We start from the raw sequence: 56,091 nt of genomic DNA, 5'->3' as shown, positions 1-56,091 counted from the left end.
CGGTCGGCTCGATCATCGGGCAGTTCGTGATCGGCCTGCTGTTCGCGCTGTTCTTCAACAACAAGTTCCCATTGAGCAACATCATGCGGTCGTTGCTGCTGCTGCCTTGGCTGCTCCCGGTCATCGCATCCACATCGGTCTGGAAATGGATTCTGGATCAGGACAGCGGTGTCCTCAACCAGCTCCTCGGCACTTTCGGCATCGCTCCGGTGCCCTGGCTGACGAGCCCGGACGTCGCACTGGTGGCGGTTGTCCTCGTGAACATCTGGCTCGGCATCCCGTTCAACGTCTCGCTGCTGTACAGCGGGCTTCAGAACATCCCAGAGGACCTCTACGAAGCTGCCGCGCTTGACGGTGCGACGGGCTGGAAGGCCTTCTGGCACATCACGTGGCCGTCGCTGCGCCCCGTGGTCACCGTCGTGCTCGTGCTCGGCGTGATCTACACGCTGAAAGTGCTCGACATCATCCTCGGACTCACGGGCGGCGGCCCGGCGAACGCGACCCAAACGCTGGCGACCGATTCCTACTTCCGCTCGTTCCGGGAGTTCACGTTCGGTACCGGCGCCGCCGTCAGCAACATCCTCATCCTGTTCTCCCTGGTTTTCGCGATGTTCTATCTCCGCGCCAACCGCAAGCAGGTCGACGAGTAAGGCAGATCATGAAACGCAAATCGCAGGCGCGCTCGCTGCCGATGACGATCCTCGGGATCGTGATCCTGGCCTTCATGCTTTTCCCCGTGTACTGGATGTTCAACGTCTCGCTTCAGGGCGGTGGCATGGCTTCCAGCAGCACGTTCTTCCCTGTCTCCCCTGACTTCTCCGGCTACGAGAAGGCGCTCGAACAGCAGACGGGCAACCTCGTGACGAGCATCATCGTGGCGCTCGGCACCGTCGTCCTCTCACTCGCCATCTCGACCCCGGCTGCCTACGCGCTGGCGAAGTTCCAGATGCCTGGCGTCGGTGTGTTCCAGTTCGTTCTTCTGGTCGCACAGATGATCCCGGGCATCGTCATCGCGAACTCGCTGTACACGATGTTCAACGACCTCGGGCTTCTGAACTCGATCCCTGGTCTCATCCTGGCCGATGCGACGCATGCGATACCGTTCGCGATTCTCATCATGACGGCCTTCATGCGCTCGATACCGCCTGAGCTCGTCGAGGCCGCCAGAGTTGATGGCGCCGGACACTTCCGAGCTTTCTGGTCGATCGTCATCCCTGTCAGCAGGAACTCGATCATCACGGCGGGCCTCTTCAGTTTCCTATTCGCGTGGAGTGACTTCATCTTCGCCTTGACGCTGACGTCGTCCGAGACGGTCAAGCCCATCACGCTGGGGATCTACGACTACCTGGAGGGCAACGTGCAAAGCTGGGCTCCGGTGCTCGCGACCGCAGTCATCTCTTCGTTGCCGGCGATCGTGCTCTTGATCGTGGCACAGCGGTATATCGCGGCCGGTGCGCTTGGAGGTGCCGTCAAGTCCTGATCGATGCGAAACCAAGGATGCTCTCATGCCTCGTTCGCGGGCCAGGGGAGCATCCCGCGTTCAGGCGTTCAGGCGTTCTTCGCGGCGCGGTCGCGCGCGGCTCTGAGAACTTTGGGACCGAATGCCCAGAGCAGCACCGCGACCACGGCGACCGCTCCCCCGGCCCACAGGCCTGCCGTCGGTGACACCACGAAATCGAAGACGAACAGCACGATCCCCACGAAGAGCAGTGAGGCTGCGACAAGACACACGATGAGGATGACGCTCGCCGCGTGCACAAGCTGCGCCTTTGCGCGCTCCTGGAAGAGGAGGCGATGCAGCATGACCGGGGCGAGCGCCAAGAGCGTGATGACAACAGCGAGAATGACGAGGCACAGGTAGAGCACGTGGTCGAACGGCCCGAGCTCCGTGAACCGCTGCTGGAACGGCAGCGTCAACAGGAACCCGGCCATGATCTGCGTGCCCGTCTGCAGCACGCGGAACTCCTGCATGAGCTCGTTCCAGTTCCGGTCGTAGCGCTCGTTCGGAGTCTCGTCGCGCCCGTCGTCAGGCGTGGTGACCGCGTTGTCAACCATGAGTTCTCCTGCGTTCCTGGAGGTGCTGTGTGTTTCGTTGGGCTGGTGGTCCGGCGCACCCCGAGCCGAGGGCCGGGGACGCGCCGGACTCGGCGATCAGGCGAGGTCGCTGACGCCATCCTGGCGTCGACGGTCCTGCGAACCCTCGTCGTCGACGGCACCGTTGCCGGCTTCGAACGCCTCGTCGCGGTGCTCCTGACGGTGCTCGTCCTGCTGCTCGTGCTCGTCGCGCAGTTCTTCGTTCTTGTCGTGTCCCATGGGGGTCTCCTTCGATCGTGTTCGGGATCCGTGCTCGCCGTTCACGGCGGGGTGCCGCTGACGAGAGCGTAGCGCGCGGCATCTGAATCGCGGCAGGAGTTGGTCGCTGCTTCGACGACTCGTCCCGAACCGCCTCGAGGCGGCACCGACCAGGAATCTGGTTGGTGCCGCCTCGAGGGACGCTGTCGAAGTCGCGGGTTTAGAAGTCCCAGTCCTCGTCTTCCGTGTTGACGGCCTTGCCGATGACGTAGGAGGAGCCCGACCCGGAGAAGAAGTCGTGGTTCTCGTCTGCGTTCGGCGAGAGGGCCGACAGGATCGCCGGGTTCACGTCGGTGACGCTGGAGGGGAACATGGGCTCGTAGCCGAGGTTCATGAGCGCCTTGTTGGCGTTGTAGTGCAGGAACTTCTTGACGTCCTCGGCCAGGCCGACTTCGTCGTAGAGGTCGTGCGTGTACTGCACCTCGTTCTCGTACAGTTCGAAGAGCAGCTCGAACGTGTAGTCCTTCAGCTCCTGACGCTTGGCCTCGTCGACGAGCTCGAGGCCTTTCTGGAACTTGTATCCGATGTAGTAGCCGTGCACTGCCTCATCGCGGATGATGAGGCGGATGAGGTCGGCCGTGTTGGTGAGCTTCGCGTGGCTCGACCAGTACATGGGCAGGTAGAAGCCCGAGTAGAACAGGAACGACTCCAGGAGCGTTGACGCGATCTTCCGCTTGAGCGGGTCGTTGCCGTGGTAGTAGTTCATGACGATCTGCGCCTTGCGCTGCAGGTTCTCGTTCTCCGTCGACCAGCGGAACGCGTCATCGATCTGCGGGGTGTTCGCAAGCGTCGAGAAGATCGACGAGTAGCTCTTCGCGTGCACCGACTCCATGAACGCGATGTTGGTGTAGACGGCTTCCTCGTGCGGCGTCAGCGAGTCAGGGATGAGGCTGACCGCGCCAACGGTTCCCTGGATCGTGTCGAGCAGTGTGAGGCCCGTGAAGACGCGCATGGTGAGCGTCTGCTCGGCCGGCGTGAGCGTGTTCCACGACTGCACGTCGTTCGACAGCGGCACCTTCTCCGGCAGCCAGAAGTTGTTGACGAGTCGGTTCCAGACCTCGACATCTTTCTCATCCGGGATGCGGTTCCAGTTGATGGCCTCGACTTTTTGGAGGAGGTGGCTCGTCTCAGCCTGCGGGTTCATGTGCGTGGAGTTCATTTCTGTCGCGTTCGTGCGGGAATGTTCGGGCGGCGGCCCGGAGGCGGTCAGGCCCTAGAGCATGCAGCTGACGCAGCCGTCGACCTCGGTACCCTCGAGCGCGAGCTGGCGAAGACGGATGTAGTAGATCGTCTTGATGCCCTTCTTCCACGCGTAGATCTGCGCGCGGTTGATGTCGCGGGTGGTGGCCGTGTCCTTGAAGAAGAGCGTCAGCGACAGGCCCTGGTCGACGTGCTGCGTCGCCTCGGCGTACGTGTCGATGATCTTCTCGTAGCCGATCTCGTAGGCATCCTCGAAGTACTCGAGGTTGTCGTTCGAGAGGTACGGCGCCGGGTAGTAGACGCGACCGAGCTTGCCTTCCTTGCGGATCTCGATCTTCGAGGCGATCGGGTGGATCGACGACGTCGAGTGGTTGATGTAGCTGATTGAACCAGTCGGCGGCACGGCCTGCAGGTTGCGGTTGTACATGCCGTGCTTCTGCACGAGTTCACGCAGTTCCGCCCAGTCAGCCTGGGTCGGGATGTGCATGTCCGCGAAGAGCTCGCGGACGCGCTCCGTCTTGGGTGCCCACTCGGCGTCGATGTACTTGTCGAAGAACTCGCCGGTCGCGTAGGTGGAGCGCTCGAAGCCCGCGAAGGAGCGGCCACGCTCGGTCGCGATGAGGTTCGAGGCGCGGATCGCGTGGAACACGACCGTGTAGAAGTAGGTGTTCGTGAAGTCGAGAGCCGCTTCCGAACCGTAGAAGATGCGCTCGCGTCCCAGGAAGCCGTGCAGGTTCATCTGGCCGAGGCCGATGGCGTGCGACTCGTCGTTGCCCTTCGCGATGGAGGGCACCGACGCGATGTGGCTCATGTCGCTCACGGCGGTGAGGCCGCGGATGGCGGTCTCGACGGCTGTCGCGAGGTCACGCGAATCCATGGCGGCGGCGATGTTCATCGAGCCGAGGTTGCAGGAGATGTCGTTGCCGATGGTCTCGTAGCCGAGGTCGTCGGTGTAGGTCGTCGGCGAGTTGACCTGGAGGATCTCCGAGCAGAGGTTCGACATGTTGATGCGGCCCTCGATGGGGTTCGCACGGTTCACCGTGTCTTCGTACATGATGTACGGGTAGCCGGACTCGAACTGGATCTCGGCGAGGGTCTGGAACAACTGGCGCGCGCTGATCTTCGTCTTCTGGATGCGTGCGTCGTCAACCATCTCGTAGTACTTCTCCGTGACGGAGATGTCGCCGAACGGCTTGCCGTACACACGCTCAACGTCGTACGGGGAGAAGAGGTACATGTCCTCGCCGCGCTTCGCGAGCTCGAACGTGATGTCTGGGACGACGACGCCGAGCGAGAGCGTCTTGATGCGGATCTTCTCGTCGGCGTTCTCGCGCTTGGTGTCGAGGAAGCGCATGATGTCGGGGTGGTGCACGTTGAGGTACACGGCACCGGCACCCTGGCGCGCACCGAGCTGGTTCGCGTAGGAGAAGGAGTCCTCGAGCAGCTTCATGATCGGGATGATTCCAGAGGACTGGTTCTGGATCTGCTTGATGGGAGCGCCGGACTCGCGGATGTTCGAGAGGTTGAAGGCGACACCGCCACCGCGCTTGGAGAGCTGCAGTGCGGAGTTGATGGAGCGGCCGATCGACTCCATGTTGTCCTCGATGCGGAGGAGGAAGCAGGAGACGAGCTCGCCGCGCTGCTTCTTGCCCGTGTTGAGGAACGTCGGGGTCGCGGGCTGGAAGCGTCCGGCGATCATTTCGTCGGCGAGCGAGGTCGCGAGCGCCTCTTCACCCTGTGCGAGGCCGAGCGCGACCATGAGCACGCGGTCCTCGAAGCGCTCGAGGTAGCGCTTGCCGTCGAACGTCTTGAGGGCGTACGACGTGTAGAACTTGAACGCGCCGAGGAACGTCGGGAATCGGAACTTCTTCGCGTAGAGGCGGTTGCGGAGGCCTTCGATGAACGAGTGCGAGTACATCGCGAGCGTCTCGGGCTCGTAGTACTCGTTCTCGACGAGGTACTCGAGGCGCTCTTCCAGGTCGTGGAAGAAGACAGTGTTCTGGTTGACGTGCTGGATGAAGTACTGGTGAGCGGCTTCGCGATCCTTGTCGAACTGGATCTGGCCGTTCTCGTCGTACAGGTTCAGCATCGCGTTGAGCGAGTGGTAATCGAGCGTGTTAGCCGCCGTTGGTGCGTTCATCGTGATGACACCTGCGTCGTCGAGAGCGGTTGATGCTGCCAAAACCTGTCCAATCCAGAGTTCACTGCGGCCACGTCGTCTGGCGTGCCGAAGAGTTCGAAGCGATACAGCGTGGGTACGCCGCACTTCGTTGAGATGATGTCGGCCGCGAGGCCGTAGCCCTTGCCGAAGTTCGTATTGCCGCCGGCGATGACGCCGCGGATGAGCTCGCGGTTGCGAGGTTCGTTGAGGAATCTGATGACCTGCTTGGGGACGGCCCCGCGCCCATCTCCCCCACCGTAGGTGGGGACGATGAGCACGTAGGGCTCGTCCGCGACAAGCTGGGGTTCGCTCGGGAAGAGCGGAATGCGGCTCGCTGGCCGATCGAGCTTCTCGACGAAGCGGCGCGTGTTCTCGGAGACGCTCGAGAAGTAGATGAGCCCGGTCATGGGTGCAGTCCCTTCTTCAGCAGCGGCGAGAGCAGCAGGTGGCGACGGCCTGAGCCGTGGCGAGAACGGCTAGGCCGTGGCGAGAGCAGCGAGCTGGCTGATCTTGTCCGGGCGGAAGCCCGACCAGTGCTCGTCACCGGCGATGACAACGGGAGCCTGCATGTAGCCGAGCTCCTTGACGGTCTGGAGCGCCTTTTCGTCGGCGGAGACGTCGAAGATCTCGTACTCGAGACCCTGCTTGTCGAGGGCACGGTAGGTGGCGGTGCACTGCACGCATGACGGCTTGCTGTAGACGGCGATTGCCATGGGTTTTCTCCTGGTTCCTAAGTGCTTGGGGAGTGCTATTCGTGCAGTGTGTTGAAAGCGTCTCGCCCGGTCTTCCGCGGTGCTGCTCGAGCAGGATTCCGCGGTGCCAGGTGGATGAACCCCCGTTGTGTCGCAGTTTCCTGCGGCCACTACATCTTGTGCTCGATGAGGCTATCACCACTAGATGCGGTGTTACAACCGTGTAGTTCTCCACAAGTCCTCCACAGAAAATGCCCTAGTTTCCGGCGTTTCTCCACCGGTTTTCGGTGGTTGTCCACAGTCTGTCCCCAACCACCGACATTCGGTGTCCTGGGCGTACGATTGTCGGCGCTGTGACGAACTATGCGACTGTACTCAGAACCCCCGGCCTGGCACGACTCCTGCTCTCGCAGCTCGTGGCCAGGTTCCCCGCTGGCATGCTCTCGCTGGCCATCCTCATGCACGTCGAGGACACCTACAGCAACTTCACCTCGGCCGGCGTTGTCCTCGCGGCCCTGAGCATCGGCCAGGCGATCTCCGGGCCCGTCGCCGGTCGCCTCATGACGGTCTGGGGCATGCGTCCCGTCCTCATCGTCACGATGGTCGCCTGCGCACTGTCTCTCACGGCGCTCGCCCTCTGGCCCCCCGTGCTCTGGCAGGCCTCGATCCTGGCCGTACTCGCCGGGCTGACCATCCCTCCTGTCTCCCCTGCCGTGCGAACCATCTACCCGAAGGTCGTCAACGCCGCGCAGTTGTCCAGGCTGTTCTCGCTCGACGCATCGCTCCAGGAGGTCATCTGGGTCATCGGCCCGGTGGCGACCACGGCGGTCGCATTCGCGATCTCCCCCGCCGCCGGCATCCTCGTGGCGGCGGGAATCCTGCTGCTCGGCGGCCTCTGGTTCGTCGCGGCCCCAGAGGTGGGCAAGGTGCGCATCCCGAAATCGCGCAGGAGGGCGGGCGCGGTACTCCGCAACCCGGTCGTGGTGCTCATGTCGGCCGTCGGCGCGCTGCTCGTCGGCGCGTGCTCGGCTATCGAGGCAGCCGTCGTCGCCGAGTTCGGACACGAGCGGGCCGAGACCGGAATCCTCCTCGCCGTGTTCGCAGTGGGCTCGCTCGTTGGCGGACTCGCCTTCGGGCACCTCCCACTCGCCCCGATCTCCCTGGCTCGCCGGATGGGGATCGTGTTCCTCGGCATCGGCCTCGCACTCGTCTCCGCGAACCCGATCTGGCTCGGCGCGGCGTTCTTCGTGAGCGGACTCGGCATCGCACCGGTCTTCTCCGGCAGCTTCTCCGCAGTCTCCTCGAGTGTTCGTTTCAGCGAGAGCGCGGAGTCGTACGGGTGGATGGCAACGGGCCAGCTCATCGGCGCGGCCGCGGGTTCCGCACTCGCCGGCATCGCGAACGACGTCGCGGGCTCCCTCGGCGGTTTCCTGGTCAGTGCCGCGTTTGCACTCCTCGGCGCGTCCGTGGCGCTCATCTGGCGCGGCAGCATCCCTGACCTCCGTGGCACCGACATCGCGCCTCGCCCAGACACCGAGCCCATGAACATCCTGAACGCGCCATCCTGAACGCGCCATCCTGACCTCGCCGTCCTGATCGCACGGCTGCCCACGCACCCTCCACCACTCGAAAGGCCTCAATGCCCTCGCCGCTCTCCCCCAGCCTGACGATGAACGACGGCGTCAAGATCCCGCAGCTCGGGCTTGGCGTCTACAAGGTTCCCGACCTCGAGGCGACGAACGTCGTGGTCGACGCCATCGGCCTCGGCTACCGCCACATCGATACCGCTGCCTTCTACGACAACGAGGTCGGTGTGGGACGCGGAATCCGCGAGAGCGGCGCGCACCGCGAGGACCTCTTCGTGGCGACGAAGGTCTGGCACGACCGGCACGGCTTCGACGACACGCTCGCATCGTTCGACGAGAGCCTCGACAAGCTCGGTCTCGACTACGTCGACCTCTACCTCATCCACTGGCCGGCCCCCGCGCAGGACCGCTACGTCGACACGTGGCGGGCGCTCGAACGGCTCCGCACTGAGGGGCGCGCCCGCTCGATCGGCGTCTCGAACTTCAAGGGACACCACCTCGACCGCCTGGCACGAGAGACCGCCACGGTCCCGGCCGTCAACCAGATCGAACTGCACCCGCGCCTGCCGCAGTCCGCGACCCGCGAGTACAACCGCGCGCACGGCATCCTCACCGAAGCCTGGTCCCCGCTTGCCAGGGGAACGCTGCTCGAAGAGCCGACGCTTGTCGCGGTCGCCGCCAAGCACGGCAAGACCGTGGCCCAGGTTGTCCTGAGGTGGCAGCTCGACCTCGGCAACGTTGTCATCCCGAAGTCCGTCCACCACGATCGCCTCGCCTCGAACCTCGAGGTGTTCGACTTCGCGCTCGACGGGGACGACCTGGCAACGATCGCCGCGCTCGAATCGGGCGAACGGACCGGCAAGGACCCAGACCTCTTCTTCTGAAGGCCCGACTTTTTCTGCACGCGGAGCGCCGACGGAGCCAGCCGGACGCAGGTGGCCGACAGATCTCTGGGGGAACTCGGAGCACGCGGCGTCGTGTCAGGTGCTTGCATGACTCCTATGCGCACCTCATACCGGCGGCTTGGCGCCGCGACCGCCATCGCCCTGAGCGCACTGCTGCTCGCCGGATGCGCGAGCTCGGGCACGTCCGCCTCCGAATCCGCCGGCGCTCCGCAGGGCCTCGCGCAGGAATACGCCGGGCCGGAGGCCATGTCGGACGCTTCCCAGGAGAACCGGGACGTCGTCACGACGGGCTACGTCGGGATCCAGACGGGAGACGTGCCAGGCGCACGCGAGAAGGTCGAGGCTCTTGTCGAGGCCCGTGACGGGCGCATCGATGCGCGGTCGGAGACCGGGGGCGACTCCATCTCCGCGCAGCTCACCGCCCGCGTTCCTGCGGCGGACTACGACACCTTCATCACGGAGCTGCGAGAAGTCGGCGAGGTCGTCTCGGTCGAGACGACAGCCGTCGACGTGACGCTGCAGAAGACCGACTTGGCATCGCGCGTCGCGACCCTCGAGGCTTCCGTCACCTCGCTGCGCGGGATGCTCTCCTCAGCCACGGAGGTCGACGACCTCCTCGCGATCGAGACGACGCTCACCGAGCGCACCAGCGAGCTGCAGAGCCTGCGCGCGCAACTCGAGGTCCTTGAGGAGAGCATCGCGTACTCGACCGTCTCCATCTCGATCTCGAGCGACGCCCCGTCCCCCGGTGACGAGCCCGCGGGATTCCTGGCGGGGCTGCAAGACGGAATGGCGGCTCTGTTCCGCGGGTTCGCGGCGTTCTGGACCGCCTTCGGCTTCGCACTCCCAGGTCTTGTGCTCCTCGCCGTGTTTGGGGCGGCGGCCTGGCTCATCGTCCGTCTGAGCCTCAAGCGCGCTGCGAGCCGCGCAGCGAGACGGGCGGATGCACGCCCCGTGCCGCCGGGGCCAATCGTCCCGACGCCTCCTGCCGGCCCGCCCGCGAGAGGCGACACCGCCCCGCCCGGGCCGGTCTCCTAGCGACGATTCGGCCAGCGCACCGCCGCGATCGCTAGTCTTGTGCAGGTCGTTCGCGTGCAAGCAGGCGCGGGCGGCCCGCCACATCCACGTTGACCGAGGAGCACAGCATGGCTGCCGACGACACGAACAACAAGTTCGACCCTGATTTCGAGCCGCGCGACGACGACACGACGCGCATCGACGCCGCTGAGGCCCCTGAGCGGGACCCTGCGACGGCAGACGCGGCCGAAGGCCTCGCTGACGACCCCATCGAGCCTCCGCAGGCCGACGACGAAGCCGCAGACTCGCTCGCGGCTGACGACACCCTGGTTGCCGGCGAGAGCGGAGCCGCTGCCGCACTGAAGGCGCACGAGGCGAAGCTCACCCGCATCTTCCAGGCGACGGTGTTCGGTCCCGGCGATGAGCGCATCGGACGCGTCGGTCAGGTGTACCTCGACGACCAGACTCGCGACCCGAACTGGATCACCGTGAAGACGGGCTTCTTCGGCACCAAGGAGTTCTTCATCCCGCTCGATCTCGCAGAGCTCGACGAGAAGCGCATCCTCGTGCCGTACGCCAAGTCACAGGTCACGAGTGCGCCGAGCACCGAGGTCGACCAGAACCTCAGCCCCGCCGAGGAAGACGCCCTCTACGTGCATTACGAGGTTCCTGGCCGCATGCCGGAGAACGGCACCGACTCGAGCCTCGTGGAAGACGGCAACGAACTGCGCCCAGGCAGCGCCCCCGTCGTGCTCGAGAAGAGCGGCGACGATCTGTCCGAGGCCGACGAAGCGACGCTGACCGAGGACGCGCTGCTCGCGGAGTCGGTCGCGGACTCCGCCTTCGACACAGAGGCGAGCATCGACGCCCACGAGACTGCGGCGCCGCTGCTCTCGGCGGACGAAGACGACACCCGCCTCATCGCGACGGCCGAAGCTGCTGCGAGCGACGACGAGTTCGAGGCGCCGACGGTCACCGAGTGGGAAGAGATCAGCTTCCAGCGACCCGCCGACGAGCCAACCGACCCGACCAGCACCGACCGGAATTAGGAGCCTCCTTGCCTATCTTCGCCACGATCTACCACTACGAAGACGATTCAGACGCGACCCGCGACGAGCACCGTCCAGCCCACAGGGCTTGGCTTGGCGAGCAGAAGGATGCGGGCATTCTGAAGGCCTCCGGCCCCTGGGCTGCCCCTCACGCCGGCGCGCTGCTCCTCTGGGAGAGCGACGACGAAGCCTCGCTGCGTGAGCTGATCCCGGCAGACCCGTTCGCCGTTGTCGGCGTCATCCGCCAGACCGACGTCTACGAGTGGACCCCTGTCTTCGGACCGTTTGTTCCCTAGCGTCGCCACCTTTCGACCGACGAAACCGGTCGCCGCGTTTCGCGGCGACCGGTTCGTCTATGCAGCCCCGTCGTTCCGCGCCGGGCTTTGGGCACGTGGCTTCTCGAAGAACAGCACCACCACCGCGCCCACGAGGAAGGCGGCGATCGGGAGGACAAGCGATTGCCCCATCGCGGTCGAGAATCCCTCGGCGACGGCAGCGGGCAGTGTTCCCGTGCTCTGCTCAGCCGACTCAGCGGGCATCCCTGGCAGCTCTGCGGTAAGCCGTGAGCTGATGAGCGCGGCGATCGCGGCCGAACCGAGGACCGAGCCGACCTGCCGCGTCATGTTGTAGACGCCAGACCCAGCTCCCGCCAGTGCGGGCGGCAGGTTCCTCGTTGCGCTCGTCGCGAGCGGCGCCCAGAGGCCGGAGAGCCCGAGCCCCAGGAACGCGGGAGGAAGCAGCAGCTGCCAGAGGGGGCGGTCCGCCGTCATGAGCAGCGACATCCATGCGAGCGAGGCGGCGACGATCACGAAGCCGGCGAAAGCGATCCAGCGCGGCTCTGTCCGGTCGGTCAGACGACCGACAAACGGCGCCATGGCTCCGGAGACGACTGCCATGGGCACGAGCATGAGCGCCGCCTGGGTCGGTTCGAGGGCGCGCGCCGTCTGGAAGTAGAACGCGATCGGCAGCGGCATGGACACGATGGCGAGACCGAGCACGGAGATGCCCAGGTTTGCGACGGTGAAGTTGCGGTCGCGGAAGAGGCCGAGCGGCAGGAGCGGCTCCTTGCGGTTGAAGCGCTGCCAGATCACGAATCCGATAAGTACAACCGCGCCGGACACGATGAGGCCCCACACCGAGATCGGGCCGACGATCTGACCCCAGTCGAAGGTCTCGCCTTCTTGAATGCCGAACACGAGCAGGAAGAGGCCAAGCGCGCTGAGCACGACCCCGAGCCAATCGAACGAGTGCGCCTTCGTCTCGAGGTCGGGGACGAGGCGCCAGGCCAGCACGAAGGCCACGACGCCGACCGGCACGTTGACGAAAAAGATCCACTCCCAGCCGAGCCCATCCACCAGGAAACCGCCGAGGATGGGTCCCACCAGCGTGGCGACGCCGGCGACAGCACCCCAGAGGCCCATCGCGGCGCCGCGCTTGTCTGGAGGGAAGATGCGTGTGATGACCGACATCGTCTGCGGCGTCATGAGCGCCGCCCCGAGGCCCTGGACGGCCCGAGCCGCGATGAGCATCCCGATATCTCCGGAGAACCCGCACCACAGTGAGGCGAGCGTGAAGACGACGAGGCCGATGAGATAGATGCGCTTCGGACCGAAGCGGTCGCCGAGCCGCCCGGTGATGAGCAACGGCACGGCGTAGCTGAGCAAGTAGGCGCTTGTCACCCAGATGACCGCGGTGATATCGGTCTGCAGGTCGCGCAGGATCGAGGGATTCGCGATGGAGACGATCGTTGAGTCGACCAGGATCATGAAGAAGCCGAGGACAAGTGCCCAGAGGGCGGGCCAGGGGCGGGAGACTGTTTCCACGAGGGTGGATGCTACGCCGCTTGCGGATGCGCCGCTCAGGCGAGTCGGAATAGCGTGCCTGCTGGGAGTGTTGTGCTCCCCGTACGCCGTGAGACACCGGCACGCCCCGAGACAGGAGACGCATGGCAACCATCGACATCACCACTGAGACGTTCAAGGACACGGTCGCCACCGACGGAATCGTGCTCGTTGACTTCTGGGCAGAATGGTGCGGCCCCTGCCGCCAGTTCGGCCCCATCTACTCCGCCGCCTCCGAGCGCCACGAGAACATAACGTTCGCGAAGGTCGACACGGAGAGCAACCAGGAGCTTTCAGCCGGCCTGCAGATCACGTCGATTCCGACGCTGATGGCGTTCCGCGACGGTGTGCTCCTCTACCGCGAGCCGGGAGCCATGCCGCTAGCCGGTGTCGAGAAGCTCATCGAGGCACTCGAGAACGTCGACATGAATCAGGTTCGCGCGGACATCGCCGAGAAGTCGGGCGCTGTGCCCGCGAGCGACGCGCAGTAGTTCCAGAGGCGCTCCCCGAGCTCGGGATCGTAGCTGCGCCAGTGCGAGCTGCCGAGCACGGGGCGCCCTCGTGTGAGATACGCCGGGACGATGGTCTCGCCACCTTCGAGTCCTGGATCCGTGACGGCTCGGAGCTGGCAGAGCGCACCGGCGTCTTTCCCTTGGGCGGCGAAGGCGAGGAGGCTGTCGAGCGCACGCTTGCCGAGCGAAGGTTCGTGCACTCCCGGAACGGTCGGTGTGAGGCCGCCCGTCGAATACCCCGGGTGAGCAACGAGGCTGCGCACGTGCTCCCCTGCGGCGCGCGCTCGCCTGTCCCCCTCGATGGCGAGGACCTGCGTCGCCAGCTTCGACTGCGCGTAAGCGTTCCACGAGGTGTAGCCGCCGCGCAGCTGGACGTCCTGCAGGTGCGCTCGCGTGAGGCCGGGCGCAATGCTCCCCAGCCAGACGATCGCTGCGCCCTCCCGGAGTGCGGCGCCAACGGTGAGGTCGCTCAGGAGGGCGAAATGCCCGAGCACGTTGGTCGCGAAGAGACGCTCGATGCCGTCGCTCGTCTCCTCACGCTCCGCCGGTGGGTGCACCACGCCAGCGTTGAGCACAACCCCATCGAACGCAGACCGCTCTCGCTGATCGCGCCCGAGCAGCGTCGCCGCCGCCTCCTGAACTTGACGAAGTTCCGCGATGTCGAACGGCAGGGCCGTGACGAGGTCCGGCCTTTCCGTCGCGGACGCCGCAGCCTCCAGCCTCGCCGCGCTTCGGCCCGTGATGACAACCTCCGCACCCCGCGAGACCAGGTTCTTGGCCGTGAAGAACCCGAGGCCGGTCGATGCGCCTGTCACCAGGTAGCGCCTGCCGGAGAGGTCGTGCGGACCGAACTCGACTGCCGCGTTCACGCGTTGCCGCCTTCATCGACAGCTTCGACCAGGCAGAAGCCCGCGCCGAATGGGTCGACGAGATTCGCCATCCTGCCGAAGGGCGTATCGGCGGGCTCACCGCGAACTTCCGCTCCGAGGCTGACGGCTCTTGCTGTTGCCTCATCAACGGAAGGAGTGACGAAGTACACGAGCCATTCCGCAGCAGGGTGCGGAGCCGCTCCGCCGGCTACAGGATGCGGGTCGATCGACTGCTCGAAGGCGCCGAAACGTGCATCCACCCCGCCTGGCTGTGGGGCGAACTGGTTGTATCGGAACTCGGGGGTGTCTGCCATGGGGTGCGGAACGAGGCCGCTCACCGTCCCGTAGAACTCCGTGGCTGCGTCGAGCTCGGTGGTGTGCAACTCGAACCAGGCTGTTGTGCCCGACTCACCCCAGGCGTCGAAGCCTCGCCGACCGGCCTGCTGCCAGAGACCGAACGTCGCCCCCTGTCTATCGGCAAGCAGCGCCATGCTGCCCTGCTCCATGACAATGTCCGGCCCGACAAGGGCGGTCGCCCCAGCCTCCAGCGCACGGCTATGCGCCGCGGCGAGATCTGGCGCGTTGAAGTAGACGATCCATGAGGCTCGCTGGCCAGGATCGGCGGCACCGAGCCCGCCGACCGTCGCCTGATCGCCGTCGTCCAGCGGGCCGGCCGTGATCAGGTGGTAGTGGCCGCTCTCCGGCCCCATATCCTGCAGACTCCAGCCGAGAACGGACGCGTAGAACGAGGCAGACCCTCGCGGATCTGACGTCGCCAATTCCACCCAGCAGGGGTCACCCGCATCGAAACGCTCGTACCTTGGCATCGCCTGCTCCTCATCGCTGCAACCGAGAGATCTGTGCCACAGAGTCTAGGAGCGTCAGATCTCCACTGCCGGGGAGGCCGTCAGGTCGTAGCCGAACGCGTACAAGTGCACGACGATCCCGGGGGCAACTTCCTTCGGCCCCTCTCGTTCCGTGAGGTGCACAAACCCGAGGCGCTCGTAGAGGCGGTGCGCGCCGAGCATCTCCGGCCCGCTGTTCATGACCACGCGCGACGCTCCTCTGTCCCGTCCGAGCGCGATGACGTGACCCGCGAGGGTCTGACCGATTCCGCGCCCACGGGCCTCGGGAGCCACGGCAAGCATCCGGAAATCGAGTTCGCCCTGCTTCGCGAGCTGCGAGATCCGCTCGCCGGGCCGTGGGGTCCACACGGAGCCGAGGATGGCGCCCGTCGCGATGTCCTCCGCTACCCAGACCTCGTCCCTCCGCGCGCGGCTGGCCGCGTCGCGCAGATCTTCTGCGTAGCTCGGGGTGACCTCGTAGTCGTTGCTATAGGCGCGCTCGGTGAGCATCCCGATTGCAGCGATCTCGTGGTTTCTGACGAGGCGGACGCGCACACCTTCGGTTTGGGTCAGGTCGTACCGGTAGGCAAGCTCGGTGCCGACGGCGGTGCCCTCCGAGTCACGCCCCTTGACCCGGGCGAAGCCCACGCGTTCCGCGAGCCGTCGCGCCTGCGTGTTCGACGCCCCAACGTCGAGCACGACGGCGCGCGCGCCGCCACGGCGCGCGGTTTCCAGGCCCGCGTGGACCAGCGCGTCAGCGACGCCAGCGCCTCTTGCCTCCGGCACCACTGCGGTGAAACGCAGCTCGGCCTCGTCGCCGCGAGCAAGGCGGGCCTGGTCGGTTCCGGCACGCAGCAGTGTCGTCGTCCCGATGATGCTGGCGGCCGTGCCACCGTCGTCCTCGGTGACCGCCACGAGAATCGAGCCTGCTTCGCTGCGCGCTGCGACGTCACGCTCGGCCGCTCGTCGAGCATCGCGCCAGGGCTTGCCGCCGTGCGCTCCTGCGTCGAACGAGCGAGTTGTGACCTCGCCCACCGTCTCGAATTCTTCGACTCGGGCCTCGCGGACGGTGAAACTTCTCGGATTCACGTTCGTGCGGGGCTCGACGCTTGCTGCGACGCTCATAGACCATCCAATACCTCTTCGGGCTTGGCGAGCCCGTATGTGCAACTGTCCAGCATACGACGCCACTCAAGTCGTGCGTCCCGGGACTGCCTGCCTGCGCTCAGCTTTCGTCGTCGGCCGGCGTGATGACGCGGTGAGATCCCGTTGCGGGATGCGCGGCCCGCGCCCGCACGGATGCGAGCTGCGCCTGCACGATGTCGGCCACGAGGGCGAGCGCCTGCGCGTCGAAGTCCTCGGGTTCTGCGGTAGCCACCTCCTGCGCCTCGACGTGCCGCAGCCAGGCGGTGATCGCATTCACCGACGCGGCTGTGTAGCCAACCGACTCCCCAGCCGAGCCCCCGAACAGGAAGGCCACGGGAACCCTGAGCCCGGAGAGCGCATCACGCGAGGAAGCACCGCTGCTTGCCGCCCGCGCGTCGCCGTCCCCGACTTCGCCGAGCCCGACTTCACCGAGCCCGCCGTTCAGGAGCACAAGGGCCCCTACCCGATCCGGATGCGCGGCAGCGACGGCGATGGCGAGCTCAGCTCCAGCTTCCGTGCCGACGAGGACAGCCCGCTCGACGGAGAAGTGGTCGAGGAGCTGGACGACGGCTCGGGCTGTGGCAGCGCTCTCGTTGTGAGCGCTCCGACCCCAACCGAGGTCGGAGATCGAGGGGGCCAGTACGTGGGCGTCGGGAAGCAGACCGGCGAGGGTCCCGGCAGTCGCCGCCCGTACTTCGCCGAGGAGGAGGAGATTGTCGTGCTTGCGCCCCTCGGAAGACACACGCACCAGCACCTCGACGCTGCCGCCCTCGAGATCGACGCGAAGGGATTGGGGGGCGGATCGGGATTCCTGAGCGTGATCAGCACTCACTGCTCGGAGCGCGCGCACGGGCGAGTTTGTCTCTTCACCCATCATGCGACCCACTCCTTCGCTGGCTCTCAATGCTACGCACCCACGCTCCAGCGTAGACGCGGTGGCGTTCCCCGCCGGGCACGGTCCGCCGTGCGGGCGCCCGTGGAGCGTTCCGACTCCTGCTGGCCACGCGGGGCACACACGACTAAGGTAAACCTAACTCAGAGGGAGTCCTGCGTGTCCAACATCAGCACCACCCACGCCTCGAGCGGCCTGATCAGGTCGCGGCTTGTCGCGCGGGAGCGCGTGAGTGAGCACGAAGTGCGCGTGACGCTCGAAGGAGACGACCTCGTCCGCTTTCACGGACTCGGGTTTGACCAGTGGTTCAGATTCCCCCTCCCCCCGCAGGACGACTCCGTCTTCGACAGCATGCCCGATCGGATCGATTTCAAGGGCTATCTCAAATACCTCCTGATCTCGCAGGCCAAGCGTCCTGCGATGCACAACTCCACAGTGCGCGAGTTCCGAGCACACAGTCGGCAACTCGACATCGATGTCCTTCCTCGGGAAGCACGCGGTCACGCGGTCATCGAGATTCCCACCTCAGGCGACACCCAACCGGTCGATACTCCCGCCGACTTCTCGGTCGACTGGGTCACTCGCACCGCCGACAAGAGGCCAGGTGAGTTGGCACTGGAACACGCGCGCGCGATCAAACTGGGTGGCGCGCTGGGTGGCGCGAATCCCTACGCGTTCGCGGTGGGTCTTCAGTGCGTGACCCCGCGTGACCCTCTCGCCAGAATCCACCTGCATTTGCGGGCCCGGAGCGTGATACCGTTGACCTCACGCGCTGAGCGTCGGGAAGCCGTCCAGTAGCACCGCAGTTAACACGGGTCGAGCGCGCGCCCCATCCGAATCGGAACTGCCCCCAGACAGCACCGAACCCAAGAACTTATCCACCCCCTGATCTTTGCTCTTCCACGCCGCCGTGGGAGGCAATCCGAATCGCTCCAGATTCGGAAGCGCATTCCTGCGCGAAATAGACCGTGCCTAATAAGCACAGATCCGCTTGCGGATCACTCGCCCGAAGTACGGGCTGCATAACAATGAAGGAAGAAAACATGGCAACTGGCATCGTGAAGTGGTTCAACGCAGACAAGGGCTACGGCTTCATCGCTCCGGACGACGGAACGCCCGACGTCTTCGCGCACCACTCCGCAATCGACGTCCAGGGTTTCCGCACGCTTGAAGAGAACCAGCGCGTGGAGTTCGATGTGACCCAGGGACCCAAGGGTCTCCAGGCCGAGAGCATCCGCCCGCTCTAAATACAGGCTCTCAGCGGTCCTCGTCCTCTGACGAACTGACCACGCACAACGAGTGCGACCTTCGGGTCGCACTCGTTTTGTTTTCCCCTGACACGGGACCACCCACCTGGGTGCGGTGTGCAAGACGCGTTCCTCGAACCGACGCGCGACGCCGAGCGGCACTTCCACTCTCGGCGAGACTGACAGCAACCGCCGTGACGGTCGGAGGCGGCATCGCGACGGCAGGCGTCTCCGAAGCAGAATTCACCTACCCGGCCACGTTCGATCCGTCGACGATCACCATCATGGCCACCGCCGACTCCTCCACGGACGAGCGTAGGAGGTGGGACTGGCTGCGTATCAACGCAGAATGGTCAGTCCCAAGTGGAGCCGCTCAGAGCGAGGCCCTCGGCATCACCCTGCCATTCGAGTTCGGCATCGCCGCCGCCGGGTCGTTTCTTCCTGAGCTTACAAATGCCACCCCGTCCTGCGCGGGGTGGCATTCGACGTTCACGGGCGACGTAACTCACCGTCCACAAGTCAGGTGTGTTCGGAGAAGAACTACTGGTGAGACGGGTATCCTTCTGGGGCGAGGCGCGAACCCCCGAACGCCGAAGACCTCGTTCACTACCAGCACCAGATTTCGAACGGAGCAACACCCCCTCCATGACCACTCCCCCCACGTGGCCCCACACCCCAGTCGTCCGCCCCAAGGACCGCAAGCAGCGCATCGAGTCCGCTGCAACGCAGGCATTCGCCCTGCGCGGCTACCACCAGGTGAGCATGAGTGACGTCGCGGCTTCGGTTGGCATCTCCGCGCCAGCCCTCTACCGCCACTTCGCGAACAAGTACGACCTCTTCAAGCACACTGCTTTTGGCATCGTCGATGCCGTCGAGACTGCCTCCGATCACGTCGCCGCGACGTCAGCGGCTGAGAACGCGCCAGCGTCCGAGCAGTCCAGCGCGCTCATTCAGGCGACGCTCGACAGCCTCATCAAATGCCGTGGAACAGGCGAGATCATCCGCTGGGAGTCTCGTTACCTGGAGCCGGCGGATCGCGCATCCGTCGACCAGCGCCTCGCCAAGGTCTACGGTCGCTTCTCAGCCGTGCTGAAGGAGCTGCACCCCGAGCTGAGCAGCGAAGACCGCGCCCTGCAGAGTCGGGCGGCGTTCGCGGTGCTCGCAAGCGTGTCGATGCACCGCACGAGCATTTCGGCGGCAACCGCGGACTACCTTCGAGCGGCGTCACAGCGCGCTCTCGACGTCACCCTTCCCGAGGCCGAGGCCTACGTGGCACCCGCGGCTACGGGCATCCCCTCCACGGCGAAGCGCGAGCAGATCGTCGCGCGCTCTATCGAACTCTTCTTCGCCCGCGGCTACAACCTCGTGAGCATCGAAGAGATCGGCGGCGCGGTCGGCATCACGGCATCTGGCGTGTACCGTCACTTCGAAAGCAAGAGCGGGATCCTCGCGGCCGCGTGCTCGCGAGCCGCCGAGTACCTCGGGCAGGTGACGCGCGACGTGTTCGCGGCGGTCGACTCCAACGAAGCCGCCCTCGACGGCCTCATCGACGCCTACGTCGAGGCCCAGCTCGCGCACCACAAGCTGCTGCAGGTCTATATCGCCGAGTCGACGAACCTCGGAGACGAAGAGCGCGAGCGCCTGCTCTCCCTGCAGCGCGATCACATCGAGGAGTGGGCCGGCCTGCTTCGCGCGGTCAAACCGCAGTTCTCCGCTTCGGAAGCCCGCTGCGTCGCGCACGCCGGTTTCCACGTGGTCGATTCACTCGGCCGAGTGCTCGCCTGGCAGGACACTCCGAGCAACCGGGCGCGCGTCGCCCACGTGCTTCGCGCCGTCCTCGGCGTCTGAGTTCCCGCCCAGGGCCCTCCTGCAGACGATCATGGCCCGCACCTGCGAAGGTGCGGGCCAAGTCCGTTCATGTTTCTTCCGTGGTGGGTCAGCGCGGGTCGGCGGCGCCCCCTACGTCCGCGGAGCCGACCTCCGGAGCTCGGCTCGCCGCCTTGACCTGATCGGCGAGCACCTGCGCGCCGCTGGTCGTGAGGGCACGGCGCCAAGGCAGGACACCCTCGATCTCGATCTGGATGGACATGCTCAGCACGGTCCGGATGACAACGATGAGCCCGAGAATGAGCGCGTCCTCGAGTGAGGGCTTCGAGGTGATCGTGCGCACGAGGTCCGCCGCGACAAGCACCTCGAGTCCGAGGAGGATGCCCGCACCAAGTGAAGTGCGCAGCGTCGCGATGGCGGCCTTCCCGCCCTGCCCCCGAAGGAGGGCCAGTCCGGCGAGCACCACGGCGGTGATGATGCCGATGATGATCGCGACAGCGCCGAGCACCTCGACGACAACGGCGACGATCTCAAACACGCGGTCCATGGTTTCCTGCATTCCAGCTCCTCCGAAGGGTTAGGTCGAGTCGTGCCGGCGCGTGCGCCCGGCGAGAACGCCCGCGCAGAGGAACGCCACGATTCCGGCGATCGGCACGACGACGAGTCCAACTCGCAGCGACGTCTCGTCGGCAAGAAGGCCGACGAGCGGCGGCGCCGCGAGGAAGCCGAGACGCATGAGCCATGACACCAGCGTTATCGCTGTGCCGGGTTTGAAGCCAGGCAGCTCGTCCGCCGTGTGCAACGCTGCAGGAACCAGCGTCGCGATGCCAAGTCCCGCCGCGGCGAAACCAGCGATTGTTCCTCCCACGCTCGGGAACAGCAAGGCAGTACCCATGCCGAGCGCCGCAATGAGGCCACCGGCCTGCGCGACCCTCCGCTCGCCGAAGCGGTCGACGAGCCGGTCACCGAGCATCCGGCCGACGAACTGCGCGCCGACCAGCGCGATGAACCCGAAGGCGGCGAGCGCCTGCGGTGCTTCAAGGGATCCAGACAAGTAGAGCGCCGCCCACGTGCTGCCGGAATCCTCCACGACGGAGCCGGCCACGGTGAGGAGCACAAGCGCCAGGAGCACGAAGTACTTCGCCGAGCCGCCCCTCGAGGCGGTACCAGCCTTGACAACTCTGATACCCGCGGTCGTGACCTCGACGTCGTCGTGCTCTGGCCCAGGGATCATCCACCGATAAGCGAGCATCGCGACAAGAGAGAAGAGCAGACCGCTGATGCCGAGATGCAACGGCAAGGGAACTTGCAGGGCGACGGCCGCAGCCCCCATGAGCCCGCCGAGCACCGCACCGATCGACCAGATCGCGTGGAAGCCGTTGATGATGGAGCGCCCGAACCGTCGCTGCACTCGCAGCCCGTGCGAGTTCTGCGCGACGTCGGTTAGCGCATCCGCCGCCCCTCCCAAGGCGAACGCGGCAGCGAGCAACAGCCCGTTCGGAGCGAAGCTCGCGGCGAAGAGCGCCACGCTCGTGATCGCCGTGCCAGCGACGGCAAGGCGAGACGACCAGAAACGGCGGATGAGCGCCGCTGCCGCGAGACCGGCAAGGAGCGCCCCGCTCGGATACGCGGCGACGACAAGTCCGAACTTTACGTTGCTGAGCGCCAGCTCCGCCTTCAGCCCCGGGTACCGAGGGAGCAGGTTCGCAAAGAGCGCCCCGTTGGTGAGGAACATGGCCGCGACTGCGATGCGCGCGCGCCGGTCAGCCCGGGAGATCACTCCCTGACCGCGATGTCATGGTGCTTGCTGAGCATGAAGCAATCCAAGCACAGCCGCGCACCGCAGTTCACCGCCGCGACTGCAGCGCGAGCAGGAAGACGAGGTACGCGCCGCCGATGACGATGGTCACGACCCCGACGGGAACGGTGCCGCCGAGCAGGTGCTGCGCAATGAGGTCAGCCCCGAGCAGCAGCACGCCGCCGAGCACCGCCGAGGACAGGATCGGCACCCCAGGCCCCCGCTCGAGGCGCAGCGCGAGCTGCGGAGCCGAGAGAGCGATGAAGGCGATCGGTCCCGTCGCAGCCGTGACGACTGCCGTCAGCATGACACCCACGATGAGCACGGCGAAGCGCGTCGGTTCGACGCGCACGCCGTGGCTCTTCGCGGTCTCATCGCCCAGCTCAAGCTGCCGAAGCGGACCGGCGAGCATCACGACCGCGGGAATGAGAAGCACAAGGACGATGGCGGCGGGCAGGAGCTGCGACCACTGTGCGAGTGCGAGGGATCCGGCTCCCCAGATCGACGCCGTCATCGCGACCTCCGTCTGCGCGCGGAGCAGCATCCACGTGTTGAGCGCGTGGAGGAAGGCGGTGACGCCGATGCCGACGACGATGAGCCTGAAGCTGCTGACACCGCCCCGGCGAGCGAGCACGTACACGAGGATGGCCGTCAGGATGCCGCCAGCCAGGGCACCGAGCGCCGTCCCGACAAACGTGCCCGCCCCCGCGATGATCACGATGACGGCGCCCGTGTAGGCACCAGTTGAGAAGCCGATGACGTCGGGCGAGCCGAGCGGGTTCCTCGTGAGCGATTGGAAGAGCGCTCCCGAGGCGGCGAGCGCGGCACCGAAGACGAGCGCCGCGACGACTCGCGGCGCCCGCCATTCGAGGACGACGGTCGTGGCGAAGCTGCCATCAGGGAGGAAGATCGCCTCGAGCACCTCGATCGGCGACAGCGGGTACTTGCCGAGCCCGAGCGCGATGACGGCCAACACGATTGCGACGCCGGTGAGGCTGAGCGTCACGACGACGGTGCGCCGGCGCCGCAGCTCGCGAGCGATCCTCCCCGGTCCAGGTTGCCTGGTGGGCCCTGAACCACTGGCCGCTTGCTGCGTGATCTCCTGTCCGGTCACAGTCCGCTCACCTTCTTGCGCCGCGCCAGGGCGACGAGCACTGGGGCGCCGATGAAGGCGGTGACGATTCCGACCGGGAGCTCACCGGGGCGCAACACGACCCTGCCAAGCACGTCGGCGACGAGGACAAGCGAGGGGCCGAGCAGCACGCTGAGGCCCATGATCCAGCGCTGGTCCTGGCCGACCATCGCGCGAGCCAGGTGCGGGACCATGAGCCCGACGAACGCGATGGGGCCGGCGATCGCCGTGGCGCCGCCGGCGAGCAGCGTGATGGCGATTATGGACAGAATCCTGGTGCGCGCAACGGAGGAACCGAGCGAGTGAGCAAGGTCGTCTCCGAGGGCGAGCGCGTTGAGAGAGCGGCCGAGTGCAAGGGCCAGGACGATTCCCGCGACTACGAACGGCGCGACGGGCAAGGTCGTCTCGAGCGTCCGCAGCTGGAAGGAGCCGGACTCCCACACGAGCAGCGCGTTGAAACGCTCAGGGTCGCTGAACCTGATGGCGGCGATGATTCCGCTCAGAACGGCACCGAAGGCCATGCCGGCGAGCGTCAGTCTCAGCGGATTCGGTCCGCCCTTCCCGCTGCCGAGAAAATAGACGAGCACGGTCGTCGCGGCGGCCCCAAGGAATGCGAACCAGACGTAGCCGAGGGGGTTCGTGACACCAAGCACCGCCACGGCGAGGGCAACGGCGAACGAGGCACCGGAGGTGACTCCGAGGATTCCCGGGTCGGCGAGGGGGTTCCTGGTCACGGACTGAATGATGGCGCCAGCCACCGCGAGCCCCGCGCCAACGAGGAGACCGATGATCGTCCGAGTCACGCGGAGATCAAGAATCGCGGTGCGCGTGGCCTGATCAACCTGTCCCCCGGTGACCGCAGCCCAGACCTGGTCGAGAGGCACTTCGCGCGACCCGATGGCGATGCTTGCGGCGCAGCTGAGCGCGAGCACGATGGCCGAGATCAGGAGCATCGACACCCGACGACCGTCGGACACGCGGCGGAGCGCGCCCCCGCTGGACCGCACCACGCTTCCAGGTGCCTTGCCCTTCACTTCTGTCGTCACGACAACCGAGTTTAGGCTAACCTACATCGACTGCCGCCCACTGAAACAGAAGGTCTCCATGAAACACCTCGCCAAGGGCCTCGCCCTCGCATCCGCCGCCGCATTCCTGCTGACGGGATGCTCCGCGACCACGAGCGACACTGCCGAAGAGACAGCCGCCCCCGCCGCCGACGGGGCATTCCCTTCCGTTGTCGACACAAAGTTCGGTGAGATCACGATCGATGCGGCACCGACGCGCATCGTCGCGCTCGGCTGGGGCGACGCCGAGACCGCACTTGCACTCGGTGTCCAGCCGGTCGGAGCCTCCGACTGGCTCGCGTTCGGAGGCGAGGGTGTCGGCCCGTGGGCTGAGGGCCTCTACGACACAGCCCCCGTGATCATCGAGACCATGGAGCCTGACTACGAGGCCATCGCAGCGCTCGAGCCAGACCTCATCCTCGACACGAAGAGCTCGGGCGACCAGGACCGCTACGACCGCCTTTCTTCCATCACGACCACCGTGGGCGTCCCAGAGGGTGGCGACAGCTACCTGACGACAACCGACCAGCAGATGCAGCTCATCTCAAGCGCGCTCGGTGTGCCCGAGAAGGGTGACGAGCTCCTCGCCGAGGTCGACGCAGCGTTTGCGGCAGTCGCAGACGCCAACCCAGAGTGGGCTGGCAAGACAGCAACCGCGGCTACGAAGACAGCCGAGGGCTGGGGTGCGTACATCGACGGCAGCGAGCGTGTGGCATTCCTCGAGAACCTCGGCTTCGCGCAAAGCCCGAAGATCGCTGAGCTGCCCGTCGCCGACACCGGGTTCTCGGCAACTGTCTCCAACGAGCAGCTCGATCTCCTCGACGCCGACCTGATCGTCGCGTTCCCGATTTTCATCGAGACGACGGCCATCACCGACGACGCGCAGTGGAAGCAGATCCCCGCCGTCGCTGACGGGCGCGCCGTCGTCATCGACGGCGACATCGCCTCGGCCTACTCGCTCGGCACGACGCTTGCCGTGCAGTACGCGATCGACCAGGTGGCTCCGCAGATCGAGACTGCACTCGCAGGCAAGTAGTCGCGCAGCCAGACGTGGACGGCGCCCGCACACCGAGAGGTGGCGGGCGCCGTCTGCCTTCCAGAACGCACCTCGCGCGCGTCTAGCTACCGGCGCGGCGAGGCGAGCGCGGCGAGGCGAGCGCGGCGAACCGCTGCCCGCTCCAGGTCACGGCCGCTTCGAGCGGGCCTCGGCGCTGCCACCAGAAGAAGACGGCACCGATGCCGAGAGCGCCCGCCACGTGGATGAGCCAGATCGGCGCACTCGAGACAAGCCAGAACAGCTCAGGCGAGTTGGCCAGCCCCCCGCCGTGCACCAGAGCCGAGTAGGTGATGCCGGCGACGATGACGTGCAGCGCGTAGATCGTGAGCGGCGTCGCGCCAGCCCCCAACGCGGGCCCGAGGACACGGATCGCGGCGTCACCCATTCGGAGGCAGAGCGCCAGGCACACACCGATCGCGATGAGCGACGTGCCAGCCGTGATCGCGAGGTCGAACGTCGTCCCGGAATGTGGAGCCGGTGAAGCCAGGAACCAGCTGCTCTCCGTCGGTGACGTGCCAAACGCCGCAGAGTAGAACAGGTCGGATGCACGTTCGCCTGCACCCGTCGAAGCGCCGATCGAGCTCAGACCACCGAAGGGACCCGCGAGAAGCAGGCTGACACCGACCCCCACGAGCGCGAGCACGGCCCCAACGCCGGCCAGACCCAAGCTCAATGGCAGAATCGTGCCGCGCTCCCGAGCGACCAGGAGCATCCGCCCGACCACCATGCCGACGATCGCATAGACAACCCAAGTCAGCACCGGGTACGTGCCCGTCACGAAGAGTCCTCGGAGCAGTTCGAGCGGATGTGCGAGATCGAGCCAGCTCGGCGTGCCGAGCTCCGAGCTCACGTTGAGCGGCGCGCGAAGGAGCATGGAAAGGAACGGCCACAGGCCCGCCCAAGCCGTTGCGACCATGAGCAGCGACAGGTTCGAGAGCCGCAGGAGAGGGACCATGAGCCAGAACACCAGGCCGTAATAGACGAGGATCACGGCGATCGGGCCTGGCACGAGACCGAGCGTCATGCCGATGAGCATGAGGGCGAGGCCGCGTCCGAACACGTTGAGGGCCGCCGCCGCGTGCGCTTTCCGCTCGCGCTGCTGCCTCGTCGTGAGCACGACCCCGATGCCCGCCAGCACCGCGAAAAGGGCTGCCGCCTTGCCACCGAGGAAAGCGGCGAGTGCCGGCGTCGATCCGTCCGAGTTCGTGACCCAGACGTGAGTGGCCATCATGCCGATGAGGGCCAGGAACCGAGCCAGGTCGAGGCCAGTGATACGCCCAAGGGGACGCCCACCCGCGCCAACGGACCCTCGGCTACGCGAAGAGGGGGCAGGATTGCCTGGAGTACTGGTGGCGCTCACGCCTTCACGCTACCGGCAGGACAGCATGAGACGCACCTCGCCGGGACGTGGGGAATCAGCTGCGGAGGATCTTCTCCATGGCCTTCCCCTTCGCGAGCTCGTCGATGAGCTTGTCGAGGTAGCGGATCTCCTGCATGAGGGGTTCCTCGATGTCCTCCACGCGGATACCGCAGACGACTCCCTTGATGAGCGATCGGTTGGGCTGCAGAAGCGGCGCGTCGCCGAAGAAGGCCTCGAAGTCGACGCGGCTCTCGAGCGTGCCGGCGAGCTGCGTTCCGCTATAGCCGGTGAGCCAGCGGATGATCTCGTCGACCTCTGCCTTTGTGCGCCCCTTCCGCTCCGCCTTCGTGACGTAGTGCGGGTAGACGTCCGCGAACGCGGTTCCGTAGATGCGATGCCCGGTCATGTCTGCTCCTCGTGTTGCGGAAATACTAACGACGTCATCAGGTGTCACGCGATGTCACATCGGAGGAATCCTCAGATCTCAGCAGTTGCCCCGTCATGACAACACTAGGAATCATCGGGGCAGGGAACATCGGCAGCCAGGTCGCACGCATAGCGGTCGAGGCTGGCGACAACGTGGTCATCGCCAACTCGCGTGGCCCCGAGACACTCGAAGCGCTCATCGCAGAGCTGGGGCCAACGGCTCGTGCCGCCACCGCTCTTGAGGCCGCCGACAACCTCTGAGCTCCTGCAGGCGCACCTTCTGGGGTCGCGCGTGGTCAAGGCGTTCAACCACATTGCGGCCGCCGACATCACCGCGGATGCGCGGCCCGGTGGCGAATCGAACCGCCGCGCCCTGGTCGCGGCAAGCGACAGCGACGAGGGTCTGGAGTTCGTCCGCCGCCTCTACGACCGGTTCGGGTTCGACACCGTTGCCCTGAACCCGCTCTCCGAGGGCTGGCGCATTCAACGGGACACCCCCGGCTATGGGGCCAAGGCAAGCGAGGCAGAGCTCGTCGAAGCCCTCGCCGCCGCCAAACGGTACGGCGACCTCGGTTGAGGACGTCGCCAGGTTCGGAACACGGCAGCGTACTTCCGAGGCAAAGAGCCCGGCCGATTGACGGCCGGGCTCTTTGGTATCAGTGGACCTAAGGAGATTCGAACTCCTGACCTCCTCGATGCGAACGAGGCGCGCTACCAACTGCGCCATAGGCCCTGACGAAGCCAAACATTACCACCAGGCCGCATCGACCGCGAATCCGGCCCGCACCAGGATCGCGAAGCGTCGCCGACCAAAGACTCCCTCTCGATTGTCGAGGCTCCCCAAAAAATCAGCGCGGGATTGCAGAATCCACGTAAGCTTCTTGACTACGCATATATGACGCATTGGAACGGTCCGAGCCTGTGTACCATGACGGACTATGCGCACCGCCGGACTGCCGCCAACGTGGCAACGTGACTCTCACACCATCGTGATCGAGCCCGACGTCTCCCCGCCCCCTGCCCTACTCCCAGCAGCGACCACCATGTCGCCACAGGAGTACGGTCAGCCGCTCGAGTGGGAGCCGCATTCACACCCCGTGAGCCAATTGCTCTCCGTCCAACGGGGCATCATGAAGCTCGTCGTGGAACGAAGCGTCTGGGTGATGCCTCCCCACTTCGCAGTCTGGGTCCCCGCCGGCACTCTCCACACGAGCAGAACGTCGGCTAACTGCGAGTTCCAGGCGACCTTCTTCTCGGAACGCGAATCGTTCCTGCGGCCACGAGAGGCCTACGGCGTCACAATCACCCCGCTTCTCTTCGAGCTCCTCGCGCGTTTGCGTGCCGTCGATCTCACCCAAGTGCAGCGCCGCAACATCGAACGAGTCCTCTTCGACAATCTCTCGCCCGCCACCCACGACCTTCGCGTTCGCATGCCTCGCGATCGCCGCATTTTACCCATCGCGGATGCACTCACCGCCGAGCCCGGCGATCGCAGATCACTCGATGACTGGGCTGAGTCTCTCGAATTCAGTAGCAAGACACTCGCGCGCATCTTCCAAAACGAGACCGGCAGCTCCTTCCACAGCTGGCGCCAGCTCGTGCGGGTGCAATCCGCTCTCGCGCAACTCTCGGGCGGGGCGAGCGTCGCCCTCGTAGCACGCTCGCTCGGCTACGCGCAGACCAGCACGTTCATCGATGCCTTCAGACGTGTCCTTGACGTGACTCCGGGCCAGTATCGGGCCCACGCTCTGGCAGCTTGACGCAGCGCCGGCCGCGTCGGGGTCAAGAGATGCGCATTCGCCCACTCGCGGCGTTAGATGGAACCGTGGAATACTTGGCATGAAGGCAAGCCTTGCCTGCGTTCGCCAGATGCGAGATGAAGTTGGTCCACGACATGCGACAGCACACTGTGTTACCCGCCGAGAGGTCACGTTCGACGACCCACGCCCCTGAGCGCGGCCTCGCGTGAGCAGCGAGCTCCGCGCCGCAGACCTGACGGTGGCCTACGAACACCGCACGGTCCTCGACGGACTCGACGTGACCATCCCGGCCGGCTCGTTTACCGTCATCGTCGGCCCGAATGCGTGCGGTAAGTCGACCCTGCTCCGGTCCCTCGCACGCTTGCTGCCTGCCGCAGGCGGGAGTGTGCTCCTCGACGCGACCGACATCCGCACCCTCAAGTCCAAAGAACTCGCGAAGCGCATCGGGCTCCTCCCCCAGACCTCCATTGCACCGGACACCATCACCGTTGCCGACCTCGTCTCGCGCGGCCGACACCCACATCAGGGCATCCTGCAGCGCTGGTCCCATGACGACGACGACGCGGTCGAGGATTCACTCGAGCGCACGGGCCTCACCGAGCTCGCCGACCGCAGCGTCGACGAGCTCTCAGGAGGGCAGCGACAGCGTGTCTGGATCGCAATGGTCCTGGCACAGGACACACCCGTCGTGCTCCTCGACGAGCCGACCACCTACCTCGACCTCGCTCACCAGATCGACGTTCTCGAGCTCTGCGCGGAGCTGCACCGCCAGGGCAAGACGCTCATCGCCGTGCTGCATGACCTCAACCAGGCAGCTCGCTATGCCACTCACCTCATCGCCCTCAAGTCAGGCGAGCTGATCGCGGAGGGCCGTCCAGCCGACGTCGTCACCGAGGACCTCGTCGCCGACGTGTTCGGCGTGCGGGCCCGAATCGTGCCAGATCCAGAAACAGGCACCCCACTCGTCGTCCCGCTCGCGCAATCTGCAGTTGTCCAGCACACTCGGACCGCGATCCCGGCATGACCGAGCAATACACCCCGTTTCCGCCGTTCGTGACGAAGGTCAAGCGAGTCGCGCGCGTCTCCCCCAGCTACGTTCGAGTCACGCTCGGCGGCGACAAGCTCGAGCACTTCGCGCCCCACGGCAACGACCACCGAATCAAGCTGATCCTCCAGCACACTGACGGCACGTATGGCGATTTCGGCATCAAGGACTCACCTGCGCCGTCACTCACGGACTGGTACTCGCGCTGGCGCATGCTGCCCGACGAGCAACGCAACCCGATCCGCACCTACACGCCGAGCGCGGTTCGCCCGGCGGAACGCGAAATCGACATCGACTTTGTCCTGCACGAACCAGCCGGCCCGGCCACAGCCTGGGCGTCGGCCGCGCAACCCGGGGACGAGCTCATCGTCGTCGGACCTGATAGTCGGGCGGACGATTCGACCGGCGGGATGGACTTCCAGCCTCGCGGCGCACGACGCCTCCTTCTGGCCGCCGACGAGTCTGGCCTGCCTGCCGTGCGCAACATCCTCCAGCGCCTCCCCAAGAACACGGCCGCAAGCGTCTTCCTCGAGGTGCCCTCTGCCGCCGACTGCGTGCCGATGCCTACCGGCAACACCGACGTCGTCGTCACCTGGCTTGTCCGAGGCGAACATCCCTACGGCGAGCGCCTCACGCAGGCAATCGATGCCTGGGCCGTGCACACCGAGATCTCTGGCTCCTTCTACGCGTGGATCGCCTGCGAATCGACGACAGTGAAGACCATCCGCCGACACCTCGTTCGGCAATGCGACCTGCCACCGAGCTCGATCACCTTCTCCGGCTACTGGAAGATCGGTAAAGCCGAGAACTGAGACTCATCGTCGATCAGTTTGCTCTGGTGGTTGACTGCCTGCCTGGCTGCCTGCCTGCCTGGGGCATCGCGGGAGGACGATGGACAGCCCGCGGGGGTGCAGTGTCGGAAGTGATCGAAGATCTTGCGAAGAATTTAAGTTACTGTCGTTTCACCGCACGGCAGCACGCTTGATCGAACACGGATACGAATAGTTCCGATTCTGAGTTCAACCAGATCTGGGGATAAGTCTCGGAACACCCTGTGGACAGCGAATTTCTGGCTTGAAAGTTATCCACGACCCTCTCGAATGTCGGTGGTGGTCCGTAGTGTTGTGGGCATGCAACAGCACTCCGACGCCGCTCTCCGGGCCCTTGGGTTTGACCCCTCGGACCCGGCGTCGGTCGCGGCGAGGCGGTCGGAGATCCTCGCGATGGAGGAACACGCGGCCGCGATGATCGCGGGCGGTACCGCGCTGCAGTTGCGCGCGCACGCGGCGGCCTACGACTTCGCCCACGCGCTCGATGTCGCTGACGGATGCGCGGAGTCCGCGATGCACGTCCGCTCGATCGCGGACGAGGTCGCGCTGGTCGTGAAGGTGACCTCCGGCGTCGCGCAGGGGCAGCTGGCGCTCGCGTCGAAGACGCAGGACGACTTCCCCGCGCTCGTCGTCGCGCTCGACGAGAACGTCGCGACCCCCGCCCAAGTCCACAAACTCGTCGAGGTGGGCTTCAAAGTCAACCACGACGACCCCGCCGAGCAAGCCGAACGGCGAGCCCTGTTCGTGGACGTGATGCTCGAACGCATCCGGCAAGAACCCCTCCCACCCCGGGCGCTGCAAAAAGCGGCCGAGCGAGTCGCGGAAGAACTCACCGGGGAATCCATCGACCAACGACACGCACGAGCCCGCCGGCAACGCCGCACCAGCGTGGAAGACCTCGGCGACGGCATGAGCATCCTCCGCGTCACCACCGACTCGTTCGTCGCGCACGCCATCCACGACCGAGTCCGGAAACAAGCACGCGCGATCATCAAGGCACGACCGAAGCCCGGAGCTGCGCTCCACGGCGGCGATGAAGCCGAAGATGGAACAGGGGTGCCCGGGGCCGGGAGTGCGTTCGGGGCCGCCGCCGACAACGCTCACGCGACCGCCAAAACTGCAGAAACTGCCGAGGAACTGGACGAGCGGAGCCTGAACGAGGTCATGTCCGACGTCGTCGCCGACATGCTTCTCACCAGCGACCCCATGGGCAACTCCGCGGCCGCCGGCATCCAAGCCAACGTGCAACTCTCCATCCCCATCACAACCGCACTCACCGAGACGCCCAGGGCCGGACAAGCACCAGCACTGCTCGAGGGCATGACCCCGATGCCCATCGAAGACGCGAAACGTCTCGCCGCGACCGCGCCCGCGTTCATCCGAGTGCTCACGCACCCCATCACGGGCGCCGTGCAAGCCGTCGACTCCTACAAACCCACCGCGGCGATGCGCGCGTTCCTCCACGCCCGCGACGTGCACTGCCGTTTCATCGGCTGCCGACAACCCGCAGTGGCCTGCGAACTCGACCACACCGAGGACTACCAATACGGCGGCAAAACCGCGATCTGGAATCTGAGCGACTTCTGCAAAAACCACCACATCGTGAAACACCACACCGCCTGGAAAGTCAGACAACTCGGCGGCGGCATCCTCGAATGGACCACACCAAGCGGCAAAACCTACATCAGCCGACCCGAACCCCACGGGGTGATCTTCCGACCGACCGAAGAGCTGCATTGGCCCAACGAACAATGTCGATCCCGCGACTTCCCGCGTCCGACCCGCCCCGAAAGGGCAACGCGGCTCGAAGACGAGCCGCCCGCGCCACCTCAAGGAAGCAAGCGGCCACCGTTCTAGTCGACGACTTCTGATTCTGAAGTCTTGCGCGAGCCCTCGGCCCGCTCAACAAGGCCCCACGCCTGCTCCGCGCGGCCCCGGCGCGACGCAATTCGCGCCCGGCGCGATAGCGCCCGGCGCGATACGACGATGCGCCCGCCCGATACGACGATGCGCCCGGCGATACGACGATGCGTCCGGCGCGACGCGGTGTGCGCCCGGCGTGCTTCGGTTGCACCTGGCGCACACCCGGTTCGAACATGGCCCGAACGCCTCAGGCCTCACGCCGCGCGACGCTACCAGCCCCATACTCAGACCCGCTCGGACGCGCAGAACGCGCAGAACGCGCAGACCCAGCGAATGCGAGGAAGCCTGAGACTACCTAGTCGCCGCTCGGGCCTGAGGTGAAGTTGGGTCCACCAGTCGGCTCAGGCTCAGGCGCCTTTGTCGGCTCAGGCTGGGGATCCTGCGATGGGGCCGGCGCCTGCGTCAGCTGCGGGGCCTCGGTCGCGGGGGGCGGCGTCGCTGCCGGTGCTGTTGGCGCCGGTGCTGCAGTCGTCGGAGCGGGCGGCACATACGTGCGTCGATTGCCGAAGTGCTCTGCCCTCGCGTCACCCACAAGCTGCGGGATCTCGATAACGGCCGCCACAAGCGCCGTCAGATCCTGACCCTGCGCGTTCGCGCGGACGACCTCAATGAGCTCGGCCAGACGCTCATCGGTCTCCCACTCCGACTGGTCGTACTCTTCTACCTGCGTCTCAGCGGCTGTAGCGACCCGTTGCGAGTACTCCGAGACGAAGTACGGCACTGCCGACTCCATCGTGGAAGCGGCACCCGCCGCGTCGTTCGCGTCGATCTGCTCGCGTGCCGTCGTCAGCATGTCGCCCATCTTCGTCTTCGATTCGTCGGTCACGAGACCGTTCGACATGACGTAAGCAGGTTCGATCGCGTCCACCTGGGCACTCACAGCAAGCGTCTCGGCACTCAGCACGACAACAGCGGGCTGAGCCGGGGCCGCCGTCGATGCAGCAAGAGACTCCTTGCGAACCGAGGCGAACGAACCGATCGCCACCGGAATCACAAGAACAACAACAACCAGAGCCACCGCAGCAACAAACCAGCTCACGCGCGCAGCCGCTGGAGCCGCGCGAAAACGTGCAAACGGACCGCCGAGCACAAGCCGAGCATTCGTCGCACCTGTGCGGTCGAGCGTCTCGTCACCCGCCGCGAAGATACCGTTCGGCACATCGATCGAAGAGTCGTCGGTAAGCGAGAACGGGTCGCCGTCTACTGGTGTTGCCATGATCCGACCAGACTAGTGGATCGTTGGGACAGCCCGACCGCGACTAGCCGACGCGGCGACGTCGCAACGCGGCGTCCAGGTCACCCATACCAGGCTCGATCTCCTCGACAACGCCCATGCTCGCCCAGCGGCTCGGCCGCTTCTCGACCGGAGCGACCACGATCGGGTTCAGCACGACCTCGCTCAGAGCGGGCGAAGACTGCGCGAGCCCGGCACGGGTCGCTGCCGTCTGCGCGAGCGGCATACCCTGCGTCGCGGCGGATGCACGAGTGGAGAATGTCGCAATCCCCGGCTGCGCGTGCGCATCCCGAATCTTCTGCTCGGACCTGCGCGCCGCCTCACGGAGCAATTCAAGGTGGTTGATCTTTTCCACTTCGACACCACCACCAGGACCGTCGGGGCCTGGATGCCCCGGCGCGCCGGAATCTTCCTCGGCCACCGCCAGGGCGTCGACAGACTGACGCTCGAGATACAGCGGCTTCGGCACGGGCACCGGCACCCAGCCCGCGAGCGGCTCCGTCACCTGCGCTACGGCGACGGGCTGAATCTCGACGGTGGCGGCGTCGCTCACCGAGAAGTCGATCGTCGAGTCGGCACGGCGCACAGCACGACCAGCGCGGGGCGCCCCGCCGGCAACACGCGCCGCAAGGCGCTGCGCATTGGCGATGCGGGCGAGGCGCTGCAAGCCAGCGACCCCAGCGAGCACCGTCACGATGCCGGCGACCAGAACCCACCAGACGCCGGCGCTAGCACCAAGCCAGATTCCGACCCCGGCGGCAAGGAGTCCTACGAGGGTGAGCATGGAAGTCACGAGGCGACCGCGGCGGGTCGCGCGGGCTGCTCGCTGCCGGTCTTCGGCCGAACGCGGCACAGCAACCGCGGGCAGGGCCCGCCTGGCGGCTTCGTCGCGCTCACGCTCGGCACGCTCCGCCTCGGCCTTCGCGCGCTTGATGCGACGCTCCTGCTCGCTCACTCCGCGACCATCAGCACGAACCCGCGCCTCCCCCAGATCGCTCGTGTTCGCGAGCGAGTGCAGCGCCTGCTGCATGCGGATCGCGTTCTGCTCGGTAGCGAGGTAATTGCGGCGGCGCACCCACGTCGGCACGAAATAGGCAAGCCAGAGCGTCACCGCCAGGGCGAGGACGAGACTGCTGCCGAACTGCATGGCGTCAACATTAAGCGCGGAGGCACCCGCGACCGCCGATTGGCGCGGAGTGTCTGATTCGGGAATCTCGAACTTCTTGCCGGCGCCGGTCTCGCACTCAGCGCAATGGCTGGGCGGTCCGCTCCCAATCGGCCTGAGGCACCTGCGCTTCGCCCTCATCAGCGGCACCCTCGCGCCACCGCCGCAGCACCCCCTGGGGCACCTCTTCGCGCACCACGCCGAAGCAGAAATGGTCGCGCCAGTCCCCGTCGATGTGGATGTAGCGGCGCCGCAGCCCCTCGTAGCGGAAGCCCAGCTTCTCCACGACTCGCAACGACTTCGCGTTCTCCGGCCTGATGCAGACCTCCATGCGATGCAGCCCAAGACCCTGGAGGCAGTGATCGGTCGCCATGGCGGTCGCGACCGTCGCGAGCCCCTTACCAGCGAACTCGCGTGCCACCCAATACCCCAAGGTCGCTGAAGAAAGGGCACCGTAGCTGATGCCGGACACGGTCAGCTGACCCGCAAATCGTCCCTCGTAAGTGATGACAAACGGCAGAGCCGTGTGCGCCGAAGCCTGCGAGAGCAGCGAGCGGATACCGCCACGCACATCCCAGCGCCCGCCCCCGCCCGGGCTTGTCGCCTCCCAAGGCTGCAGCCACTCGCGGTTCGCGAGCAGCACGGATTCGAGCTCACGCGCATCCCTGACCCTGATGGGACGCAGCGACACCGGGCCGTGCGTCAGCGTGGGAACGGATGCGCTCATAGAAAGCGGAGTCTACTCTCCGATGGACTCGGCGAACTGCTTCAGCCACGGGCTGAGTGCCGGGCCGAGCTTGGGGTCGTCGACGGCCAGCTCAACGATCGCCTTGATGTAGTCGAGCTTGTTGCCCGTGTCGAAGCGACGCTCCCGGTACACGACGCCCACCACGCCGCCGAGCTCCTCGCGCTGCGCGGCCAGCACCTGCAGGGCATCCGTCAGCTGGATCTCGCCACCGGCACCTGGCTTCGTCTCTTCGAGAACCGCGAAGACCTCGGGACGCAGAAGGTACCGGCCGATGACAGCGAAGTTGGAAGGCGCGTCTTCGAGGGCAGGCTTCTCGACAAGCCCAGTGATCTGGATGGTGTCCGGCCCAGCGCCGGCCACGCCGTCCTCAACGCTCGAAGCCGCGTCGTAGGCGGCGACACCGTAGGACGAGATCATCGCGGGCTCCACCTCCTGCAGCGCCACCACACTCGCACCAGTCGCCTCATGCACCGCGATCATCCGCTTGAGAAGCGAACCGCCACCCGTCATTATGTCGTCGCCGAGCAGCACCGCGAAGGCCTCGTTGCCGACATGCTGCTTAGCACGCAGCACCGCGTGGCCCAACCCGAGCGGGTCGCCCTGACGCAGGTAGTGCACGTCCGCCAGGTTCGTCGCGGCACGCACTCGTTCAAGCTTCTCCGTCTCGCCGCGTGCCTCAAGGAGCGCCTCGATCTCAGCAACCCGGTCGAAGTGGTTCTCCAGCGTGGTCTTATTTCGCCCAGTGATCATGAGGACGTCGGAAAGCCCGGCCTCGACAGCCTCCTCGACCACGTACTGGATGGCGGGACGATCGACAACCGGCAACATTTCCTTCGGAATGGCTTTTGTTGCGGGCAAGAATCTCGTCCCGAGACCCGCAGCTGGAATGACGGCCTTAGTAATGCGCGAGGACATAGGCCGTATCGTATGGCCCGCAAATGTCATCGCGAAATGCGGTCGCATTCGGGCGTCAACTGAGCGCCCCCACGGGTTCGCGCCACGGTTCTCCCAAAGCTCCCCAAGCTGGCCTGACGAGCTCCAGCCAGCAGGCGTCCCAGGCCGACCAGAGGCGCTTCGCTAGGCTCGACGCCATGGCGACCGACGCGAAGACCGAAAAGCGCGCCCTCCGCGCCGAGATCAGACAGCAACGACGCAGCCATGGTGAACTGCAACTCGCCGAATACGGCGAGCAGCTCTCGCGGCACCTCCAGCACCTCGTCGCGGCTCACGGCGCGACCCGCATCTCCTGTTATCTCTCCGGCGAATTCGAGCCGAATACGCGTCCATTCCTGAACTGGGCGAGCGAACAGGGCATCACGGTCCTCCTGCCCGTGACCCGAGAGGACGGACTCCTCGACTGGGTGGTCTCCGATGGCGAGTCAGAGCGCGCCCATGAGCTCGGCTTCCCCGAGGCCGTCGGCGAGCTCCTCGGCCCGATCGCACTCGGCGACGCCGACCTCCTCATCGTGCCAGCTGCATCCATCGACACGGACGGGTACCGCATGGGCTGGGGCCGCGGCTACTACGACAGGACGCTCGGGTCCATGGCCGGCAGACCGCCCGTCTACGCGGTGGTTTACGCCGACGAGGTCGTCGACTCCGTGCCGAGAGAGGTGCACGACGAGCGCGTTGATGGGGTCGTCACGCCGTCCGGGATCACACGTTTCTGACGCATTACCCCGCGGGCACTCTGGCGCGATTATGCTGTCCTGGTCCCGAAAGCGAGATTATGCCTACCTACTCATACCGTTGCACCGAATGTGACAACGCCTTCGACATCCAGCAGGGGTTCGCCGACGCGAGCCTCACCGTCTGCGACAAGTGCGGAGGCAAGCTGCGCAAGGTCTTCGGTGCCGTCGGCGTCTCCTTCAAGGGGTCCGGCTTCTACCGGACCGACTCAGCTGCAAGCGCGAAGAAGAGCTCCGGCTCGTCCTCGTCCTCGACGAGCGCCGCGGAGGCCAAGCCCTCGGTCGCGAAGAAAGACCCAGCACCGGCTGCCGCTTCCAGCGGTGCCAGCTCCAGCAGCACACCGGCTGCTTCCTGAACTCACACTTCTCCGTACTGCGGTCCGAAACGAAAGGGGACCCCGTGAAGGGATTCCGCGAATTCATCATGCGTGGCAACGTCATCGAGCTTGCCGTCGCAGTCATCATCGGTGCCGCGTTCACCGGCATCGTCACCGCCATCGTCGATGGCATCTTCAACCCGATCATCGCCAAGCTGTTCGACGCTGAGGACATCGCCGTCGCAACGGTCAATATCCTCGGCGCCGAGATCGGCTTCGGCGCGGTCATCGCCGCGGTCATCCAGTTCGTGCTGATCGCAGCTGTCGTCTACTTCGCGATCATCCTGCCGATCAACAAGCTCAACGACATGAGCTACCGACTCATCCACGGCAAGCCGAAGCCCGCCGTCGAGGCCGCCGTCACCGAGAAGGACGTGCTCGAAGAGATCCGCGACCTCCTCAAGGCGCAGCAGGAGTCGCCCGCGAAGCTCCAGGGCGAAGGCCCGGAGACGCGCGCCTAGTCACGTCGCAGTACTCCGCAGCCGCAAGGCCGCACAAGAACGCCGCCGGTCACCCGGCGGCGTTCTTCGTCTGGCGGCGATTCCGCGGCTCAGGTCGAGCGGAACGTCTCGCGGCCCCACACCCAGGACAGGCAGGCGACGGCGAGCATCACGGACGAGACGATGATGGCCCACGTGAAGCCGAAGAGGTCAGCGATGACGCCGGCCACGATGGGACCGAGGATGCTCCCACCGTCCTGCGTCATCTGATAGGTCGAGAGCACTTGGCCACCGCTGCGGCCGTAGCCGATGATGTCCGAGATGACGGCCTGCTCAGCGGGAGCTGCAAGCCCCGAGCCGAGGCCGAGCACGAAGCTCAGCACGAGCATCGTGACGATGTCGCCAGCGAACGCCGTTGCGAACATCGCCACCGCCGAGATGCCGAGGCCCGCCAGGATGAACGGTCGCCGCCCGACCCGGTCGGTCTTCCTGCCCGCGTATTGCAGCGAGATCACGTTGCCAACGGCTCCAACCGCGATGACGACCCCGATCACCCACGGCTCCTGGCTGATGCTCGTCGCGACGAACAGCGGGAGGATCGCCGTGCGGACGCCGAAGTTCGCCCATCCGTTGGCGAAGCCGAACACAAGGGATGCGCGGTACGCCGAGTCTTGCAACGCTTCGCGCAGGCTCTTCGGCTCGAGCTTCCTCGCCGCTGGCGCCCGGTCGTCACCCGCGTCATGCAGGCCGGCCTCTTCCGCGGCCTTCCTGGCGGTGATGCGATGCGCGCGCCCCATCATGATGCCGACGATGGCGGCGGCGATGACCAGCGTCCCAGAGTAGACCAGGAAGGGGACGCCGATGCCGAACTGCGCGAGCACCCCGCCAACGGCCGGACCTGCGATGTTGCCGATGAGGAAGATGCCGCCCCAGAGCGCCGAGATCCGGCCGCGGATCTGCGGGGGCGAGTAGCGGGCGATCATGCCCGCCGCCGAGATCGTGAACATGACGGAGCCGACCCCGCCGAGACCTCGGAACACGAGCAGCTGCCAGTAGTCCTGGGCGAACGCCACGGCGGCAGTGGATGCCGCCACGATGAGGAGGCCCGCGACGTAGATGCGCCGCTCCCCCAGCCGGTTGATGAGTGCGCCGGCCCCTGGGGCGAACACGAGCCTCATGAAGGCGAACGCGCTCACGACGACCGAGACGAGCGTCGCGCCCACGCCGAAGCTCAGCGCGTACTGCGGGAGCACGGGCACGATGAGCGCGAAGCCGATCGCGATGAAGAACGTCGCGACGAGCAGCACCCAGATCTCTGCTGGGATGGGCGGCCTCGGGCCGTCCGCGCTCGACACGACAGGGATTTGCCCTGTCGTCGGATGCTCGGGATCGGAGCCGGGAACGTTGGGGTCGTTCGGCTCGATAGCCCGCTCAGCCATAGTGGGGTGGCTTGTCGGCGCGCAGCCGGTCGTCGTTCGGCCCGCGAGGGCTCTCGGCTCTGTCGTCCGCGTAGCGCACGTCAGCGTCGCCCCAGGCCGCGGGCGAGTCCTCGCCGGCCAGCACGGCAGGCACATACCTGCCGTCCACTGACTGGGGCGTGGGATCGCTGCCCTGTGGCGGCGCGGTCGTGACACGACGGCGCGTCTTACCCGCAGGGCGTTTCTCCGGAGCTGTGGTCTGCCCGTCTGGGTTGGTGGTCTGGCCGTCGGGGTTGGTGGTCCGCCCGTCGGGGGTCGCGGTCTGCCCGTCTGGGTTCGCGGTCTGGCCGTCTGGGTTCGCGGTCTGCCCGTCTGGGTTCGCGGTCCGCCCGTCTGGGGTCGCGCTTTGCCGGTCGGGCTGGCTCACGCTCAGCTTGCACCGCCGGGCTCGCCCGGTCGAGCGATAGCGATCTGCTGGTTCCCGTCCGGCAGAGTCACCGAGGCGAGGCTCGCGCCGGCCGCGGCAGCCGCCGTGGTCGTCCGGCTGCCAGAGGTGAGTTCGCCAAGCTCACCCTGCATGGAACCCGCCGTGATCTCAGCGGTCTCCGCAGGCAGCGGCACCTTGAGTGCCTTACCGATTCGGCGAGCAACGGCCTCGGGGTGCGCGAACAGCTCGAAGGAGTGGACGCGCAGGTAGTACCAGCCGAGGCGCTTGAGCAGTTCAGGACGCAGGCGCAGCGTCTCGCGCAGCGTCGCATCCGCAGAACCCGCGATGCGCAAGTCGAGCCCATCCGTGTCGATCGCGATCGCGCGGCCGCGGTAGGCCGCGGCGAGCGGGATGCGTCCGCGATGAAACAACTCGACCGTCATTCCGAACGACTCGAGTCGGTTCGCGAGGTCGAGCAGCATGGGCGGTGCCGCGACCTCTCGTTCCTCGCTGTCGGTGCTTTCGCCTTCGTCGACACCCTCGGCGTCGATCTCAGCGGCAGCGGGCTCAGCGGCAGCTGGCTCGGCTGAGACCGGCTCGTTCGACTCGGCCTCGCCGAGGATCTGCGCCAGGCCGAGGACACCGCGCGACATGCGCGAAGGGTCGAGTTCGCCCGGACGGATGCAGGAGACGATCACGAGCGAGCGTCGCGCACGGGTCATGGCGACGGCAAGCGCGCGCTCGCCGAGCTCGGTGCCGAGCACACCGAAGTTCGCGAGGACGCGGCCGTGGGGCGTTCGCCCGAACCCGATCGAGAAGATGACGCGGTCGCGGGACTGCGCCGTGGCCAGCTCGATCGTCGTGACCGTGAAAGGCTCGCCGCGAGCCGCCGTGAAGAAGTCGGCGATGTCGCTTCGGCGTGACGCGGCGGAGTAGACGGCCTGCTCGACTCGCCGGGCGTGCAGTGCAGACGCAGTGACGACCATGAGCGATTCACGCGGCCGGTGCACGGCGTGGTCGACGACGAGCTCGACAACGCGGCTCACCTCGGCGTCGGTGGATTCGACGCCGCCCGTGATCGGGTCAGGCAGCCCCGTGCCGTTCTCCACGAAGGAGAAGCTGAGGCTGGAGTGACCGAGCAGCGTGCCGGCCCACGGCATCGAGCGGATGCGCCCCTTGTAGAAGCGCCGGTTGACGAGTTCCGCGAGGTCCTCGCCTCCCGCCCGGTAGCTGCGCGTGAGCGCGTGCTCCGGCAGGAACTCGGCGAGGCGCGAGTACACCGACTCGCCGACCTCGTCGGAGTGCCGCAAGCCCCACGCGTCCGTGCTGTCGGCTGCTGGCCGCGTCACGGCGACGGTGAACGGCGTGGGGTACTGCGTGACGGGGTCGCCGAACGCGACGACTTGGTCGCCGCGGCGGATCGCGCCGATGCTCTCCGCGATCGACATGGTGCCCGCATCCACGAGCACTACCGTGTCGAAGTGGATGCGCTCGCTCACGAGCGGCACGTCGTACGGGGTGGTCAGCCACAGCTGGGCGATGCTCTTCGACACGTCCCCGGCCTCGAGGGCCAGCTTCGTGGAGGGCACCCCTGGCCTGCGCAGGAGCTGGCGGAGGGCGTCCGCCTGCTCGCTGTAATCGACGATCGCGACCTTCCACGCCTCGGCGAGCTGCCAAGCGAGCTGTGCCGCGGAGTGATCGGTGTGGGCCTGGTCGACGACCCGGAAGTCGCTCTCGAGGCGCGTCACGACGCGCGTGTTCGCGTTGAGCAGCGCCTTGTCGCGGTCGAGGAGATCCTCGAGCACCGACTGCCACCAGGCGAGCTCGAGCTCATCGCCGAGAGCGTCCGCTTCGACGTGGCGCTCGGAGAGGTCCTCGAGGAGCGGCGTGAGGCCGAGGTTCTCGAGGCGCTCGATGATGGTCAGGCGCTCGACGAGGTTGTGCAGCACCTCGCTGTCAGCCGCGAGCTCTGTGATCCGGGCGGGCAGCTCGGCCAACGGCAGCTCGCTGAGGGAGATGGCGCCGGCGTCGACAAGCGGCTCGTCGAGGAGGCGCAGCTTCTCCGCGACCTCGCGGTGGAACTTGCGGACATCCGAGATGCCCGTGGGTACCGTCGGCGTCGAGCCGTCCGTGACGTAGCGGTGCCACAGGATGCGCTGGCGCTGCGCGAGCTTGAGCGACTCGTGGAGGTCCTCGACGACGACGCCGGGCCGCACATAGTCCTTCGCGAGCTGACGCAGCTGGCGCCGGCGGGCCGACGTCAGGTCGCTGCTCTCGCGCTTCGGGTTCGTAGCGTGGATGACGTCCGTCAGCGAGTGGTCGAAGACCGCCGGGCGGAAACGGTCGAGCGTCTCCCGCAGGTCGAGCAGGAGGCGGAGGTAGATGCCGAGCTCGCCATAGGTTTCTGCGGGGCGCATCCGAGTGCGGCCGACGAGTTCCTGCGCGCGGTCGATGACCTCGACGAGCGTGCCGGCGTCGAGCTCGACCGCCGCCTCCTGCGCGCGATTCGCCTCATCCGTCGACTCGAACGAGACGCCATACCAGGGCGAGTCGTCGGGGCCGTACTTGAACTGCCCGAGTTCACCGGCAGCGCGGAGCTGGCGGGCGATGGCGTCGCGACCCGTCGCGATGGCCTCGATGGCGTCGCGGTCGAGTCGAGCGGTGGTGATGGGCGGCTGGTCGCGCAGTTCGAGACGCGAGAGCTCCTCGAGTGCGTCGAGCGCGGAGACGCCCAGCGCGGGGTCGGGATGCACAAGCGCGTCCCGGTAGTCGGCAAGGACGTGGCGGAGCCTGACGAGCGCGTCGTCGAGCTCGTGCATTGCGGGCTTGCGGGCTTTCTCGTTGCGCGAGATGGAGGCGATGGCGTCGCGGCGGAGCGTGCGGGGCGTGACCGCGAGCCCTTCGAGCCCGACGCTCTTGAGTCGAGCGCGGATGGCCCGGATGCTCGCCGAGCGGGGCGTGACGACGAGCACGCGCTTGCCGTCGGCGACGAGCAGGCCGAGCGCGTTGATGACGGTCTGCGTGAGGCCCGTGCCCGGCATCGTGTTGATGACCGCGGAGTTCCCGGCCGCGATGGCGTCGACGACGCGCTCCTGCTCGGTGTCAGCGTCCAGGAGGAAACGATCCCCGACGGGGTCGCGCCGGTCTGGGCTGGGACGCTGCTCGGCCGGCTGGGGAGCCGAGACCTGCTGGCGTGCGTCCTCGTCGCCCGCGAGGGCGCGAAGCACCGGATGCGTGAGCTCGTTGGTGTCGCGGAGCATCGCGCTCGCCACTTCCCCGAAGCTCGAGATGACGGCGCGGGCCGAGACCGTGAACTGCGGGATGGACGCGCCGAGCGCACGCGTGCGGTCGAAGACCTGCTGTGGCAGGAAGGCGTCGTTCGACTTGGCAAGGCCGAGGAGCTCAGCGACGGGTAGGCGCACACCGAAGTGCTGTGCGAGGTGTCGCACGAGTGAGGCGTTGACTCGACTCGGGCCCTTGAGCGTGAACTCGTAGTCACGACCGGCGCGGCGCAGGTCGACCGTGCGCGTCAGGATGGGCGCGCGGAAGTGCGTGCCGTCTTGCGTCCACTCGGCGAAGCCCGTGGCGAGCTGGATCGTGCTCATGCCACGGCCGGCGAGCAGCTCGGTACCCTTCTGCGCGATGAGGTCGGCGGCGTCGCGCGCCCCGCGGAAGGAGGAGTTCTCGCGCACGAGCGCGGACAGGAGCACGGTCTTGCCGGCCGCGAAGGGCGCGATGCCGCCGGGGTGCGCGCTCGTGAGCTCAACGTAGGTGCCGGGCTCGTCGGCGAAATCGAGGAGTGGGGATGGGCCGCCGAGCTGGGCGAGCTCGTGCAACCAGGAGTCCTGGGCCGCGTCAACGGCGGCCTCGAGCGCTCTCGCCTCTTCGGCCCGCTCGAGATCGAGGGCGGTGAGAGCTTCTTCGTCTGCTGAGGGAACGGGGTGGGTCTTGCGTTCGTGCGCAACCGCATCCGCCACCCACGACCTGCCGCGGGTGAGGCTCGGGCCGTCCGCATTGCGAGCACGGACCCCGTTCTCGTGATCGCGGCCGAGATCGAGACCCTCGTCACCGTCATGGTCGTCGCGGTCGTTCTCGGCGCGTTCAGCACGCTCGCGCTCGAGGCGCTCACGCACCGGACTCAGATCAGGTATCGGCTCCGTCTCACTGTTTGTGGGCGCACCCTTGCCGGAGCCGTGATCGTCGCTCTTCGCGTCGCCCGGCTCTGAACCTCGTTTACGAAACAGACCCCACACGCGTGACACTGTAAGTGTCCGGGCGCACCTGCGCGTGGAGGCGCGCGTGGATTGCGGTCAGCTTGGCCTAGTTTTCGCGGCCAGACGCCGGATCGATCCCATGCGACGTCGGCGGAATCGCGCCCCCGTCGTCGCTCACGGCTTCGGTCTTGTTGCGTCCCCGGAGAGCGTTCACGATGAACACGATGCCGACGACGATGACGGCGACCGGCCACAGCTCCCAGATGTTGCCGAGTCCACCGAGCACGAGCTCGTTGAGAAGGAAGAACAGGCCGACTGCGATGAGGATCCAGCCCCACCAGTTGCGGATGCTCGTGATCAGGGCGACGACGCCCACGATCATCGGGAAGATCGGCCAGAGCAGTCCCCACTCGATGGGGAGGACACCGAGACGGTCGAGGAGGTACGCCGTGCCCATGATGATGAGCCCGACGCCGAGACCGATCGGACCCGCGAGGCTCGCCCTGCGCTGTTCTGAGGTGCTCATGACCCAACACTTCCACTTCGAACGATCCACGAACAGCTTCGTTGCGAAATCATGATCAACTTCGAGCGACTCGCAGGCCCGAGACCCGCACGATGTGCACACGAGGCCGCGAGCACCGGTAACATTGACGCGCCAGCCTCTGTAGCTCAATGGAAGAGCAGTTGCGTCCTAAGCAAACGGTTGGGGGTTCGAGTCCCTCCAGGGGCACCAGTTCTTCGGTGCGCGGCCGCGCCCATCGGCGCCCGCCCATCCCTAGACTCGGACGATGACAACGATCTTCGACGAGCAGAACCGACCTGAGCCGCCGCTCGGCGAGGACGAGTGGTCGACCCTCAACGGCTTCCTCGACTTCCACAGGGCCACGCTGGCGTGGAAGGTCTCTGGACTCAGCGCAGAAGACCTGGCGAAGACACTTGCGCCGAGCACCATGACGCTCGGTGGCCTGGTCAAGCACCTCACGTACGTCGAAGACGACTGGTTCGGGGTGGTGCTGCTCGGTGAGGAACCGCGTGAGCCGTGGGCATCCGTCGACTGGAAGGCGACCCCCGATTGGGAGTGGGACACGGCAGGCAGAGAAAACCCGCACGAGCTCCTGGCTCAGTGGGAGGCATCCGTGACGCGGGCGCGGGCCGCGGCAGAGCAGGCCTACCGTCAGGGTGGACTCGAGTACCCCGCTGCCAGCGGCTTCTCCGACGGCCGGATCCCCCGGCTGCGCTGGATCCTCATCCACATGGTCGAGGAGTACTCGCGCCACAACGGGCACGCCGACCTGCTCCGGCAGGCCATCGACGGAAGCGTCGGCGAGTAAGGGTCCGCGACCGTTTCAGTCCTGATCGAGGCCGTCGATGTCGGAACCGCTCACGATGACCAGCGCGGTCGCGAGCACTACCGCATTCGCCCAGAGGATGACGCTGATCCCAAGGGGGCCGGCCGCGGTTCCGATCGCGAGCGGCAAGACGATCTGAGCGAGGCGATTGGCGGTCATCCGCAGGCCGAGCGCTTGGCCGTGCACGGACTTTGGTGTGATGCGGACAACCCAGGACATCGTGAGCGGCTGCGGCAAGCCGAGCGCGATGCCCAGGGCGAACATCACGGGGATCGCACCGAGGGCTCCGACGAATGGCAACGCGATGAGGGCCGCGACGCCGAGGCCGATCGCCACGAGCAGGAGCGTCTTCCGGCCGAACTTCGCCACGAGGCGACCCAGGCCGATTCTCGAGACCACTGAGACGACCGCGCGGATGGCAAGAAGCATCCCGACCGCAACACTCGAGACACCCCGCTCAGTCGCCCAGAGTGGCACGAACGTGTAGAGCAGGTCGACCGTCACGAGCACGGCCGCGCTCACCGCGACCGAACGCCAGAGTCCGTTCCCTCGGCCGATCTCCCTCAGCCTCGGGCGCCGAACGGGTGATCCCGCCCCTGCATCGGCTTGCGCGAGTTCAGCGCTTGCCGCGGCGGCCTGTCGATCAGCCTTCAGGAGAGTCGGCGTTCCGAATAGCCCAAGCAGCAGGAGGACAATGCACGCGACCGCCCCGAGGAGCGTGTTCGGTGCGCTGGCGCTCGCCGCTCCCAACGAGGCGGCCAGCGTCACGACGGGTGGCCCCACGAGCTGCCCCAGTGAAGCCGCTGTCGTCAGGACCGCAAATGACCCATCGCTCGACCCATCGCGACCGCGGTGTGCCGTGAACGTCTGCTGCCCGATCATGACAAAGAGGCTTCCGATGCCGGTTGTCGCCGCAGCGAGGACAAGGATCCAGAGCTCGCCCGCCCAGCAGAGCAGGACAGGCCCGGTCACGAAGACGGCGACGCCAAGCAGCGCGACTCTGGCGCCGCCGATCTGGTCCGAGAGCCGGCCGACGGACAACGCTGCGACTAGCGCAGGCGCTGCGAAGGAGGCCGCAACGGCCCCAAGAGCGAATCCGGTCGCCCCCAACTCGACGGCCTTGTAGCCGATCATGAGGCGCGCCCCTACCCACGCGGACTGCAGGAGTGCCGCCTGGATACTCAGCGCGAGGCGCCAGGGCTGACCGCCTTCACCACCTCGGCCGCCACTGCGACGCCCCGGGCGACGGCGACTCGTCATGAACGCCGGGGCGACTCCTCGACGCCGCCGAAGTGACGCGTTAGATCATCGATCTGGCTGCGCACCGCGCCGTAGCGGGGTCGATCAAGGTGGAAGACGGCCAGCTGCAGCGAGTAGGTGAGCGCGATCGGGACGAGCGGCGTGCGGTAGCCACTGTCGTCTCCTCTGGGAGCCGCGAGGAGGTGGTCGGGGTTGGGGCGGAAGTGGAAGCCTGGCACATCGCTGATGAGCACGACCCTGCCCCCTCTGCGCTGGCACTCCGCCATGAGCGGGGCCAGTCGCACGGACGCCTCCCGGAGGGCATAGGCGATGAGTGTCGAGTCCGAGTCGAAGCCGACCATGTTCTCGGCGAGGTCCTTCGCGCTGTTCTCGAGGGTTACGACAGTGAAGCCAAGGCGGCGCATTCGGCGGGCCGCGAGGTCGCGCAGCGGGCGTTCGTCGTCCGCATCCGAGAACACGTAGATGGTCTTCGAGGTGTCGATGGTCTTGGCGGCGGCCTCCATGACCTCCTGCGGCACGTACTTCGCGAGGCGCTCCAGCGCGGCGGCCTCGTCGCTCGCGAAGGAGAACAGATCGTGTCCGGAGTCAGCGCGCATGTGCGCCTCGTTGTCGGCCCTCTCCGGCCCCTCATCGCGCTGGAGGTCAGCTCGGAGATCGGGATACCCGCGGTACCCCAGCTTCTGCGCGAGGCGAACCACGGTGGACTCGTGAGTGCCGGCACGCTGAGCGACCTCGGCAGCTGGCGCCTCCGAGACGCGATCCCCCGAAAGCAGCACGGCCATGACCTTGCGCTCCGAGCTGCTCAGCTGCTTGGTACTGCTGGCGATGACCGATCTGAAACTCACCTGGACTCCTCGTTGAGTGGATGCTGCTGACGAGCAGCGCTGGTACTCAGTGCAACACAGTGCCAGCTTTCCTGCCCTGCTTGACACTCTCCCACAATCCTGCAAACATGTGCAAGGTTGCAAGTTGACTCGCAGGAGTCGACCGTCGGGAGCCTCACGTTCTCGAACGCACCAGGATTCGAACCGCAGAGAGGCGGAGGACAACGATGTCATCGAACAGAATCAGGGCCGAATGGGGCATCGCAGGTGCCTGCGTTGCGGCCGCCATCGCCTTCGGCGGCGCCGCCGTCAGCTACGGCCTCACCGCGGACACGGGCGTCGGTGCGGGCCTCATGCCGCTCGTCGCCGCCGTCTTCGTCGGTGGCGCCGGTCTCCTCTGGGGCCTCCGCCTTGCGGCCGAGCGAGTGCGGGGCGAAGCTCCCGCCCACCTCCCAGAGCTCCCCACCGCCACGGGCTCGATCGGCACGGATGCCCCGTTCGAAGCGCTCCTCGAAGGTGAGGAGAGCGACGAGATGGAGGACGAGTCGCTGCCAGACAAGGCCGCCTGGCTCCGGATCGGAGTCATCATCGGCAGCGTCGCCCTCGGCGCCGCACTCCTGCCGTTCCTCGGCTACTCGACGGTGATGGTGCTCATGCTCACTGCCATCCTCATCTTCGTCGGCGGGCGCCGCTGGTGGATCTCGCTCCTCGTCGCGGTCGTCGTGACGGGACTGTCGCGGCTCGTCTTCGAGATCTGGCTTAACACAGCACTGCCGCACGCCACCATCCCTCCCCTGAGCTGGATTGGACTCTGACATGGGCTTCGAAGACCTCATCGGAGGGCTCATCACGGTCCTCACACCTGAGCACCTGTTGTTCGCGCTCCTCGGCTGCGTCATCGGGATGCTCGTCGGCGTGCTCCCTGGTTTTGGCCCTGCAGCTGCCGTCTCGCTCCTCATACCCGTCACCTTCGGGCTCGATGCGACCACTGCGATCATCATGCTCGCTGCGATCCTCTACGGCGCGGCCTACGGCGGAACGATCACGGCAGTGCTTCTCCGCATCCCGGGCGAAGCCTCCTCGATCGCGACGACCCTCGACGGCTACGAGATGGCGAAGCGAGGGCGAGGCGGACCTGCCCTCGTCATCGCGGCCCTCGCCTCCTTTGTCGGCGGCCTTATCGGCGTCATCGGGTTCGTGCTCGTGGCCCCCTTCAGCCGACTCGCACTCGAGTTCGGCGCCCCAGAACTGTTCCTCGTCTCCGTGCTCGGCATGGCGCTCGTCGCGAGCTTCGCCGGCCGCGACCCCGCAAAGGCCCTCCTCAGCGTGGGCGTCGGCCTGGCCATCGCGAGCGTCGGCATCGACCAAGGCCAGGGCGTGCAACGCTTCACGTTCGAGATGCCGGAGCTCTTCGACGGGCTTGGCCTCGTCGCGATCGTCATGGGCGTCTTCGGGATGAGCGAGGTGCTCTCGCAAGCTCGTGGCGGCAAGGACGGCATCCGCAAGCCCATCAAAGTCGGCAAGCTCCTCCCGACCGGTACAGACCTGCGCCGCTCAACCGGCCCGTTCATGCGGGGTTCCGTCATCGGCTTCGTCATGGGACTCCTCCCCGGTTCGCCAGGAGCGGCGACCTCGCTCGCCTCGTACGCCCTGGAGAAGCGGATCTCCCGCCGCGGCGGAGAGTTCGGCAAAGGTGCCGTCGAGGGTGTCGCGGGCCCCGAGGCCGCGAACAACGCACTCGCCGTCTCCTCGATGATCCCGCTCTTCACGCTGGGAATTCCCACCAGCGCGACGGTCGCCATCATGGCGGGCGCCTTCACCATCAACGGCCTCATCCCCGGCCCGCTGCTCTTCCGCGACAACCCCGAGGTGGCTTGGGCGATCATCGCGAGCCTGCTTGTCGGCAACGTCATCCTCCTGATCCTCAATGTGCCCCTCGCCCGAGTCTGGATCGCCGTTCTCAAGGTCCCGTTCCATTACCTCATGGCGGTCATCATCGCCTTCATGTTCCTCGGCACCTACAGCATCAACGGCTCCGCGTTCGACATCTTCGTGATGCTCGGGGCTGGCGTCGTCGGCTACCTCTTCCACCTGTTCTCCGTGCCGCTCACACCTCTTGTGCTCGCCGTGATCCTCGGGCCGATGCTCGAGGAGAACTTCCAAAGGTCGCTTGCCCTGTCCCGAGGCGACTACGCCGTGTTCCTCAGCAGCGGCATCAGCGTGACCCTCCTGATCGTGATCGTCATCGCGATCCTGTTCGGCGCCGCCCGCCCGCTCCTCAGCTCGCTGCTCGCGAAGCGCGTCAAACGCGCCTCCGCGAAGCGCCTCGCAGAAGAGCTCGAGGCACAGACCCCTGAACCGCAACCAACTGCATCCACCAACCGATAGCACCTCGGACCGACGAAGGAGTCAGTCAATGTTCACCACACCCCGAAACGAGCACACCCCAGTCCCGTCGAAGCGACAAGGCAGAGTCCGCCGAGGCGCACGCCTCACCGCGGTCGTCGCCGCCGCAGCCGTCGCCTCGCTCCTCAGCGCCTGCACCCCGGGAGCAGCGGGAGCCGAAGACGGCGCCGACTTCCCGAAAGCCGGCTCCACGATCGAGTGGATCGTGCCATCGGCAGCCGGAGCGGGCAACGACATCCTCGCCCGCATCATGGCCCCCGCGATGGCGGAAGACCTCGGCGTCAACATCAAGGTCGTCAACAAGGAGGGCGGCAACCAGGTCATCGGGCTCAACGCCCTCGCATCAGCAAAGCCCGACGGCCTCAGCCTCGGCTTCACGAACATCCCCTCGATCTTCGGGCGCTACCTCGACCCGAGCAAGAAGGCCGGCTTCGATCGGCAGAGCTTCGCGCCCATCGGCTCGTTCGCACTCAACGACATCGTCATCGGCGTCAACAAGGACAGCCCGTATGCGACAACGCAGGAGCTGTTCGACGCAGTGAAGTCCAGCCCGGGCACGATCACGGTCGGCACAGACTCGCGGGCAGGCGACGACCACGTCAACCTGCGCACGCTCGAGAAGGAGCTCGACCTCGAGTTCAACATCGTGCACTACAACAGCGGTGCCGACAAGATCGCTGCCCTCGTCTCGGGCGAGGTCGACTTCGCCCTTGGCGGCGTCTCGTCCTTCATCGGCCAGGCCAAGTCGGGCGAGATCAACGTGCTCTCCGTGCTGAGCGACGTTCCGAGCCCGTTCTTCCCCGACGTCACGACCCTCAGCGAGCAGGGCTTCGAGGTCGCACCGATGTCGAACAACTTCGCCGTCTCCGTGCCGGCAGGCACTCCCCCCGCGACCGTCGCCGCGCTCGAGGCAGCGCTCCAGGCCGCCACCGAGGACCCTGACGTCGTGACCGCGCTCGAGAATGCGGGCACAGTCCCCAACTGGATGCCTGCGGCCGACGTCGCCACCCTGTGGGAAGAGCGCGAAGCAACTACCAAACCGATCATCGAGGAGCTGATCGCCGGTGAGTAACGCAGCGTCCGCCTCCCCAATCAGCCCAGCGCGACAAGCTCCGTCCGCATCCACCACGCCAGCAGGAGAACAGCCAATGCCCCACGAGCACGCGAGCAGCGCAGCAACGGCCATCGCAGGCGTGAGCGATGGAACCATCGAACGCGCGCGAAACATCCCCAGCGCCAACATCGGGGATGCGCAGGAACGGCTGGGGACGGCGTCCGGTATCCGCCCCGTCTGGGATGGCGCGCAGCTCGCCGGGCGTGCGCTGCCCGTGTGGACAAGACCAGGAGACAACCTGATCATCCACAAAGCCCTGGACGTGGCCCAGCCGGGCGATGTGCTGGTGGTCAACGGCGGTGGCGACGTGAGCCGTGCGCTGATCGGCGACCTCATCGGGCTCCGCGCACTGCGCCTCGGCGTCGCCGGGTTCGTCATCGACGGCGCCATCCGCGACGCCGTCGGCCTCGGCGAGATCGGGCTCCCCGTCTTCGCCCGCGCCGTAACACCCGCTGGCCCCTACAAATTCGGTCCGGGGCGCATCGGCATCCCGGTCGCGATCAGCGGCGTGGTAGTCGAAGCCGGCGACCTCATCGTCGCCGACGACGATGGGGTTGTCGTCGTCCGCAGCGAAGAGGCCGACGAGGTCATCACCCGCGCCGAGGAGATCGAGGTGGGCGAGCGCCGGAAGCGGATCGCGATCGAGGAGACCGCAGGAGTGCGCGTCTAGGAGCTTCCGACCACGTGAATGGTGCTGCCGCCGCCCGCGCCCGGGCGTCGGCAGCACACGTCCCGGGCAGGATCGTCTCCTAGCGTTGACGCATGAGCACTCCGCAGACCTGGCTGATCACGGGCGCGAACCGCGGACTCGGACGCGCCATTACCCTTGCCGCGCTCGGCGCCGGCCAGAGCGTCGTCGCGACCGTTCGCGGCGAGCACTCGCTGCCCGAGCACAAGCAGCTGCTCGTGCTGCCGCTCGACGTGCGCGACCGATCGGGCGCCTTCCGCGCCGTCGAGCAGGCGAGCGCCCGATTCGGCTCGGTCGACGTGCTGGTGAATAACGCCGGCTACGGACTCATCGGCGCGGCCGAAGAAGTCTCCGAGCAAGAGGCGAGAGACATCATCGATGCCGACCTGCTCGGCCCGCTCTGGCTCAGCCAGGCCGTGCTGCCAGGGATGCGCGCCAAAGGGGCTGGGCACATCGTGCAGATCTCGACGGTCGGCGCAGTTGGCACCATGCCGACCCTCGGGCTCTACAATGCAGCCAAATGGGGCCTCGAGGGGTTCAGCGAGGCCATGGCCGCGGAGGTGGCCGGCTTCGGCATCCGGGTCACGATCGTCGAGCCCGGCGAGCTCCGCACCGACTGGGCCGGCGGCAGCATGAGATTCAGCGAGCCGCTGACCTACTACGACGAGCTGCGCACAAGCCTCTTCGGCACGCCGGTCGTCCCGTGGCCTTCATCCGCCCCCACCGAGACCGACCCGCCCGCAGATCGGTCAGCGCCCGCGGGCGAGCCTGAACCCGGTGGGACTTCGCCGGAGGATGCGGCGGCCGCGATCATCAGTCACGTCGCCGACCCGAACGACGCGAGGCTGCGCCTCCTGATCGGCGAAGACGCCCCGGCGCAGGCACACGCCGCCCTGAACTTGCGTCTCAGCGACTACGGCCGCGACCCTCGCTTCCCGCGCTGACGGCGCTGGCTCCAAAGCCGAAACCAGAGCCGCGCCGCGGTCCCGGAATCAGGCCTCGTCGTCGGCGACGCGGATAAGAACCTTGCCGACTGCGCCACTCTCGACGGCGTCATGCGCCGCCGCGGTGTCCTCGAGCGGGAACCAGGTGATGGGCAAGCCAGCCGACTCCCCCACCGGCAGCGCACCGTCGACGAGTGCCGCTGTCACGTCCTCTGCGGCCGCGTGCAGCGCATCCGGACCCACCGTGTAGAGCAGCAGCCCCTGCCAGCGGACGTTCTTCGCGAAGCTCGGGATGATCGGCACAGAGAAGTCGTCGCCGTTGTTGTTCGCGTAGTAGGCGATGCTGCCATGGTTGGCGATGACCTCGACGTCGAGCGCCGCGTTCTGCGTCGGCGACACCTCCACGATGTGGTCGACTCCGTTCGGGGCGATATCTTTAATCCGCTCGGTGATTGAGGCGTCCGGGTAGCTGACTACGTGGTGCGCCCCGGCTGCGAGTGCCAGGGCTTCCTTCTTGTCGCTGCTCACCGACGTGATCACCGATGCGCCTGCCCACACCGCGAGCTGGATCGCAGCGTGCCCGACGGCACCCGCGCCGCCGTGCACGAGGACGGTGCGACCCGCCAGCGCCCCGGCCGAAAGACGGGCGGGGCCGCGCTCGTGCACCGTCAGCGCCCGGTGCGCCGTCATGGCCGGAACACCGAGGCTCGCTGCGACATCGAAGCCGACGCCCTCTGGCAGGCGCACAACTCGGTCGGCGGGCAGCACCGTGAACTCCTGCGCGGTGCCCGTCGGGCGCTGGTGCGCCGCGAGATACAGCCAAACCCGATCGCCGACGACCAGGCCGTCGACGTCTTCGCCGACCGCATCCACGACACCTGCGCCGTCCTGGTTCGGAACCACTTCGTCGAACGCGAGCGAACCGCCGGCCCCGCCGCCCTCACGCGCCTTCCAGTCAGTGGGGTTCACGCCCGAGGCGATCACCCTGACGCGAACCTCGCCAGGACCAGGCTGCGCGACTTCGCGCTCGACCAGGGAGAGGACGTCGGACGGACCGGTGGCTGTGTAGACGATTGCCTTCATACTCTGGTCAAGCACAAGATTGGGCCGAGCTATTCCACCGCTGGCGTGTCCCGAATGGCACGATGTTGTCATGAGCACCGAGGATGACGTTCGAAGACTGGCCCTGGCGCTCCCCGAGACGGACGAGCGCACGGCCTACGGCACCCCGGCGTTCTACGTCGGGAAGAAGATGTTCGCCCGCCTCCACGACGAGCCAGGCGTGCTGGTGTGCTGGCGCAGTGACCTTGGAGACCGCGAGGCCCTCCTGCAGGGTGAGCCAGAGCTCTTCTTCACGACCTCCCACTACGACGGGCACCCCAGCGTGCTCGTGCGACTCGACAAGCTGACTGACGAGAGGCTCGGTGAGGTCCTGCAGGAGGCGTGGGATGCGCGCGCGACGGAGCGCATCCGCCGCGACATCTGACACCGCGACCCCTGACACGACACCTCACGCGGCTGGTAGCACCGCGTCCTGCCCATGCCGCTCCCACATGCGCCATATGATCAGCGGATGGTCAAGGTCATCGCAGTCATCCGTCCCGTCGCGAGCGAGACAATCGAGGCGGAAGCCGACTCCTACGAGGAGGCCAAGTCGAAGATCGAGGCGATGGTTCCTGAGGGGTACGAGCTGCTCTCGGTGCGCTCCGCGAAGTAGCTGCGCGGGCAGGCACGAGCTCACGCGCACGAAACAGGCCCCGCCGCGCTGCGAAGCGCCGGCGGGGCCTGTGTTCGTGCACGGAAGCCCGCGCGCTCTGCCCTACGGGCGGAGCGGGTTCGGTCCGCTTGTGCCGCGCGCCACGAACAGGTTGAGCAGGTTCAGGAACCCGATGGCCCCGACCTGCAGGGCCGCCGTCTCGAACACGCGGAAGTTCGGCGACGCCGGGATAGTGCCGCCCGCAGGCAACGGCACCCGGATACCCCGGAAGGGGTCCTTCGACGAATCGTCGTTCTGCGCGTTGATCGTGATGACCAGGATGCTGCTGAGCGCGTCGAACAGCAGCGACAGCAGGTTGTTGAGTGGCGTGAAGATCGCGTTGAGCGTGCCGTTCGGCGCCAGGAGGTTTCGAACCGTCCCCGCGACGACGCCGGCGATGCCACCAAGCAGCGTGCCGAGAACAGGGGTGAGGTTCAGCGTGATGTTAGCGACCTTGATGACGGCCGTGGCCCCGCCGCCAGGTCCGGCCAGGAACTGAGCGAGGGTTCCACTGATGTTGACCGTCGTCGCACCAAGCAAAATGCTGGCTGTGATCGAGACATTGATCGACCCCGCGAGGCGCGTGATGATGTCTTCGACCAGCGTGTTGAGGGCTGCGACGACGGCATTTGTCGGAAGCGGCAGGTCAGCGAAGAGTCGCGTGTTGCCAGGCAAGTTGTTGAAGGTCTTGCCGTCAGGCGTGCCCAAGAGCGGTGCGAGGTCGACCGTCACGGTGCCGTTGGCGAGGTCGAGCCTCAACGGAGAGTTCGCACCACCGATCGGTGCCGCGGTCAAGGCGGCAAGGTCGACCGTTGCACTGACGTTGAGCGCCGCGGCGCCGCCGAGGAGCCCGACAAGGGTGCTGAGCAGCGGGATCCCTGCAAGGACATCGAAGATTGCCTGCGTGCTGACGGGGAGGTTGACGGGGATCGTCGCCTGCAGCGCGGTGCCAAGCGTGCCAACGACATCAGACGTGACGTTGGTCCGCAGGTGGCTCAGGATGTACTGGCGCTGGATGCCGCCGACGGGCGGCTGCACGGTGACGGGAGGGGCTGTGGCGCCACGGAAGGCTTCGGACACCGACCCGGTCGTCACGGACGGCGCAGGCGGAGTTCCGACGACGGTCTGCGGTGGCACGCAGAGGACATTTGCGAAGGTGCGTCCGGCGACGGCACCGATGTCGAGGTCGAGGTCAGTCAGCGAGTTCAGGAGGTCGGTAGCGACCGGCGCGCCGAGTAGGGTGCCGAGCTGCGTGAAGACCTTCGTCAGATCAAGGTTCCCGAGCGTCAGCTCACCCTGAGCGGGCGTCAACGCGATGAGGCCGTCGTTGGCGACCGCGCCGCTCGAGCCGTCTGTCGTGCCGTACTGGTTCGCGTACGAGAGCTGGTTCAACAGGCCAAGCGACTGCGGACCCGTCACGATCTGGAGCACTCCAGAAAGGAGGTTGATGACGCCGTCGAGCGGGGAGGTGTTCTGCCCCTGGACAGCGCTGCCTGAGAG

At 66.6% G+C, this 56,091-nt stretch carries 56 protein-coding genes, 2 tRNA genes and 1 pseudogene (2 of these 59 only partly in view); 29 read left to right on the top strand and 30 right to left on the bottom strand.

Annotation, left to right across the window (positions count from 1 at the left end):
* A protein-coding gene (locus tag C5B85_RS00840) for a carbohydrate ABC transporter permease (protein WP_104284178.1) crosses the window boundary here: on the top strand, positions 1-650 show its 3' portion. The gene continues 295 nt to the left of window position 1, outside the view; 650 of the gene's 945 nt are visible here — the last part of the coding sequence; its start codon lies beyond the left edge, outside the window; the stop codon is at positions 648-650.
* Positions 651-658: 8 nt separating this feature from the next.
* On the top strand, positions 659-1,480 hold the full coding sequence (locus C5B85_RS00835; protein WP_104284177.1) for a carbohydrate ABC transporter permease: 822 nt from the start codon (positions 659-661) through the stop codon (positions 1,478-1,480).
* A gap of 68 nt (positions 1,481-1,548) precedes the next feature.
* Here the strand turns inward: C5B85_RS00835 and C5B85_RS00830 are convergent, their stop codons facing one another.
* The 6 genes from C5B85_RS00830 to nrdH form a co-directional block, all read right to left on the bottom strand.
* A complete protein-coding gene (locus tag C5B85_RS00830) occupies positions 1,549-2,055 on the bottom strand; it encodes a DUF6328 family protein (RefSeq protein WP_104284176.1) in 507 nt (168 codons plus the stop codon).
* Positions 2,056-2,151: 96 nt separating this feature from the next.
* A complete protein-coding gene (locus C5B85_RS19060; protein WP_181064215.1) occupies positions 2,152-2,313 on the bottom strand; it encodes a hypothetical protein in 162 nt (53 codons plus the stop codon).
* 199 nt (positions 2,314-2,512) lie between these two features.
* Positions 2,513-3,496, bottom strand: a complete 984-nt coding sequence (gene nrdF, locus C5B85_RS00825; protein WP_068478728.1) for a class 1b ribonucleoside-diphosphate reductase subunit beta — start codon at positions 3,494-3,496, stop codon at positions 2,513-2,515.
* A gap of 69 nt (positions 3,497-3,565) precedes the next feature.
* Positions 3,566-5,692 (bottom strand): class 1b ribonucleoside-diphosphate reductase subunit alpha, encoded by a 2,127-nt coding sequence (gene nrdE / locus C5B85_RS00820; RefSeq protein ID WP_104284750.1) that lies wholly within the window; start codon positions 5,690-5,692, stop codon positions 3,566-3,568.
* Positions 5,689-6,120: a class Ib ribonucleoside-diphosphate reductase assembly flavoprotein NrdI gene (gene nrdI, locus C5B85_RS00815; protein ID WP_104284175.1), complete on the bottom strand. Its 432-nt coding sequence runs from the start codon at positions 6,118-6,120 to the stop codon at positions 5,689-5,691. The genes nrdE and nrdI overlap by 4 nt, the downstream gene beginning before the upstream one ends.
* A 69-nt stretch (positions 6,121-6,189) precedes the next feature.
* Positions 6,190-6,426 (bottom strand): glutaredoxin-like protein NrdH, encoded by a 237-nt coding sequence (nrdH, locus tag C5B85_RS00810; protein ID WP_104284174.1) that lies wholly within the window; start codon positions 6,424-6,426, stop codon positions 6,190-6,192.
* A gap of 332 nt (positions 6,427-6,758) precedes the next feature.
* Here nrdH and C5B85_RS00805 point away from each other — a divergent pair, with 332 nt between their 5' ends.
* The 5 genes from C5B85_RS00805 to C5B85_RS00785 all read left to right on the top strand — a co-directional run bounded on the left by C5B85_RS00805 (position 6,759) and on the right by C5B85_RS00785 (position 11,258).
* On the top strand, positions 6,759-7,973 hold the full coding sequence (locus C5B85_RS00805; RefSeq protein ID WP_104284173.1) for an MFS transporter: 1,215 nt from the start codon (positions 6,759-6,761) through the stop codon (positions 7,971-7,973).
* A gap of 71 nt (positions 7,974-8,044) precedes the next feature.
* Entirely contained in the window at positions 8,045-8,875 is an 831-nt protein-coding gene (locus tag C5B85_RS00800; RefSeq protein ID WP_104284172.1) for an aldo/keto reductase, read from the top strand.
* 117 nt (positions 8,876-8,992) lie between these two features.
* Positions 8,993-9,934: a DUF4349 domain-containing protein gene (locus C5B85_RS00795; RefSeq protein ID WP_181064214.1), complete on the top strand. Its 942-nt coding sequence runs from the start codon at positions 8,993-8,995 to the stop codon at positions 9,932-9,934.
* 107 nt (positions 9,935-10,041) lie between these two features.
* Entirely contained in the window at positions 10,042-10,962 is a 921-nt protein-coding gene (locus C5B85_RS00790) for a PRC-barrel domain-containing protein (RefSeq protein ID WP_104284170.1), read from the top strand.
* Positions 10,963-10,970: 8 nt separating this feature from the next.
* Complete coding sequence (locus tag C5B85_RS00785; RefSeq protein ID WP_068478750.1) at positions 10,971-11,258, top strand: YciI family protein; 288 nt, start codon at positions 10,971-10,973, stop codon at positions 11,256-11,258.
* Between the two features lie 57 nt (positions 11,259-11,315).
* Here C5B85_RS00785 and C5B85_RS00780 read toward each other — a convergent pair whose 3' ends face one another.
* Entirely contained in the window at positions 11,316-12,785 is a 1,470-nt protein-coding gene (locus C5B85_RS00780; protein ID WP_104284169.1) for a DHA2 family efflux MFS transporter permease subunit, read from the bottom strand.
* Positions 12,786-12,907: 122 nt separating this feature from the next.
* Here C5B85_RS00780 and C5B85_RS00775 point away from each other — a divergent pair, with 122 nt between their 5' ends.
* Positions 12,908-13,294, top strand: coding sequence for a co-chaperone YbbN (locus tag C5B85_RS00775; RefSeq protein WP_104284168.1), 387 nt, complete (start codon positions 12,908-12,910; stop codon positions 13,292-13,294).
* On the opposite strand, the gene C5B85_RS00770 is transcribed toward C5B85_RS00775, so the two are convergent.
* The 4 genes from C5B85_RS00770 to C5B85_RS18880 form a co-directional block, all read right to left on the bottom strand.
* Complete coding sequence (locus C5B85_RS00770) at positions 13,234-14,184, bottom strand: SDR family NAD(P)-dependent oxidoreductase (protein ID WP_104284167.1); 951 nt, start codon at positions 14,182-14,184, stop codon at positions 13,234-13,236. The two genes, C5B85_RS00775 and C5B85_RS00770, sit on opposite strands and share 61 nt — an antisense overlap.
* Positions 14,181-15,011, bottom strand: coding sequence for a VOC family protein (locus tag C5B85_RS00765; protein ID WP_146077790.1), 831 nt, complete (start codon positions 15,009-15,011; stop codon positions 14,181-14,183). Before C5B85_RS00765 ends, C5B85_RS00770 begins: the two co-directional genes overlap by 4 nt.
* A 54-nt stretch (positions 15,012-15,065) precedes the next feature.
* Positions 15,066-16,154, bottom strand: coding sequence for a GNAT family N-acetyltransferase (locus tag C5B85_RS00760; RefSeq protein ID WP_104284165.1), 1,089 nt, complete (start codon positions 16,152-16,154; stop codon positions 15,066-15,068).
* A 100-nt stretch (positions 16,155-16,254) separates the two neighbouring features.
* Positions 16,255-17,052, bottom strand: a complete 798-nt coding sequence (locus C5B85_RS18880) for an alpha/beta fold hydrolase (protein ID WP_146077789.1) — start codon at positions 17,050-17,052, stop codon at positions 16,255-16,257.
* Positions 17,053-17,226: 174 nt separating this feature from the next.
* Here C5B85_RS18880 and C5B85_RS19055 point away from each other — a divergent pair, with 174 nt between their 5' ends.
* The 3 genes from C5B85_RS19055 (at position 17,227) to C5B85_RS00740 (ending at position 20,162) form a co-directional block, all read left to right on the top strand.
* Positions 17,227-17,865, top strand: a complete 639-nt coding sequence (locus C5B85_RS19055; RefSeq protein ID WP_181064213.1) for a siderophore-interacting protein — start codon at positions 17,227-17,229, stop codon at positions 17,863-17,865.
* Positions 17,866-18,110: 245 nt separating this feature from the next.
* Positions 18,111-18,314: a cold-shock protein gene (locus tag C5B85_RS00745; RefSeq protein WP_068478769.1), complete on the top strand. Its 204-nt coding sequence runs from the start codon at positions 18,111-18,113 to the stop codon at positions 18,312-18,314.
* Between the two features lie 645 nt (positions 18,315-18,959).
* Positions 18,960-20,162, top strand: a complete 1,203-nt coding sequence (locus C5B85_RS00740) for a TetR/AcrR family transcriptional regulator (RefSeq protein ID WP_104284162.1) — start codon at positions 18,960-18,962, stop codon at positions 20,160-20,162.
* An 88-nt stretch (positions 20,163-20,250) separates the two neighbouring features.
* On the opposite strand, the gene C5B85_RS00735 is transcribed toward C5B85_RS00740, so the two are convergent.
* The 4 genes from C5B85_RS00735 to C5B85_RS00720 all read right to left on the bottom strand — a co-directional run bounded on the left by C5B85_RS00735 (position 20,251) and on the right by C5B85_RS00720 (position 24,117).
* Positions 20,251-20,700 (bottom strand): DUF1622 domain-containing protein, encoded by a 450-nt coding sequence (locus C5B85_RS00735; protein ID WP_104284161.1) that lies wholly within the window; start codon positions 20,698-20,700, stop codon positions 20,251-20,253.
* 18 nt (positions 20,701-20,718) lie between these two features.
* On the bottom strand, positions 20,719-21,876 hold the full coding sequence (locus tag C5B85_RS00730; protein WP_104284749.1) for an MFS transporter: 1,158 nt from the start codon (positions 21,874-21,876) through the stop codon (positions 20,719-20,721).
* A gap of 112 nt (positions 21,877-21,988) precedes the next feature.
* Positions 21,989-23,053: an iron chelate uptake ABC transporter family permease subunit gene (locus C5B85_RS00725; protein WP_104284160.1), complete on the bottom strand. Its 1,065-nt coding sequence runs from the start codon at positions 23,051-23,053 to the stop codon at positions 21,989-21,991.
* A complete protein-coding gene (locus C5B85_RS00720) occupies positions 23,050-24,117 on the bottom strand; it encodes an iron ABC transporter permease (protein WP_258070528.1) in 1,068 nt (355 codons plus the stop codon). The genes C5B85_RS00725 and C5B85_RS00720 overlap by 4 nt, the downstream gene beginning before the upstream one ends.
* Before the next feature lie 58 nt (positions 24,118-24,175).
* Between C5B85_RS00720 and C5B85_RS00715 the strand changes: the two genes are divergently transcribed.
* Positions 24,176-25,171, top strand: coding sequence for an ABC transporter substrate-binding protein (locus tag C5B85_RS00715; protein WP_104284159.1), 996 nt, complete (start codon positions 24,176-24,178; stop codon positions 25,169-25,171).
* A gap of 82 nt (positions 25,172-25,253) precedes the next feature.
* On the opposite strand, the gene C5B85_RS00710 is transcribed toward C5B85_RS00715, so the two are convergent.
* Entirely contained in the window at positions 25,254-26,552 is a 1,299-nt protein-coding gene (locus C5B85_RS00710) for a heparan-alpha-glucosaminide N-acetyltransferase domain-containing protein (protein ID WP_146077788.1), read from the bottom strand.
* Between the two features lie 55 nt (positions 26,553-26,607).
* Positions 26,608-26,958 (bottom strand): DUF2200 domain-containing protein, encoded by a 351-nt coding sequence (locus tag C5B85_RS00705; RefSeq protein ID WP_104284157.1) that lies wholly within the window; start codon positions 26,956-26,958, stop codon positions 26,608-26,610.
* A 95-nt stretch (positions 26,959-27,053) separates the two neighbouring features.
* On the opposite strand from C5B85_RS00705, the pseudogene C5B85_RS00700 reads away from it, so the two are divergent.
* Positions 27,054-27,555 (top strand): annotated as a pseudogene (locus C5B85_RS00700) (NADPH-dependent F420 reductase).
* 83 nt (positions 27,556-27,638) lie between these two features.
* On the opposite strand, the gene C5B85_RS00695 reads toward C5B85_RS00700, so the two are convergent.
* Positions 27,639-27,711: transfer RNA gene (locus tag C5B85_RS00695), tRNA-Ala, on the bottom strand.
* Positions 27,712-28,021: 310 nt separating this feature from the next.
* On the opposite strand from C5B85_RS00695, the gene C5B85_RS00690 reads away from it, so the two are divergent.
* The 4 genes from C5B85_RS00690 (at position 28,022) to C5B85_RS00675 (ending at position 32,470) form a co-directional block, all read left to right on the top strand.
* Complete coding sequence (locus tag C5B85_RS00690) at positions 28,022-28,738, top strand: AraC family transcriptional regulator (protein WP_219819317.1); 717 nt, start codon at positions 28,022-28,024, stop codon at positions 28,736-28,738.
* Between the two features lie 205 nt (positions 28,739-28,943).
* A complete protein-coding gene (locus C5B85_RS00685) occupies positions 28,944-29,762 on the top strand; it encodes an ABC transporter ATP-binding protein (RefSeq protein ID WP_104284155.1) in 819 nt (272 codons plus the stop codon).
* Positions 29,759-30,595 carry a siderophore-interacting protein gene (locus C5B85_RS00680; RefSeq protein ID WP_104284154.1) on the top strand — a complete coding sequence of 279 codons (837 nt, stop codon included), beginning with the start codon at positions 29,759-29,761 and terminating at the stop codon, positions 30,593-30,595. The genes C5B85_RS00685 and C5B85_RS00680 overlap by 4 nt, the downstream gene beginning before the upstream one ends.
* Positions 30,596-30,913: 318 nt before the next feature.
* A complete protein-coding gene (locus C5B85_RS00675) occupies positions 30,914-32,470 on the top strand; it encodes an HNH endonuclease signature motif containing protein (RefSeq protein WP_181064212.1) in 1,557 nt (518 codons plus the stop codon).
* A gap of 361 nt (positions 32,471-32,831) precedes the next feature.
* On the opposite strand, the gene C5B85_RS00670 is transcribed toward C5B85_RS00675, so the two are convergent.
* The 4 genes from C5B85_RS00670 to C5B85_RS00655 form a co-directional block, all read right to left on the bottom strand.
* Positions 32,832-33,752 (bottom strand): hypothetical protein, encoded by a 921-nt coding sequence (locus C5B85_RS00670; RefSeq protein WP_104284152.1) that lies wholly within the window; start codon positions 33,750-33,752, stop codon positions 32,832-32,834.
* 43 nt (positions 33,753-33,795) lie between these two features.
* Positions 33,796-34,917: a hypothetical protein gene (locus C5B85_RS00665; protein WP_104284151.1), complete on the bottom strand. Its 1,122-nt coding sequence runs from the start codon at positions 34,915-34,917 to the stop codon at positions 33,796-33,798.
* A 97-nt stretch (positions 34,918-35,014) separates the two neighbouring features.
* Positions 35,015-35,662 (bottom strand): GNAT family N-acetyltransferase, encoded by a 648-nt coding sequence (locus C5B85_RS00660; RefSeq protein WP_104284150.1) that lies wholly within the window; start codon positions 35,660-35,662, stop codon positions 35,015-35,017.
* Between the two features lie 12 nt (positions 35,663-35,674).
* The gene (locus C5B85_RS00655; RefSeq protein ID WP_104284149.1) at positions 35,675-36,598 is read right to left on the bottom strand and encodes a UTP--glucose-1-phosphate uridylyltransferase; all 924 of its coding nucleotides are present in this window, start codon (positions 36,596-36,598) and stop codon (positions 35,675-35,677) included.
* 176 nt (positions 36,599-36,774) lie between these two features.
* Here C5B85_RS00655 and C5B85_RS00650 point away from each other — a divergent pair, with 176 nt between their 5' ends.
* From C5B85_RS00650 to mscL, 3 genes are read left to right on the top strand one after another with little or no spacing between them, the layout of a single operon-like run.
* Positions 36,775-37,353, top strand: coding sequence for a 5-formyltetrahydrofolate cyclo-ligase (locus C5B85_RS00650; protein ID WP_104284148.1), 579 nt, complete (start codon positions 36,775-36,777; stop codon positions 37,351-37,353).
* Between the two features lie 59 nt (positions 37,354-37,412).
* On the top strand, positions 37,413-37,727 hold the full coding sequence (locus tag C5B85_RS00645; RefSeq protein ID WP_104284147.1) for an FmdB family zinc ribbon protein: 315 nt from the start codon (positions 37,413-37,415) through the stop codon (positions 37,725-37,727).
* A gap of 44 nt (positions 37,728-37,771) precedes the next feature.
* On the top strand, positions 37,772-38,209 hold the full coding sequence (gene mscL / locus C5B85_RS00640) for a large conductance mechanosensitive channel protein MscL (RefSeq protein WP_104284146.1): 438 nt from the start codon (positions 37,772-37,774) through the stop codon (positions 38,207-38,209).
* Positions 38,210-38,298: 89 nt separating this feature from the next.
* On the opposite strand, the gene C5B85_RS00635 is transcribed toward mscL, so the two are convergent.
* From C5B85_RS00635 to C5B85_RS00615, 4 genes are all read right to left on the bottom strand, one after another.
* Complete coding sequence (locus C5B85_RS00635; protein ID WP_104284145.1) at positions 38,299-39,627, bottom strand: MFS transporter; 1,329 nt, start codon at positions 39,625-39,627, stop codon at positions 38,299-38,301.
* Positions 39,620-40,033, bottom strand: a complete 414-nt coding sequence (locus tag C5B85_RS19050) for a hypothetical protein (RefSeq protein WP_181064211.1) — start codon at positions 40,031-40,033, stop codon at positions 39,620-39,622. Before C5B85_RS19050 ends, C5B85_RS00635 begins: the two co-directional genes overlap by 8 nt.
* A gap of 2 nt (positions 40,034-40,035) precedes the next feature.
* Positions 40,036-44,166 (bottom strand): AAA family ATPase, encoded by a 4,131-nt coding sequence (locus C5B85_RS00625; RefSeq protein ID WP_146077787.1) that lies wholly within the window; start codon positions 44,164-44,166, stop codon positions 40,036-40,038.
* 187 nt (positions 44,167-44,353) lie between these two features.
* Complete coding sequence (locus tag C5B85_RS00615) at positions 44,354-44,773, bottom strand: LiaI-LiaF-like domain-containing protein (RefSeq protein ID WP_104284142.1); 420 nt, start codon at positions 44,771-44,773, stop codon at positions 44,354-44,356.
* A 135-nt stretch (positions 44,774-44,908) separates the two neighbouring features.
* Between C5B85_RS00615 and C5B85_RS00610 the strand changes: the two genes are divergently transcribed.
* Positions 44,909-44,983, top strand: a tRNA-Arg gene (locus tag C5B85_RS00610).
* Between the two features lie 55 nt (positions 44,984-45,038).
* Entirely contained in the window at positions 45,039-45,581 is a 543-nt protein-coding gene (locus tag C5B85_RS00605) for a DinB family protein (RefSeq protein ID WP_104284141.1), read from the top strand.
* A gap of 15 nt (positions 45,582-45,596) precedes the next feature.
* On the opposite strand, the gene C5B85_RS00600 is transcribed toward C5B85_RS00605, so the two are convergent.
* Both C5B85_RS00600 and C5B85_RS00595 read right to left on the bottom strand, forming a co-directional pair.
* Positions 45,597-46,859: an MFS transporter gene (locus tag C5B85_RS00600; RefSeq protein WP_104284140.1), complete on the bottom strand. Its 1,263-nt coding sequence runs from the start codon at positions 46,857-46,859 to the stop codon at positions 45,597-45,599.
* The gene (locus C5B85_RS00595) at positions 46,856-47,704 is read right to left on the bottom strand and encodes a MurR/RpiR family transcriptional regulator (protein WP_181064210.1); all 849 of its coding nucleotides are present in this window, start codon (positions 47,702-47,704) and stop codon (positions 46,856-46,858) included. Before C5B85_RS00595 ends, C5B85_RS00600 begins: the two co-directional genes overlap by 4 nt.
* Positions 47,705-47,910: 206 nt before the next feature.
* Here C5B85_RS00595 and C5B85_RS00590 point away from each other — a divergent pair, with 206 nt between their 5' ends.
* The 5 genes from C5B85_RS00590 (at position 47,911) to C5B85_RS00570 (ending at position 52,835) form a co-directional block, all read left to right on the top strand.
* Complete coding sequence (locus C5B85_RS00590) at positions 47,911-48,498, top strand: tripartite tricarboxylate transporter TctB family protein (RefSeq protein WP_104284139.1); 588 nt, start codon at positions 47,911-47,913, stop codon at positions 48,496-48,498.
* Between the two features lies 1 nt (position 48,499).
* Positions 48,500-50,071: a tripartite tricarboxylate transporter permease gene (locus tag C5B85_RS00585; RefSeq protein ID WP_104284138.1), complete on the top strand. Its 1,572-nt coding sequence runs from the start codon at positions 48,500-48,502 to the stop codon at positions 50,069-50,071.
* A 28-nt stretch (positions 50,072-50,099) separates the two neighbouring features.
* Positions 50,100-51,161 (top strand): tripartite tricarboxylate transporter substrate binding protein, encoded by a 1,062-nt coding sequence (locus C5B85_RS00580; RefSeq protein WP_104284137.1) that lies wholly within the window; start codon positions 50,100-50,102, stop codon positions 51,159-51,161.
* A gap of 76 nt (positions 51,162-51,237) precedes the next feature.
* Positions 51,238-51,873, top strand: a complete 636-nt coding sequence (locus C5B85_RS00575) for a methyltransferase (RefSeq protein WP_104284136.1) — start codon at positions 51,238-51,240, stop codon at positions 51,871-51,873.
* Positions 51,874-51,965: 92 nt separating this feature from the next.
* Positions 51,966-52,835: an SDR family NAD(P)-dependent oxidoreductase gene (locus C5B85_RS00570; protein WP_104284135.1), complete on the top strand. Its 870-nt coding sequence runs from the start codon at positions 51,966-51,968 to the stop codon at positions 52,833-52,835.
* A 48-nt stretch (positions 52,836-52,883) separates the two neighbouring features.
* Here C5B85_RS00570 and C5B85_RS00565 read toward each other — a convergent pair whose 3' ends face one another.
* Positions 52,884-53,918 carry an NADPH:quinone reductase gene (locus tag C5B85_RS00565; RefSeq protein WP_104284134.1) on the bottom strand — a complete coding sequence of 345 codons (1,035 nt, stop codon included), beginning with the start codon at positions 53,916-53,918 and terminating at the stop codon, positions 52,884-52,886.
* 70 nt (positions 53,919-53,988) lie between these two features.
* Here C5B85_RS00565 and C5B85_RS00560 point away from each other — a divergent pair, with 70 nt between their 5' ends.
* Positions 53,989-54,321 carry an MmcQ/YjbR family DNA-binding protein gene (locus tag C5B85_RS00560; protein ID WP_104284133.1) on the top strand — a complete coding sequence of 111 codons (333 nt, stop codon included), beginning with the start codon at positions 53,989-53,991 and terminating at the stop codon, positions 54,319-54,321.
* An 87-nt stretch (positions 54,322-54,408) separates the two neighbouring features.
* Positions 54,409-54,552: a hypothetical protein gene (locus C5B85_RS19045; protein ID WP_181064209.1), complete on the top strand. Its 144-nt coding sequence runs from the start codon at positions 54,409-54,411 to the stop codon at positions 54,550-54,552.
* 102 nt (positions 54,553-54,654) lie between these two features.
* Here the strand turns inward: C5B85_RS19045 and C5B85_RS00555 are convergent, their stop codons facing one another.
* Positions 54,655-56,091: the 3' portion of a choice-of-anchor G family protein gene (locus C5B85_RS00555; RefSeq protein ID WP_104284132.1), read on the bottom strand. 306 nt of this gene lie beyond the right edge of the window; 1,437 of the gene's 1,743 nt are visible here — the last part of the coding sequence; its start codon lies off the right edge, out of view; its stop codon occupies positions 54,655-54,657.

Origin of the sequence: Pseudoclavibacter sp. AY1F1 (assembly GCF_002931075.1) — a bacterium.
Classification (GTDB): Bacteria; Actinomycetota; Actinomycetes; order Actinomycetales; family Microbacteriaceae; genus Pseudoclavibacter.
This window is presented reverse-complemented; position numbering and strand designations above follow the sequence as displayed.

Coding starts and splice junctions, on each gene's coding strand:
- C5B85_RS00800 (WP_104284172.1), top strand. CDS start 8,045: ATGCCCTCGCCGCTCTCCCCCAGCCTGACGATGAACGACGGCGTCAAG.
- C5B85_RS00730 (WP_104284749.1), bottom strand. CDS start 21,876: ATGTTCCTCACCAACGGGGCGCTCTTTGCGAACCTGCTCCCTCGGTAC.
- C5B85_RS00680 (WP_104284154.1), top strand. CDS start 29,759: ATGACCGAGCAATACACCCCGTTTCCGCCGTTCGTGACGAAGGTCAAG.
- C5B85_RS00600 (WP_104284140.1), bottom strand. CDS start 46,859: ATGACGAGTCGCCGTCGCCCGGGGCGTCGCAGTGGCGGCCGAGGTGGT.
- C5B85_RS00830 (WP_104284176.1), bottom strand. CDS start 2,055: ATGGTTGACAACGCGGTCACCACGCCTGACGACGGGCGCGACGAGACT.
- C5B85_RS00675 (WP_181064212.1), top strand. CDS start 30,914: ATGCAACAGCACTCCGACGCCGCTCTCCGGGCCCTTGGGTTTGACCCC.
- C5B85_RS00580 (WP_104284137.1), top strand. CDS start 50,100: ATGTTCACCACACCCCGAAACGAGCACACCCCAGTCCCGTCGAAGCGA.
- C5B85_RS00660 (WP_104284150.1), bottom strand. CDS start 35,662: ATGAGCGCATCCGTTCCCACGCTGACGCACGGCCCGGTGTCGCTGCGT.
- C5B85_RS00775 (WP_104284168.1), top strand. CDS start 12,908: ATGGCAACCATCGACATCACCACTGAGACGTTCAAGGACACGGTCGCC.
- C5B85_RS00570 (WP_104284135.1), top strand. CDS start 51,966: ATGAGCACTCCGCAGACCTGGCTGATCACGGGCGCGAACCGCGGACTC.
- C5B85_RS19060 (WP_181064215.1), bottom strand. CDS start 2,313: ATGGGACACGACAAGAACGAAGAACTGCGCGACGAGCACGAGCAGCAG.
- nrdH (WP_104284174.1), bottom strand. CDS start 6,426: ATGGCAATCGCCGTCTACAGCAAGCCGTCATGCGTGCAGTGCACCGCC.
- C5B85_RS18880 (WP_146077789.1), bottom strand. CDS start 17,052: ATGATGGGTGAAGAGACAAACTCGCCCGTGCGCGCGCTCCGAGCAGTG.
- nrdE (WP_104284750.1), bottom strand. CDS start 5,692: ATGAACGCACCAACGGCGGCTAACACGCTCGATTACCACTCGCTCAAC.
- C5B85_RS00795 (WP_181064214.1), top strand. CDS start 8,993: ATGCGCACCTCATACCGGCGGCTTGGCGCCGCGACCGCCATCGCCCTG.
- C5B85_RS00655 (WP_104284149.1), bottom strand. CDS start 36,598: ATGTCCTCGCGCATTACTAAGGCCGTCATTCCAGCTGCGGGTCTCGGG.
- C5B85_RS00790 (WP_104284170.1), top strand. CDS start 10,042: ATGGCTGCCGACGACACGAACAACAAGTTCGACCCTGATTTCGAGCCG.
- C5B85_RS00585 (WP_104284138.1), top strand. CDS start 48,500: ATGGGCTTCGAAGACCTCATCGGAGGGCTCATCACGGTCCTCACACCT.
- C5B85_RS00565 (WP_104284134.1), bottom strand. CDS start 53,918: ATGAAGGCAATCGTCTACACAGCCACCGGTCCGTCCGACGTCCTCTCC.
- C5B85_RS00690 (WP_219819317.1), top strand. CDS start 28,022: ATGTCGCCACAGGAGTACGGTCAGCCGCTCGAGTGGGAGCCGCATTCA.
- C5B85_RS00590 (WP_104284139.1), top strand. CDS start 47,911: ATGTCATCGAACAGAATCAGGGCCGAATGGGGCATCGCAGGTGCCTGC.
- C5B85_RS00635 (WP_104284145.1), bottom strand. CDS start 39,627: ATGGCTGAGCGGGCTATCGAGCCGAACGACCCCAACGTTCCCGGCTCC.
- nrdF (WP_068478728.1), bottom strand. CDS start 3,496: ATGAACCCGCAGGCTGAGACGAGCCACCTCCTCCAAAAAGTCGAGGCC.
- C5B85_RS00650 (WP_104284148.1), top strand. CDS start 36,775: ATGGCGACCGACGCGAAGACCGAAAAGCGCGCCCTCCGCGCCGAGATC.
- C5B85_RS00760 (WP_104284165.1), bottom strand. CDS start 16,154: ATGAGCGTCGCAGCAAGCGTCGAGCCCCGCACGAACGTGAATCCGAGA.
- C5B85_RS00665 (WP_104284151.1), bottom strand. CDS start 34,917: ATGCAGTTCGGCAGCAGTCTCGTCCTCGCCCTGGCGGTGACGCTCTGG.
- C5B85_RS00705 (WP_104284157.1), bottom strand. CDS start 26,958: ATGACCGGGCATCGCATCTACGGAACCGCGTTCGCGGACGTCTACCCG.
- C5B85_RS00745 (WP_068478769.1), top strand. CDS start 18,111: ATGGCAACTGGCATCGTGAAGTGGTTCAACGCAGACAAGGGCTACGGC.
- C5B85_RS00740 (WP_104284162.1), top strand. CDS start 18,960: ATGACCACTCCCCCCACGTGGCCCCACACCCCAGTCGTCCGCCCCAAG.
- C5B85_RS00735 (WP_104284161.1), bottom strand. CDS start 20,700: ATGCAGGAAACCATGGACCGCGTGTTTGAGATCGTCGCCGTTGTCGTC.
- C5B85_RS00615 (WP_104284142.1), bottom strand. CDS start 44,773: ATGAGCACCTCAGAACAGCGCAGGGCGAGCCTCGCGGGTCCGATCGGT.
- nrdI (WP_104284175.1), bottom strand. CDS start 6,120: ATGACCGGGCTCATCTACTTCTCGAGCGTCTCCGAGAACACGCGCCGC.
- C5B85_RS00715 (WP_104284159.1), top strand. CDS start 24,176: ATGAAACACCTCGCCAAGGGCCTCGCCCTCGCATCCGCCGCCGCATTC.
- C5B85_RS00575 (WP_104284136.1), top strand. CDS start 51,238: ATGCCCCACGAGCACGCGAGCAGCGCAGCAACGGCCATCGCAGGCGTG.
- C5B85_RS00645 (WP_104284147.1), top strand. CDS start 37,413: ATGCCTACCTACTCATACCGTTGCACCGAATGTGACAACGCCTTCGAC.
- C5B85_RS00670 (WP_104284152.1), bottom strand. CDS start 33,752: ATGGCAACACCAGTAGACGGCGACCCGTTCTCGCTTACCGACGACTCT.
- C5B85_RS19045 (WP_181064209.1), top strand. CDS start 54,409: ATGGTCAAGGTCATCGCAGTCATCCGTCCCGTCGCGAGCGAGACAATC.
- C5B85_RS00560 (WP_104284133.1), top strand. CDS start 53,989: ATGAGCACCGAGGATGACGTTCGAAGACTGGCCCTGGCGCTCCCCGAG.
- C5B85_RS00835 (WP_104284177.1), top strand. CDS start 659: ATGAAACGCAAATCGCAGGCGCGCTCGCTGCCGATGACGATCCTCGGG.
- C5B85_RS00605 (WP_104284141.1), top strand. CDS start 45,039: ATGACAACGATCTTCGACGAGCAGAACCGACCTGAGCCGCCGCTCGGC.
- C5B85_RS00765 (WP_146077790.1), bottom strand. CDS start 15,011: ATGCCAAGGTACGAGCGTTTCGATGCGGGTGACCCCTGCTGGGTGGAA.